This is a genomic window from Streptomyces sp. NPDC088350, from assembly GCF_044753545.1.
Lineage (GTDB): Bacteria > Actinomycetota > Actinomycetes > Streptomycetales > Streptomycetaceae > Streptomyces.
The window spans coordinates 431955-489418 of record NZ_JBIVNL010000008.1 but is presented as its reverse complement, the minus strand read 5'-3'; the positions used below and the strand labels follow the sequence as shown (position 1 = coordinate 489418).

The window sequence follows — 57464 nt, the reverse complement described above, 5'->3', positions numbered from 1 at the left end:
CGCTGTGTGTGCACGGTACGGGTCGACGTCCCGGCCGCCGCCCGTCCCCACCTGGTGTCCGAACTGGTCGCCGACCGACTCGTCGAGGTCGTCTGGCTACGACCGCTCGACGACACCGGGCTCGCCGCGCTGATCGGCGAACGCTCGGGCGCCGAACCCACCGCCGAACTCGTGCGCCACGTGGGCAGACTCACCCGGAACAGACCCAAGGCCGTCGGCATCGCCATCGACGCGCTGACCGCCGCCGACGGCATCCGCGTGGTCGACCTGCGCACCCATCTCGTCCGGCCGGACGCCATACCGACGCTGCGACCCCAGCACCGGCTCCTCCAGGAACTGCGCGGCCTCGGCGTGACCAAGTGGTCGGTAGCAAAGGCGGCGGCGGTGCTCCATCCACTCGGCGACGCCGTGCCGGAACTGGTTGCGGAGGCAACGGGCCTGTCGCATGACGAGGTCACGGACGCCCTCCGCGCCCTGGGCGCGCACGGAATCGTGCGACAGGCACGGGGCGGCGGGCGCTGGATGTTCCGGCTGCCGCTGGTGCAGCGGATCCTGATCGGCCAGACCGGCCCCTACGAACGCCGCCGCCTCGCCCAGGCCGCGGTCACGGCCGTCTGGGCCGGCCGGGCTCACTGCACCGACCCCGACTACCTCGCCGACCAGCAGGCCTGCGCCGGCCGCATGCTCGACGCGCGGCGGGTCAAGGCGGAACTGCTCGCCCACGCGCGCGCGTCGACCCGCCCCGGCACCGGTCCAGCCTCCCGCTCGGGCTCGGGTGCCAACGCCGGCGTCTGGTTACGGGTGGCCGCCGAACTCTCCTCGGACGAGACGGAACGCGTCGGCATCCTCTGGGAATCCGCGCGGTTGTTCGCCGAGCAGGGCAGGACGAGCGAAGGCCTGGCGACCGTCGAATCGCTGCTCAACGACCTCTCCGCTCAACCCGGCCGCGCCCGGTTCCTCATCGACGTCCACCTGGCCCGCATCGCGATGCTGCGCGCCACTGGCAACGATGTCACGCTCAACTGGCTGGCCCGCGGCGAGACGTGGCCCTGGGTACCCGACCCGGTGGTAAGGACCGTGACCAGAGCGGGCGCGTCGTACGCGCTGGGCCAGTGGCAGCAGGTCCGTGACCTCCTCGACGGCATGCCGCGCCACCAGGACGCGGCCCGGCGTGCCGAGGTTCTCGGCTCCCTCGCCGCACTGTGGCAGGGCGAGCCCGAGCGCTTCACCGGCCATCTGTCCGACCCCGACCAGGAGGGCTTCCCGTACACCGGAGCCCTCCTCACCCTGGGAGAACTGACCGAGGCCGAACGCATGCTGGCCCGGGGCGGCGGCCGTCCCGAACAGCTGGCCCTCGCCGACCAGGCCGTACTGGCCGCGCGGCGCGGCGAGGTCACCCGCGCGCTGGCGCTCACCCGCCGCTGCCTCGCACCCGGCGCCACCCCCGGTCCGGACCCGAGCCGGGTCGCCATGATCCAGACCGCGGCGCTGATCCTGCTGGCACGCGGTCAGTTGAGAGGCGCGAGCGAGGTCGTCGACCGCGGTCACGCCGACGGCCGCACCCCGCTGCTTCATCTGCTCGCCGTCCCACAGGCACGCGCCGCGATGGCACTCGGCGAGCACCAGCAGGCGGAGTTCATCCTCGACCGGGCCGTGAAGGACGCGTCGGCCGACGACACGGTGGCCGGCACCGACGAACTCTGGTTCGCGGCCGCACAGCTCGCCACGATGACCGGGGACCAGGACCGGCTCGCCATGTGCCTTCGTGAATCCGAAGGAGTCGCAAGCAAACTGGACACGAACCGTGCGATCACGCACAGCCTGCTCGTCCAGGCCTGCGCCGACCCGCGGTCCGGCTCCGCCGCCCTGCACGCCGCCCGCGCACTGGGCCAGCCGTTCGAACTGGCCATGGCCGTCGAACACCTGGTACGCGTCGGCGCGGCGGACCCACAACTGCTGCGGGAGGCCTACGGCTCACTCGGCCCGGCCGACGCGCTGCTCGTCCGGGCACGGATGCGAACCCTCATGCGCGACCACGGCGTCGCCGTGCCGGACCGCCGAGCCGTCGTCGAGGAGAACGAGCGGCTGCTCGCCGTGCTGGTCGCCCAGGGTTTCGGCAACCAGCAGATCTCGGTACTGCTCGACGTCAGCAGGCGAAGCATCGAATCCCGGCTGACCAGGCTGTTCTCCCGATCCGGGTACCGGTCACGGTTGGAACTGGCCATGGCCATGCTCCGCGATCGACCCGAGTCTCCCGTCGCGGTCAGGGCGAGCTGAGGACCGTCCGGACGTCAGTGGCAGCCGGCCACCCGGTCCGCGACGCGGGCCGGGTGGGACGACTCGGCACACGGCCACAGCCGTTCACGCCGGTCGGCGGCACGGCCGGCATCCGACTGGTCGTCGTCACGCCGAAGACGAGTCGGATGGGTGGTGGCCAAAGGCGATTTCTGAGGCGCCGTCGGCTACTTCAGGTTGAGCGGGTCGCCGGCCGAGGCCTTCAGCGAGGTGGTCGTGGTGCCGGGGAAGTACCAGCGCCAGCTGCCCGCCGAGGTGACGGTCACCTTGGTGCTCAGCTTCCCTACGCCGTCCGTCGTCACGGTCTTGACCGTGCTGTAGTGGGCGGCGCCCTTCTTCCTGAACTGGAGCCTGACCTGCTGCCCGGGGTACCCGTGGTACTTCAGGTCCTCCCAGTTGGCCCGCGACAGCTTGCCGGTGACGGTCACCTTGGCGTTCTTGGCGACCTTCTCGGGTGCGATCACCGCGGTGAGCCGGGCCGCGCGCTTGACCTTGTACAGGGCGATGCGGTCGGAGATCCAGTAGTCACCGTCGTTGGCCTGGACGGTGGCGCTGATCTCCCAGACGCCCGCGGTCTTGTTGCTGTCGCTGTCGCTGTAGTCGGGGATCCATGCCGGCGTGATGCTCATCGTGGCGGTGCAAACCGACGTGGTCGCCGACTTCTTCTTGCAGGACGTACCGGTCCAGTCCACGAAGCCACCGCCGGCGGCGCTGCCCGCGTTGTACGTGCTGACGTGCGAGAGCCCCTTCACCCCCGAGTTGTCCTTGACGGTGATGTCGACGGGGTAGGTGATCGTCCTCGCCGTCCCCACGATGACGTTGCCGCCGCCGTTGACGACGGTCTTCACCACCCGGACATCACCCCGCTCCTCCGCGTGCGCCCCGGTCGCCGTCGTCAGCACCAGGGCCGCGGCCCCGCCGGCCGCGGCCCAGGCCGTTCTGCCTCTCATGATCCTCCCCTTGTCGTGTGTATGCCAGGAGAGGCTATGTGATCAGGGGCGTGCCACTGTGTTCGGTTCCGGACGGCGACGGGTCCGGCAGAACGCCTCCCACGCCGTCGGCGCGATGCTGCACAGCACGACATACAAACCCACCGGCCCCGCCTCCGCGCCACCTCCGGCGAACGTTCAAGGCCTCCCCTCTTCCGGCATTGACGACTACGATGCGCGGGCTCACAGGCGCAGGGCAGGGGGCCCGATGCAGCAGACACTGACACTGCGGTACATCCCGGAGGCCGACGACCTCTTCGACGTGGTGGCCTCTTCCGTCGCGTGGCGACGTCTGCGCAACCGGGCCGTACGCAACGCGGGCGCCTCTCTCCTGCTTCTGTGGGGCTGCCTCCTGTGGCTGGCCGCCGTCAAACCAACGTGGCAGACGCTGCTGCCCGCGCTGTTCTTCGTGACGGTCTTCGCGGTGGCCTTCGTCAACTACGTCCTGAAAGCGTTCGTTTTCTCCTTCCGCTGGGGGCTTCGCCGCAAAGCACGCGCGCACTGGCGCCGTTCACCGACGATGCGGCAGACGCACCACGGAGAGATCGGACCGCACAACCTGACGCTCCGCGTGGAAGGGCGAACCTCCATCTACGACTGGTCCCACTTCGGCGGGTTCCGCGAGTCCGACCGACAGTTCGTCCTCCTCGACCGCTCGGGCAAGGCCTCCGTGGCCGTACCCAAGCGGGCCTTCTCCGACATGGCACTCGTCCCGGTCTGCCGCACACTGCTCACCCAATACCTCGCAGACTCTTCACCAACGCCCCCTGCCGCTACGTCCGCCGACGACCCACCCGCGCCCACGGACGAGCCCGGATCGCAACGCGACCAGAGCTCCTGAGCAGTCCGTGCTCCCCCCGTCGATGACCTTTCCGGTAGCGGCCGGGTCCGCGAGGTGTGCCGCGGTCTCGTCGTAGCGAGCCTGGAGACCGGTCACGAATTCGTCGATGTCCATGCAGCCGTCCGAAACCCGAGGTGGACGACTGAAGGCGCCGGGCCGCCATGAAAGGCGCTGGGCAGCGCGACCTGTGGAGGGTTCAGGTGACAACCAGGCCTCGGCAAGTTCGTCCGCCGGCGCCTCGACCGCATCCAGGGGCAGGGCCGTCAGGTCGGCGCGGCGCCCCACGGCGATACGGCCGGGCCTTCCGGTCATTCCCGCCGCCGGTGCCGCGTGCCCGTGCCGTCGGCCCTCGTGTACGTAGTGTGCGGCGGCTGCGTGGACGCGCCCGCCCCCAGTTCCGCGAAGCGGGGCACCAGGTCGTCCGACGCCGTCTCGATGTGCTCGCCGATGCCGCCCCCGCGTTCGTGGCCCCAGCCCCGGCGCCCACGCCGGTCAGGACGTGTTCGGACGCGGGGTGCGGCGGCGGAACGGGGAACCGGGCCGCCCTCCGTGTCAAGGCCCCCGGGAATCGCGCCAGTTGACGTGAAAGCTCCCGCCGGTCAACGGGCGGCCCCGCGCGACCCGGGTGAAGATGAAGGGATGCGTCACGTACCGGCCCCGGGGAGTCATTGTCGAGGCCTGTGGATGGCCGCTCGACGGATGGACCGTCTTCCCTGTGGGGTCGACGTGTTGAAGCGGATCGAGCAGGGGTGGATCCGTGCCGGCCCGGCGTACACGGCGATGGCCGAGGCAATGGCGGTCGCCTGTCCGGGCCAGGAGATGCGGTACGCCGGCCAAGGCGAGTCCATCCCGTTGTGCGACACCCTCGTATCGCTGTATCCGCTCGCGGAGATCCTGCTGATCGGCGTGAGTGAGCCGCAGGCCCGGATCCACGCCGTCGACGACAGCGTCTCCCCCGGGGAACCGGAGCGGCTGCCGGTCGCGGAGGCACTGTTCCCGTACCACTGCGCGGCCTGCTGAACCGGGCGGCTCGGCTCCCTGGGGGGCTCATGACGTCCGCCGGTTCCGGCCTAGCCGGCCCTGACCCAGGTGGCGCTGAAGTCCCTGCCGTTGCTCAGCGCGCTGACGGTGTCCTTGTTCTGGCCCGCGCCGGTGACCATGACGATCTGCGACGGGTTGGCGTCGGCGAGCGGGGCGGCCTGGACCAGGGCTTCCCGGACGGAGACGGTGCCGAAGTTTGCCAGCGGCTGGATGCAGCCGCTGTCACAGGGAGGCAGCCCCACGATGACCTCGGCGGAACTGGGCGGCGGGCCCGAGGCGGCCACGCCGGACGGGGTCTCCGTCCAGCTCCCGGTGTAGTCCAGGATCCCCATGTCGTAGGAGTTGAAGAAGGCGTTGTAGTGCGACATGGCGGTCAGCTCGTCGCCAGGGTGGACAGGGTGACTGAAGGTGTGCCGCTGATCCGGATAGAACTGGTACCAGGCGTAGTACACCGGGGTACCGTTCGAGCAGTCGGCCTCGGTGCCGATCTCCTCGACCGTGCTGCTGTTGTAGCCGTCCAGGCCCACCCAGACGCTGGAGTACTGACTGCCGGAGGCGCAGCTGACCGCCGGCTGCACCCAGGTGGCCTGGACGAGGCTGTAGGCGCCGGCAGCGGCGTACCCGGACCAGTTGGCGGTTCGCACGGTGGCCGCGCTCGCGGCACCCGCCGAGATCAGCACGGACGCGGCGGCGAGGACGAACGAGGCGAGAAAGATGCACATGCGTCTTAACAATGAGTACTCCCTGGGAGGGACGGAGGGCACGGCGACGGTCGGCTCCCGCCGCCGGATCTGCCATCATTCCGTCCCGACCCCGCGCGCGACTACTCTTCCTCAGGAGCCGTCCGGCTGACCGGGACATCGCCTGCGGGTGTCACGCCGAGTACCTCTCGGTCCGTGCAGTGGCCGCAACTCGACCAGCCTCCTCGGTGTCCTCGTTGAGGGTGACGTACAAGGCGGCGGTCTCCGAAAAAGCCGTGACGGCAGGTCCACTCATGAGGCTCACCTCGGTGGTGGGGGTGGGACAGGACGATCGGTTCGTGCAGCTCCTCCTGATCGCCGGTGATCTTCGCGACGGCCTTGGGCCACTTCGCGCCGTAGGTCTTCTCGAACGCCGCGATCGCCTTCTCGGCGTGCGCGCGGTCCCCGGCGCCGACGATCTCCTGCATCGCCTTGGTCGCGCCCGGTTGAGCGGACTGCGGAAGAGAGTTCGTGACATTTCTGGCCTTGTGAACCCGCACCGCTGATACCGGGCAGCCGGGAACACCCCGGCCAGCGCCTCTGTGGGCTCGCGCAGGCCCTCGGCCAGCGCGATCAGCTCCTTGGTGCCGTCCAGCCGGACGCGGAGCAGGACCAGCACGCACGAGTGCGCCTGCCCGAGCCGGTCTTTGGGATGCACGCCTTCTGCCCACACGTAGACGAAGTCGCGTGCTGACAGGTGCCGTTCCTGGAAGGCGGCGTGGTCGTCCTGCCACTGCTTCGTCAGCCGGGTCACGGTCGCCGCGGACAGGCCCGCCGCTCCGCCGAGGAACTGCTCCGGTGCCGGGACGAAGTCCCCAGTGGACAGGCCGTGCGGAGAGAGCAGGTGCAGCACCTCGGAGATCTTCGGCGACTGGGGCACCAGGGCGGCAGCGTCCTGGAGGAGAACCGCTTGCGCTCCCCGGTGGCCCCGTCCACCCGCCGGTCGTTCACCCGCGGAGCGCGGCGGCGAGCATCCGGGGGGCGCCCTCGCGCACGATCTCGTCGATCGGAGAGCCGGATTCGGTGGAGCCATGGGGGAAGGTTCGCTCTCACCGTTCCTCCCGGGACTGATCCACCGTAGGACAAGCCGGTTGCGACTGCGGCTTCTGCAACACAAGAGCAGGCGGGGTAAAGTCGCGGTTTTGCCATGTGGCGATGCTGTTTGTCATGGTGAGAGGCATGTCATGCTGATATGACATGCGGGCCCCTTCCTCATGTGCTGGCGTCTTCGCCTTCCGGTGCTTGATCTCGCAAGGACCCCGCTTGGACCGTTTTCAGCAACCGTTCCTGCCTGGCGGAACCGGCGGCTCGCAGTCGCCGTTGCGGGGACGGGAAGAGGAGCAGGCCCTCGTCGGCGCGCGGTTCGACGCGCTGCTCCATGGCCATGGCGGCGTCGTCTGCGTGGAAGGCCCTCCGGGCAGCGGCAAGACCCGGTTCCTGGCGGAGGCACAGGCCACCGCGGTGCGCCGTGGGCTCCGGCTGTTTCGCGGGGGTGCGGATCCCGACGGCCAGTTCGTCCCGCTGGGTCCCCTGCTGGAGGGTCTGCTGACGGGCCCGGGGTCGTTGTTCGACGTGGACAGGCTGCGTGATCTCGCGGCGGCGCCCGAGCAGCGGTTCTGGTTGCTGCAGGAGTTGCAGGACCGGCTGGAACAGGCGGCGCTCGAGACCCCGCTGGTGATCACCCTGGATGACGTCCAGTGGCTGGACGACGTGACACTGCTGGCTGTCCGCACGCTTTCGGCCCAGCTGGCTGCCCACGCGATCCTGTGGTTGGTGGCCGTCCGCAGCGGGGCCGAGGCACCGGGCGTGCGCGCGACGCTGGACACGCTGGAACGGGCCGGTGCCCATCGGCTCCGGCTCGCGCCCCTGACCGATGCCGCGGTCGCCCGGATCACCGAGGACGTGCTGGGGGCGGCTCCCGATCCCGGGACGCTGAGTGTCGCCCGGCGCGCCGAGGGTGTGCCCCTGCTCCTGGTGGAACTGCTCCACGGAATGCGCGACGAACACGGGGTGATCGTCGCGAACGACGTGGCGCGGCTGGCGGCCGGCCGTCTACCCGCCAGTTTCCAGGCCTCCGTACGGCAGCGTCTCGGGCGGCTTGCCGAACCGACCCGCGAGGTCGTGCAGACCGCGTCCGCCGTGGGCCGGAGCGTCACCGTCGCACTGCTGGCCGAATTGCTCGGCAGGCAGGCCGCCGCGCTGATCGCGCCGGTGCAGGAAGCCCTCGACTCCGATCTGTTCGTCGAGCGGGACGGTCGTCTGCTGTTCCGCCACGACCTGATCCGCGAGGCCGTCGAAGGGAGTCTGCCGGTGTCCGTACGCCGGGCGCTGCGACGCCATGCCGCCGACGTCCTGCTGGCGCGCGGTGCGCCGGTGACGGAAGCGGCGGCCCTGCTCCTGGACAGCACGGACCCCGGCGATCACGTGGCGGTGCGGTTGCTGCGGACGGCCGCCGCGGAACTCTCGGCGACCGCGCCGACGTCAGCGGTAGAACTCAGCGCCCGGGCACTGGCCCTCACCGCCGGGCAGGGCCCCGAAGGACCGGCGATCGTCGCGGAGACGATGCTCCTCCTGTGGCAGACGGGTCAGGCCGCGCAGGCCAGGGCGCTTGCCGCCTCGGCGCTGCCCGGCAGTCTGGATCCGGACACCGAGGCGCGTGTGCGGCTCGGACTGGCACGTGTGTCCAGCCAGTTCGACTTCACGGAGGCGGTCCACCAGGCTCGTACCGGAGCCGCTCTTCCCGGCATCGACGCATCGCTGCGGGCCGAACTGCTGGCGCTGCGGTGTCTGAACCTGGCCATGGTGGGAGATTTCGAGGCGACCGCCCTGGCAGTGACCGACGCTCTCCACTGTGCGGAGGAGGCTCAGAACAAGACCGCACGGGCCACGGCGATCGCCGTCGACTCGGTCGTGCGGTTCTACCGGATGGACTGGAGTGCGGCGTTCGAGCAGGCCGACCGCGCCGCGACCCTGGCCGCCGAGGTCGGGATCGAGCATTCCCTGTGGGTACCGGAGGCCTTGTGGAAGGCGTTCCTGCTGAACGCGGCGGGCCGCTCGCCCGAGGCTCTCGCCGAGTCCGAAGCCGGAGTTCGCGTCACCCAGCGGCAGGGCCAGGCGGCGGCCACCGGCCTGTGGTTGATGAACCGGTCCCGGGTGCTGCTGGATGCGGGCCGGCTGGAGGACGCGCGGGCCGAGGCTGAGGCCGCGTCCACGATGATGCAGGAACTGGGCATGGGCAACTTCGCCGACGCCACCCTCCTGTACACGCTGGGGCGCGTCGCCGTCTACACCAATGACCGGGAAGCGGCAAGGGCGTACGTGGCCGAGGGCAAGCGGATGCTGGACGACCCGGCGATCCTCGTACGCAACGTCGGCTCCTGGCTGACGGCACTGGTCGCCGACGCCGAAGACCGTCCCCGTCAGGCCATGGAGCTTCTGGACGAGGCGTTCGGCACCTTCGGCCTGGATGGCCCCTCCCTTGCCAGCCCGGACGATCCGGCCGACGCCTCCGTCTTCGTCCGCATGGCGCTACGGGCCGGCGCGCCCGAGCGTGCCGCGACCGCCGTCGCCGTCGCGGAGCGCCGGGCCGCCCTCAACCCGCGGTTCCCGATCCTGTTGGCAGCCGCCGCGCACGCCCGGGGACTGCTCGACAACGACCTCGCATCCCTGCTGCGCGCCGTCGAGCTGTACCGCGGCGTTTCCCGCCTCCTTCCCCGGGCCTCGGCGTTGGAGGACGCCGGACGCAAGCTCGCCGCGACCCGCACCCTCGATGCCGTGCCGTACCTCGACCAGGCGCTCGGCCTGTACACCGAGGCGGGCGCCGAGCGGGAAGCGGCTCGGGTCCGTCGGCGGCTACGAGCAGTGGGGGCACCCCGGCGTCGCGCCACGTCCACGGGGTTCGTGAAGGGGTGGCCGGTGCTGACCGTCTCCGAGGTGGCGGTGATCCGGCTCGTGGCGCAGGGGATGACGAACCGGCAGACCGCGCAGCGCCTCGAGATCTCGCCGCACACCGTGAGCTCGCACCTTCGGCACGCCTTCACCAAACTCGACATCACCTCCCGCGTCGAACTCACGCAGCTGGTGAGGACACGCGAACACTGAGCGTGACCGCTTGGCATCCCACGCACCCTCCAGGAACCGGACGAAAACGTGCGATGCCTCGCCCAGCCCCCGCTGCCAGGATCGGTCCTGCCCGAAGAAAAGGGAGAAGACCATGCCGCCTGACGCATCGGTTCACGATGAGGAAAGCGTCCCCGGACGCGTCTACACGACCGACTCGCTGCCGGTCCAGCACAGACGCGCCTACTGGCGAGAAGCCCTGTCCCGGACGTTCGGCGCCGTCACCATGAACGTCCCCGACGAGGTGTACTCCGGCACGATCCGCACCTCGCCGCTCGGCCGGCTCCAGACCATCACCGTGGACGGCGACTCCCTCTACGCCCTGCGCACGAACAGGCTCGTGGCGCAGGGCCGCGAGGAGGAGTGCGTGGTCGTCAAACTGCTGGACAGGGGCACCGCCAGGCTCACACAGGACGGCCGCGAGGCAGACCTTCGACCGGGTGACATCTTCGTCTACGACATGGCACGCCCCGTCCGGCTGGATCTCCCCCGGTCCTTCCGGACGAAGGCCGTCGTACTGCCACGGGACGTCCTCGGGTTGAGCGAGTCCGACCTGACGCGTATCACGGCGTCCCCGGTCCGTCCCGACTCGCCGCTGGGCGGCCTTCTGTCACCTTTCCTGACCGGGCTCGTGGACACCGCCGCGGCCTACCCTCCGCGCATCGGCGAGCTGATGGCCAGAAATGTCGTGGACCTGCTCAGCGTGCTGGTCGACGAACAGCTCGGCAGGACGATCGCCGACACACGGCGCGCAGACCGGGCACTGCTGCTGCGGATCCAGGCGTTCGTCGATCAACATCTCGCGGACCCCGATCTGGGCCCGAAGGTCATCGCCCGCGTCCACCACATCTCCCTGCGCTACCTGCACAAGCTCTTCGAGAGTGAGGACGTCACCGTGAACCGGTGGATCCAGCGGCGCCGGCTGGAGGGGAGCAGGCGGGAGCTGGCACGACGCGACGCGGCATCCCGCTCCGTCGCCGCCGTGGCCCACCGGTGGGGTTTCACCAGTGCCGCCCATTTCAGCAGGTCGTTCCGGGCCGCCTACGGCATGACTCCCAGCGAATGGCGCGGGGCGCAGAACTCCGTACAGGGAACCCCGGCCGCCACCGGTCCCCCTCCCCCGGAAAAAGCCGAATCCGATTCTTCCCCGAGCCATGTTCCGTGCGTTCTCCGACAAAGTGCACACACTGTCGAATTCTAGGATCAGCGACAGAAGAACAGCTCCTGCATCCTTATTGGGGGACGCAATGAGAAAACCTCTCTCCTCGGTCGTATGCGCGGTGACGGTCCACGTCAGCGTCCCGGACGAACTGCCGGTACCGCTGCCCGCCGAATTGCGCTACGACACGGACGACCCCTACGCCGTGTGTCTTTCCCTCGGCGCACCCCTCGCGCGGCCCGTCGACTGGGTGTTCTCCCGCGCACTGCTCACGGAGGGCCTCCGCACGCCGTCCGGCATCGGAGACGTACTGGTGATACCTCGGCGCGCCGGTGGTCTGCGCACCGTGCGCATCGTCCTGAGGTCCAACTCCGGAGCTGCAGTGATCGAGATCGCGACCCGCCCGGTCGCCGTATTCCTCCGGAAGACCGCCTCTCTGGTGTCACCGGGAACAGAGAGCCGCCACATCGACATGGACCGTGCTCTCACCGAACTCACCGCCGGCAGGGACTGAATGAATTCGGCCGGCACTACGCCGACACCAACACCGACCCGCCCCAACAGCCGGAGACCGAGCAGAGGATCCCCTATGGAAGAGCTGATATCGAAAGACGGCACAAATTCCCTGGGATGTCTGGGGATCACCGCCCTGCGATCCGATGACGGACTTCTCCTTCTCCCCCTCTGGCAGTTGAATCCACGACAGCGTGAATTCCTGCACGTCGCCATTCATGTTCGCGGCCCGATCTCCGTCTTCCATGACGGCGGCGAGGTCTTCCTGAACCCCGGCGACCTCGTCTTCTACGATCCGCACAGGCCCGGCTTCGCCCACTTCGGAGAGCACGTCCGGATGACGGTCATCCGGATTCCCCGTCACTGTCCGGGGATCGCCGAATCCGACCTTCGCCGCATCATGGGTGTGCCACTGAGCTGCCAGGAAGGTGTCCGGACGCTCGTGTCGAACTTCCTGTCCGTGCTCGCCCGCGAAGCGGAATTCCGCCGGACAGACCTCGGTGACCGGCTCGCCCGTAACGCCGCCGATCTCCTCGCCGCGGTCGTCACGGAGTTCGCCGGCGAGCCGGCCGCCGACCCGACGGACGGACGCACCCGGACGCTCAGCCATGTCCGGTCATACGTCGAACTGCATCTGGCCGATCCCGACCTGTCGCCGGAATCGATCGCGTTCGCCCACAACATCTCCGTCCGCTATCTGCACAAGCTCTTCCAGCACGAGGGCACGACAGTGAGTCGGCTGATACGACAGCGTCGGCTCGACGCCTGCCGCCGTGAGCTGGACCGGGCCCGGCATCGCAGGCTCACCGTCGCCGCCGTCGCACATCGCTGGGGGTTCACCAGCCCGTCCCACTTCAGCAAGGCGTTCCGGGACGCCTACGGCATGTCACCCAAGGAATGGCAGGCCCCGGCGTCGTCGGACACGGACACCGTCCTGACAGGACCGACATCGTGGCGTGTCGGCGAGCGGCCCGTCGGCCCGGTTCCGTGACCCGGCCGGTGCTTCGAAGGCGCCGGCGGGGAGGACCGACCGCTGGAGGGGCGACCTGCACAGCCTGCGAGTCGCCACCTGCCGAGAGTGGGGACCACTGACCACGGTCGCCCAGTGCGGGCCGTGGCGGCCGGGCACGCGACGGCGTTCCGCGGGCAGTGACTCGGTAGCCCGGGTGAGTCCCGCCAAGAGGTCGACTACGTCGCCGGACAACAGGCCGGACCGTCCCATCCGGCACCACGACCGGAGAACCCCCTCCCCAAGCCTGCGCTGCCGCACGCGAGTTGAACAGTCCCTCGCGACCCAGTCTCGCGCCGGGGCGTTAGAGACCACTCCTGCGCCCCGGTTGCCAACGCATGTCACACATCGAGTCGCTGAATCCGTCGAGGAGAACGGCATCCCACGACGGGATGCCCAGCTTCCCGCAGAAACGGAGAAACAGTGTTCGCCGCTTACGTCACGGTCACCATCCTCGGCGCGGTCTTCAACGGTGCCGCCGCCGTCACCTACCTGATCGGCCACGAATACCCCAAAACCCAGGCGGACATGAAGGGCATAGCCCGGAAGTGGGTACCGGTGCTGGGCATGCTGCTGGCAGCGGGCACCGTGGGCCTGCTGGTCGGCCTCGCCGTGCCGCTGCTCGGAACCCTGGCCGCCGCCGGTCTTGTGCTGTACTTCATCGGCGCGATCATCGCCCACCTGCGGGTGGGCTCCCGCAACATCGTGGGCGGAATCGTGTTCCTCGCCACCGCCGCGACCGCCCTGGCTCTGGGTCTGGCCGACCACGGCCCCTGGTAGCCCCAGGCCCCGGAGATCCTCCCTGGTTCAGAGGAGCCGGCCCGGTTGTCAGCGGGCAGGAGCGTCCCGAAGGGAGTCTCGTACTCGTCGCCCGACTCGGTCACGGCCACATGACCCGGTTCGGTGCTGGTCACTGCGTCCCGCAGGCGGGCGACGAGTTCGGGCAGGGGCGCCCAAGGAGCGCGGCGGCGGCTTCCGTGGCCTCCAGGCTCCCGCCGGTCCAGTCACCAGCGGCAGCCTCCAGCGCGGCATCCGAGGACGCTCGGACCGCCTCGCCGTGCTCGTTGTGGAGCGACGAATTGACCGGTTGAGGTCACCGCGCGGACCCTCGCAGGAGCCACTGACACGACTCCGGGACCAAATGGCACTGCCGTTCCGAGGCGAGGACTTGGCGAGGCGAGAAGCTCATTCCGCTGTACCCCTCCGGTCCCGCCACCGCAGCGACCATCCGCGCTCCGTCACGATCACAGTCGACACGATCGCGACCAGCACCAGCGCGAGCAACGACAGCCCCAACACCACAGCAGGGGACCACTCCACCAGCTTGGGTACCGTGTTCAGCCCGAACGAGATGCCCAGAGTCACCCACAGCCACGCCGTTCGCCGGACATTGCGCTCCTCGTGCCGCATCCGCAACACGCCCAGCATCACCATCTCCACGCCCGCCGCCAAGCCCACCCAGGACGACACCATGTCGTCCCCCTCCCCCGCCGACAGGCGGCTCAATCCCGGACAGCTGCGCACCACGGCTCTGCACGCCACCGCACTCATCACCGGACTTCGTGGGCCCGAACACCAGCCAGGGCAGAGGGGACAGAAACAGGGCGCGGAGGGCGGCACACGGACCGTAGAGCGTACTGGTCGTCGGCGACGCGAGGCTCGTTCGGCTGCCGCCGGCCGTTCCGCTGAGCGGACCCGTGGGCGACAGTCCGGTGGCGGTGTACCACGCTGGCTGGCCATCGGTCGCCGACTGCCAGGGGGCAGACCCCACGGCGCAGACCACTCGCCATGCAGAGACGCATCACAAGGGGGAGTTATGAGAGAGGCATCGAAGCCGACACGTCGCCACGTGCTCGCCAGAGCGATGGCCGAGCTGCGGAGGTGGGCGGCCCGGGTGGCACGCTCGCCCAAGGCGGTGGTGCTCGTCGTGGCGGCGCTGGTGGCCACCGCCTTCGCCGTGACACCCGCCTACGCGGACGACCCCGGGCTGAACTGCGCGGCCACCGCGACCGCCACCATCTCGGTGACACCGTCCCCCGTGGTCTACGGTCACAGCGCCCTGGTCCAGTGGAGCGCGGACTGCGTGGCCAACACCTCCGAGGACGCGCTGGAGATCAGCGGGCCGGGCTTCAACCCGACGACCACGGTCTTCCCGGTCGGCGGCGGATCGCAGTCGGTCTTCATCAGCCAGACCGGGACCGTCAGCTGGAATGTGACAGTGGTCGACACCTCGTCGGACACCGGATTCAGCAGGAGCCTGGCATCCGTCTCCGCCTCGGTCACCGGCGTCACCACCGTGCCCAACCTGCTGGGCGACACGCAGGCGCAGGCCCGCCAGGCACTTTCAACCGCCGGCTACGTCCTCGGCGGCGTCGGCACCGTCGTCGACTGCGACAACATCAACAGGGTGACCTCGCAGAACCCGAGTGCGGGCACCGTGCTGCTCCCGGGATCCTCCGTCTCGATCACGATCGGCCGGAAGCCCACCCCGCCCGCCCAGTGCCCGTGAACCAGTAGATTCCGCATCACCTTCCTGTGTGCCGGGTCCGCGATGTCCGCGGTCCCGGCACACTCCCGTGCGCGGCTACACGCAGACAGGCCGGTTGGCAGAGGGCTGCGTGACGGCCATCTCCGTCCCACCGGCCTCCCCCGGTCGGCCCGGGTCGTCGCCCGGTCTGCCATGCGCCCACCCGCGTCTTCGACGCGACGTCGAACCAGGCGACGGGGCGCGGAAGTTCCGGTGCGTCGCAAAGGTGGCCCGGTCGGCCGGAGCTTCGGCGCGGGTGACCTCCAGCGGCCAGCACTCTCCATGGCCACGCGCGCCTCCTCCACCTGGCCAACTTCCTTGTGCGACCTGCGATGTTGCGAACCTTCCGAACGGCATGTACTTTCCATTGCGGAAAGTACATGCCGTTCGATGGGGGTTGTCATGAACGACGATGCGCGGGATCTGCAGCGGCTTGAACAGCAACGGACGGCGTTGGCTGAGCGGCTGAAGCTTCCGGGGTGGTACCTGGCCGCGACCGCGGCGGTGATGGCTGCGGTGATGGCCCTGCCGTTCCTGCGGCCACAGCACATCTCCGAGGGGGTGACCCAAGGCTCATGGCTGCTGTTGATCCTGACCCAGATAGGGCTCAGCCGCCTTCTGGTCCGCACCACCGGCGTGAAGTACCGGGGCCGGAACATGACCTACCCGTCGGCCCGGCCCGTCATGTGGGTCACGCTCGCGGTGTCACTGGCATCCGTCGCCGGCGAGCACGTGCTCCTCGGAAGAGGAGATACCGTACTTGCGATCGCGCTGGTCATCGTCGTGGTGGCAGCGGTGGTGGGCATCATGTTGTGGCAGAACTCCGCGATCCGTCACGACATCCGGAAAGGACGAGCGGTATCGCGATGACCAGACCCGAAGGACGCGGGCGACTGGACGAGATCATCCATCCGGTGACCCGGCTGTCGATCTGCGGACTGCTCGCCGCCGGCCCGCAGTGGGTGGAGTTCTCCGTCGTACGGGACACCGTGGGGGTGAGCGATTCGGTCCTGTCCAAGCAGTCCCGGATCCTGGAGGACGCCGGTTACCTCGAAGTCCGCAAGGGCGCGATCGGACGACGTCCACGAACGTGGTTCCGGCTCACCCCCGAGGGCCGCACCGCGTTCACCGAACACCTCACCTGGCTCCAGAACGCCGCTCAACTCACCGCCCGACAGACAGCACCCGCCGACGGAGACCCGGAAAGCTGAACCGGCCGTCGGCGGCCGTACAGTGCGAAACCTCTAGGCAGGAAGCCGAATACGAGCGACTGGATGTCGACTTCGTCCTGTTCTCCACCACCGGCGTCTCCCCCCGGCAACATCGCCACGCAGGCCCAAGGCCACGCTGCGGACTACAGCTACTGGGTCAGCTTCTCGGTTCCCACCCAGCACAGCTCCACAGCACCGTCCGGAATCATCGCCCCCCATGGAGACTGGCTCGCGCAGTGTCCCACAGACGACTCGCCCACCACACAACGGGACATGCCCCACCCCCGCGGTAAGCCGCTCAGAGGACTTCGTGATAATGGCCGGATGCCACAGCCACCGCTCGCCGTGGAACCCGAACCCATAACGGCCGATCCCCCTCATGCCGCGGACCGGCCCCTCCTCACGCAGTCCTGGCTCGATCTGGCCTTCCTCCACTGGGCCGCCGACCCCGCAGATGTCGCCCCGCTGCTGCCGGCCGGTACCCGCCCGGACACCCTGCACGGCACCACGTACGTCGGTCTCGTCGCCTTCCGGATGCACCGCGTCGGATGGTTCCGCCTTCCGGGTGTCCCCTACCTCGGCACCTTCCCGGAGACCAACGTCCGCCTCTACTCGGTGGACGCCCACGGCCGGCGGGGCGTGGTCTTCCGTTCCCTGGACGCGTCCCGTCTGATACCCGTCGCCGTCGGACGGGCTGTGTTCCGCCTGCCGTACATCTGGTCGCGGATGGAGATCCGCCGCGAGGGCACGTCGGTCACGTACACCAGCAAACGACGCTGGCCCGGACCTCGCAGTGCGCGGAGCAGCCTGGCGATACGGATCGGCGAGCGGGTCGAGGATCCGACCGAACTCGAACACTTCCTGACCGCTCGCTGGGGCATGCACAGTGCCTTCTTCGGCCGCTCCCGGTATCTGCCGAACACGCATCCGCGCTGGCCGCTCCACCGTGCCGAGCTTCTGCACTGCGAGGAGAATCTCGTGGCCGCGGCGGGATTGCCCGCACCGGTCGGGGCACCCGTCAGCGTGCTCTACTCCCCCGGAGTCCCGGTCCGGTTCATACGCCCGCCCCGCGCCTCGGCGGGCATCGCCACGCCGTGACCCCGTCCTCGGGCAGGCCGCCCACGATGACCTCGTACCCCTGACCGGACCGCCTCTCATCACCTCACATCACCTCACATCCTGAACTCCTCCGCGAGAGGCGGGTGTTGCGCGAGGGCTGGACACGCGTCCCGTGGGGTGCTGTCATTACCGCACTTTCCGTCGCTGGAAAGGCAGTTGGCGCCGTACCCGCCCCCGCGGCGGTCAGCCCCGCGCACCGGGCCGTCCGCAGCCCCCGGTCCTGTCGGCACGAAGCATGTTCTGCCGTGACACCCCGTCGGCATGGCGCGCTGACAACGATGTCGGACTCTCGTCGCCCATCGAAGGAGCCCCATGCCCCACTCCGAAGACGACGACCCCCCTCCCTTCACCACCGGACTGCCACCCCTGTCCAGACGTGACCTGCTGCGCTGGAGCGCGGTGGCCGCCGCAGGTGCCACGGGAGGCCTCGCCATCGGTGGCTCGCCCGCCCACGCCGCCACCCGCACGGCCGCGGCTTCGACGTTCAGCCCGCTGCGCCCACCCGCCACCCCCCTCGCCGTCCGTTCCCCGTACCTGACCACATGGCTGGCCGGGGACAGCCTCGCCGGCACCTGGCCCACCTTCTGGAACGGCCGGATCACCGCGCTGGCCGGCATCGCCCGGATCGACGGCACGCCCTACGTGTTCCTCGGCGCCCCGGCGCTGCCCGGCGGCCCGACGCTCGGCACGATGACGCAGACGTCGCTGCGGCTCACGGCCACCCGGTCGATCTTCACCCTCACCGGGGGCGGCGTCACGCTGACGGTCACCTTCTTCTCGCCCGTGGACCTCGGCGACCTGCAGCGCCAGTGCGTGCCGCTGAGCTACATCGGCGTCCAGGCCGCCAGCGGCGACGGAGCGAGCCACACCGTCGACGTACACCTCGACGCCTCCGCCGAGTGGGTGCACGGCGACAACTCCACCCAGGTCACCTGGGCCAAGCGGGCGACCGGCAGCATGACCGCGCTGACCTGCCGACCGGCCGCCCCCGGAGTGCCGGCGGAGAACAACGATCAGGCGTCGTGGGGTTCGCTGGTGCTGGCCGCCCCCACCGCGAGCGGGCTGACCTGGCAGATCGGCCAGGACACCGTCGTACGGGCGGCGTCCGCCGCGAACGGGACGCTGGCCGGCACCTCCGACACCGCCCAGCCCCGCGCGATCAACGACCGCTGGCCGGTGCTGGGCCTCCACCAGAACCTGGGCACCGTCACCGCGTCCGCCCCGTCGGCGGTGTTCCAGATCGTCGTGGGCCATGTGCGCACCCCGGCGGTGAGCTATCTCGGCACGAACCTGAACCCGTGGTGGACGCACTACTGGAGTTCGTGGACCGCCATGCTCGACTGGTTCGACAGCGACCGCACCGCCGCCCTGGCCGCCGCCGTCGCCTTCGACAGGGCGATCCACGACGACGCCGCGAACGCCGCGGGCGGCGGTGACACCGGCGAACACTACGCGGCCGTCTGCGCCCTGGCGGTGCGTCAGGCCGTGGCCGGAACGGAACTCGTCGACCGGAACGGCTCGCCGTGGGCGATGCTCAAGGAGATCTCCTCCAACGGCAACTTCTCCACCGTCGACGTCATCTACCCGGCGTCCCCCGCGTACCTGCACCTCTCGCCCGCGTATCTGCGGCTGCTGCTGGAACCGCACTTCGACTACGCGGAGAAGGCGGGCTGGCCGAAGCCGTACGCCGAGCACGACCTCGGCTCCAGCTACCCGAACGCGACCGGGCACCTGGACGGCAACGAGGAGGCCATGCCGATCGAGGAGTCCGCCAACATGCTGATCATGGCGGCGGCGGTGGCCCAGCGCCTTCCGGCGGCCGACGCGGCCTCCTTCGCGACCACGCACTACGCGATCCTCCGCCAGTGGGCCGAGTACCTGGTGGCCAACGCGCTCGACCCGGAGAACCAGAACCAGACCGACGACTTCACCGGCTGGATCGCGCACAGCGCCAACCTCGCGCTCAAGGGCATCATCGGCATCGGCGCGATGAGCGCGGTGGCCAGGGCGGCGTCCGACTCCTCCGACGCGGCGCACTACGCGACGATCGCGCGGGGCTGCATCAGCCGGTGGGTCACCCTGGCCCAGGACTCCTCGGGCACGCACCTGAAGCTCGACTACGACCAGGACGGCACGTGGAGCCTGAAGTACAACGGCTACGCCGACCGCCTGCTGGGACTGGACCTGGTGCCCACCGGGGTGACCGCGCAGGAGGCAGCCTGGTACCTGTCCAAGGCGGGCACGTACGGCGTGCTGCTGGACCCGCGCAACGACTACACCAAGACCGACTGGGAGTTGTGGACCGCGGCCTGGCTGGCCGACCACACCGGCGCCCGCGACATGCTGATCAACGGTGTCTACGGCTTCGCCGACGCGACGCCGTCACGGGTGCCGTTCACCGACTGGTACGTCGTCGCCACCGGCGCCCAGCGGGGCTTCGCCGACCGCCCCGTGATCGGCGGCGCCCTCGCCCTGATGAACGCCCCGGGGGACGGTTCCGTCTCCTGGAAACGTATCCAGAACAAGAACTCCGGCAAGCTGCTCGCCGTCAGCGGCATGTCCCTGGCCGACAGCGCCGAGGTCACCCAGTACGAGGACAACGGCACCGCCGACCACCTGTGGACCGTGGTGGACAACGGCGACGGCACGGTCAAGATCTACAACCGCAACTCCGGCAAGCTGCTCGCCGTCCACGACCAGAGCACCGCCGACGGCGCCCACGTCCAGCAGTACAACGACAACGGCACCCAGGACCACCTCTGGCGCCTCGTCGACAACGGCGACGGCTGGATGAAGATCGTCAACGTGCGCAGCGGCAAGCTCATGGCCGTCGACGGAGCCTCCCAGGCCAACAGCGCCCAGGTGACCCAGTGGAACGACAACGGAACGTCCGACCACCTCTGGCGGCTCGTCTGATACACCTCCACGACTGACATGAGCACACCACATCGGAGACCGGCACCTCACAGATCCACGCCTTTCCCGCCCCACACGGAAATGAAGGAGCGTTCCATGAGAAGCCCGACGAGACTCTGCCTCGGTCTGTCCGCCCTGTTGGCCCTGGGCACCGGAGCCCTGGGTCTGTCACCCGCCGCCGCGTCGCCGTCGCAGCCGACGTCGGCCCAGGCCCTCTCCCCCGGTCTCACCACAGCCCTGCAACGGGACCTCGGACTCACCGCGTCGCAGGCCCGGACCCGGCTCAAGCAGGAAGCCGCCGCCACCAAGCTCGCGCCCCGGGCCGAACGGGCCGCGGGGCAGGCCTTCGGCGGATCCTGGTACGACTCGGCGCACGGCACCCTCGTCGTCGGACTCACCGACACCGCCGGTGCGGCGGCGGACTCCGTACGGTCCACCGGCGCCAGGGTCGTGCGGGTCGCGCACAGCGCACGCGTCCTCGACGCCACGAAGACGGCACTCGACAACGTTGCCAGGACGGACGGCGCCCCCGCGACCGTCCGGAGCTGGCACGTCGACCCCCGCACCAACAGCGTGGTGGCGGACATCCGCAGGGGCGCCGAACACAGCGCCGCCGTAACGGAGTTCCTCGCCCCCGCGCGCAGGACGGGGCTGCTCAGCGTCCACAGCGTCGCCGCGCAGCAGGCGCCCCGGACCTTCGCCGCGGGCACCGTCGGCGGCGACCCCTACTACATCAACGGCAACACCCGCTGCTCCATAGGGTTTTCGGTGGTCGGCGGCTTCGTCAGCGCCGGGCACTGCGGCACGGCCGGCAGCTCCGTGGCCGGCTGGGACGGTTCGGCGATGGGCACCTTCGCCGGCTCGTCCTTCCCGGGCAACGACTACTCGTACATCCGGATCGGCAACGGGTGGTGGACCGTCCCGGTCGTGCTCGGCTGGGGCTCCGTCAGCGACGTCCTCGTCCGCGGCTCCGCGGTGGCACCGGTCGGCTCGTCGATCTGCCGCTCCGGCTCGACGACGCACTGGCACTGCGGCACCGTGCTCACGCAGAACGAGACCGTCAACTACAGCCAGGGCTCGGTCTACGAGCTGACCGGCACCAGCGTCTGCGCCGAACCCGGCGACTCCGGCGGCTCGTTCATCACCGGCGACCAGGCCCAGGGGGTGACCTCCGGCGGCTGGGGCAACTGCACCAGCGGCGGCCAGACCTGGTTCCAGCCGGTCAACGAAATCCTCAACACCTATGGTCTGACGCTCGTAACCGCCTGACTCTCCGCGCCGCCGCGAGACGGCCCGACGTACCCGTGCGATCGGCCGGCAAGCCGCTGCCCCCGACCGGGCACCGGCGTGCCGGCCGATTCGACACCCCGGAACTCACAGGGCACTGCCGCGCTCCTCCGTCACACGCTTCCCACCCACAACATCCGAGGTCAGAGCGTCGCAGGGGTCCTCACCAGGGAGTTCGTCGGAAGTGCTGCGCGGGGTCCGACACCCGCATAGCGTGCGGTGACCCGGACCACTTTCCGCGTTCTCGCGGTCCGCACCTCTTGGGGCCCACGACCCACTAGGAGATCTTGGAATGTCTTCCGACAGCTCCGAGTTACACCCGCTTCAGCACCGGCCCGGGCGGCACGCCTCCTCCGCCCCTCCGATGTGGGCGTCGGCCCCGCAGAGCGACCGCAGGCCAACAGCCTGGACCCGATCGGTGACCGGGCCGCACCGCGATCTGCGTCTGCTGCGCCGGGCCTGCCGTTGGCAGCGACGGGTCGCCACGTTCGCCGCCCTCGGCTACTTCGCCGTCTTCCTCACGCTCACGGTCGAAGTCCCCTCGGTGATGACCCGTCCCGCCCCAGGCGGCCTGCCCACCGGACTGTTCCTCGCCCTGGTGCAACTCCCCGTCACCTGGCTGGCCGTGCTCTTCTACGAGGGCATCGCGCGCCGCTACGTCGACCCCCTCGCCCGCCGGGTGCGCCGTCAGGCGCATCACGCCCGCGACGGTGAGGTGCGGCCGTGACGGACTTCGAGGGCTCGGCGCAGTCCTGGTCGCTCGTCGCGTTCTTCAGTGTCGTGACCCTCACGCTGCTGCTGTGTGTCGTCACCGGCCCCGACCGAGACGACCTGGACGAGTTCTACACCGGCTACCGGTTGCTGTCGCCCCTGCGCAACGGCCTGGCCATCGCCGGTGACTACATCTCCGCGGCCACCGTCCTCACGGTCGGCGGCATCATCGCCTTGTGCGGCTACGACGGCGTCGTACTGGCCCTGAGCACCCTGCTCTCCTTGATGCTGCTGATGTTCCTGCTGGCCGAACCGCTGCATCACACCGGCAGGTTCACGATGGGCGACGTGCTGGCCCGTCGTATGCCCGGCCGCGCGGTACGCATCACCGCGTGCGCGGTCACCCTCGCCGCGCTGGTGCCGATGATGGTCGTGCAACTCGCCGGTGTGGGGCAGCTGCTGGCGTTCGTCCTCGGCTTCTCCGACAGCACGATGCGCACGGGCTGCGTCGTCGGCGCCGGCACGCTGATGATCACGTACGCGGCCATCGGGGGCATGCGCGGCACCGCCCTGATCCAGATCCTCAAGACGGTGATCCTCCTCGGCTCCGGGCTGGTCGTCGCGGCGCTCATCCTGCACACCTTCGGCTGGAGCCCGCAGACCCTGTTCGAGTCCGCCGCGCAGAACAGCGGGGCCGGCCCCCACTACCTGCGCTACGGCCTGCAGTTCGCGGGCGGAAAGCATCCCGCCCTCGACATGGTGAGCACCCAGTGCGCCATCGTGCTGGGCGGTGCCTGCCTGCCGCACGTGACGATGCGGATGTACACCGCAGGCAGCACCCGTCAGGTGCGGCGCGCGATGTCCTGGGCCGTCTCGGCGGTCGCCCTGTTCATGGCGATCATCACCGTCGTCGCCGTCGGCGCGACCGCCCTCATCGGGGGCAAGCAGATCGCCGCCGCGGACCCGCGCGGCAACACCGCCTATCTGCTCGGGGCGCGGGCCGCGTTCGGGACGGATCTCTCCCGCGCGGAGAGCCTGCTGTTCACCACTGTCACCACGGCGATCTTCCTGACCCTGCTGGCGTCCGTGGCCAGTATGACGCTGGCCTGCGCCAACTCCCTGGCCCACGACGTCGTCGCCCGCGCGGGCATGCCGCCCCTGCGGGAAATGGCGCTGGCCCGGCTGGCCGCCCTGGCCGTGGGCATCCCGGTGATCGTGCTGGCGGTCCTCGCCCAGCACCGCAGCCTGCAGCCACTGGCCATCGTCTCCTTCTGCCTGGGCGCCTCGGCCATCGCCCCCGCGCTCGTCTACAGCCTCTTCTGGCGCCGCTACACCCGCGCCGGCCTGCTGTGCACACTCATCGGCGGCAGCCTCAGCGTCCTCGTCCTGATGACCGGCACCAACCTCGTCTCCGGCTCCCCCCAATCGGCCTTCCCCGAAGCCGACTTCAACTGGTTCCCGTTCACCACCACCGCCCTGGTCTCGGTCCCGGCCGGCTTCCTGTGCGGCCTGCTCGGCACCGTCCTGTCGGGAAGAAGGGCGACCGCGCGCGAACGCAACCGCTACGAGGCCATCGAGCCCGTCCTGCTGGCCGGGCCGTCACATCCCCGGAGCGGATGACCTGCGTGGGTGCCACCGGCGGTACGAACCGGGCCGGTGCGAGCCTGCGGGGCGTCCCCTGAGCCCGCCCGGCACACGGCCGCGTCAGCCGGTGGCAAACGCCCCGAGCGTGTCCGGGGAACCGTTGAACCTGTCGTGGTCGCCGACCGTGGCCCCCGACGAGGTGTACTGCCACATCGTGTACGCCGACCAGCCCGCCGGAAGCGCCCCGGGCGAGCTGGCGTACCGGGCCACCCACAGGGGGTTGGTGGTGCCGAAGCCCCGGTAGCCGCCCGTGCAGAGGGTCCACCAACTGGTGGAGGTGTAGATGACCGCGTTGCGGCCGGTTCTCACCCGGTACCGGCTGAGGAAGTCACCGATCCAGGTGACCATCCCGTCGGTGGACTTGCCGTAGCAGGAGTCCCCGTAGGGGTTCCACTCGATGTCGAGGGCGCCGGGCAGGGTGCGGCCGTCGGCGGTCCAGGAACCGCCGTGGTCGACGAAGTAGTCGGCCTGGGCGGTACCGCTGCCGGAGTCCGGGGCGGCGAAGTGGTAGGCCCCACGCACCATGCCGGTGTCGTAGGCGCCCTCGTACTGCCCGCCGAAGTAGGGGTTGCGGTAGGAGGTGCCTTCCGTGGCCTTCGTGTAGGCCCATCGGGTGCCGCTGCTCCACAGGGTGGACCAGGCGACGTCACGCTGGTAGCTGGAGACGTCGACGCCCTCGGTCTGTCCGGCCCGCGTGGCCGGGGGTATCGCATCGGGCGTACCGGCGATTCCGTCGTGGGCCATGACGCCTATGCCCATATAGGCGCTGCCGCGGACGGGTGCGGGTTGGGGCGCGGCGGGCGCGGCCGGCACGCCGGTCGCGGTGAGGAGGAGGCCGGACAGGACCACGGTCAGACGCAGGCGTGAACGGCCGTACCGGGATGATATGGATCTTCGCATGGCATCCATCTGACCCTCGGTCGCGCCGAGTCGCACGTCATGTACCGCCAAAGACACCACAGGTTCTACGCCGACGAGGGCGTCGTCACACCCACGGGCCTCACCGAGGGCGGCTTCCGGCGGTACGACGTGCATGCCATCGCCCGGCTCGAACTCTTGCGCACCCTGCGCGACCGGCCTGAAGGTGCTCACCAGGCGCCACCTGGTCCGAGACATGACCCCGAGCAGCCATCCCGCCGCACTCCGCCTGCGCGTCTCGATGATCTGGGCCGAGGAAAGGACCTCACCCGGACCGCCCGTTGGACACGACCCGATACGTGTCCTGGACCGCTGTGCCCACGGTGTCCGACGGGTGCTCGGACACGTCCGTCTCCTCCGGCTGGCCGGCGCGGCTGCCGTCGCTGTGGCGGCCGATGATCCAGCTCAGCAGCGGGCCCGACATCGCGGTCGTGACGACGGCCATGACGACCATGAGCGAGTACAGGTCCCGGCCGAGGAAGCCCAGTTGCAGGCCCACGTTCAGGACCATGAGTTCGGTCAGGCCGCGGGTGTTCAGCAGCGTCGCGAGCGCGGCGGACTGCCGTACCGGCATCCGGTTGAGGCGCGCGGCGGCGAACGCGCCGGTGAACTTGCCGCCGACAGCCACCAGCACAATGAGTCCCAGCGTGCCCAGCCCGCCCGCGTCCAGCCCGGAGAGGTCGACCTGGAGACCGGCGACCAGGAAGAACACCGGCAGTAACAAAGTGGCGCTCAACTCGCCCAGCCGCTCGTGCACATCGGCGTGCAGCCGTTCAGCGCCGGTGCGCGGCAGGATCACGCCGAAGAGGAACGCGCCGAAGATGTAGTGCAGGCCCACCCACTCGGTGGCGGCGGCCGACAACAACAGACCCACCAGGACACTCGCGAACACGGCCGGGGTGAGCCTCAGCGCGGGGCGGCGGGCCACGAAGCGTCGCAGCAGCGGCCGTACGACGAAGTGCATGCCCAGTACCCAGGGGAAGGCGAGCAGGACGTGCCACTGGCCGGGGTCCGCCGAACCGCTGACGGCGACCACGCCGGCCAGCAGTGTCCAGGCCAGGACGTCGTCGACGCACGCGCAGGCCAGCGCGACCACACCGAGCGGGGAGCGGTCCATGCCCCGGTCGGTGAGGATGCGGGCCAGCACCGGGAACGCCGTGACCGACATGGCGATGCCCATGAACAACATGAACGCCGTCCTGTCACGGGTGCCGTAGTCGTCCATCAGATGCAGCGCGAGCAGCATGCCCAGGCCGAACGGCAGCAGGACGGAACTGAACGACACCGTCGCGGCGAGGCTTCCGCTGCCTCGGATCATCGCGGCGTCCCATTGCAGGCCGACGAGGAACATGAATACGACGACGCCGACCGCGGCCAGAGCACTGAGCAGCGGCCGGATGTCGGCCGGGAACAGGGCGTCGCTGAGCGCCCCGTGGAAGAGGGTCGGCCCCAGCGCGATACCGGCGAGGACCTCGCCGATCACCGCGGGTTGGTTCAGACGCCGGGCGAGCGCACCGAGCAGGCGTGCCAGCAGCACGATGGCGGCGAGACCGAGGAGCAGTGACGCGGTCTGGTGGGTCGTCATGGCGATGGGTCTCCGTAGGGGTGGGGTTCGGCCCGGGAGCAGAACAAGGGTCGCGCCGGGGCACAGCGACAGCGGAGAGCTGGGAGCACGCACGCGGGACAGAGGCAAAAGTCGGCAGTCACTGTGTGCGGTCGGCGGGCTTGCCCGGCCGGTCTGTTCAGCGGTTCGGCGGTTCCGCGGAGCGGATCGACGCGAGGGGGCTGGAGCGGGCACCGGCCGCGTGTGGGTGAGCGCGCACGATCGCGGAATCCACCGACACCCCAGTCCAGTTGAGGTCCTCGCCGTTGCCGACGGGGGGCCGTCCTGCCTCCTTCGGAGCGCGGTGTCAAGGTCGGTCTGGTGCAGACTCGTGTCCACGGTGCCGAACTCACCGAGCCGGCGGGCTTGTTCGCAAGCGGTCGGCTCAGCCTGCGAGTCGCCGAGACGTTTCCGTTCGAGCGGGTCGCAGAAGCGCACACCATGCCGGCCAAGGACAGGATTCGGGATCGCCTTGACGTTCCGGGCAGGCCGCACTTCACATCGTCGCCGCGGGGGCGATACGCATCTGACCGCCAGCGGCCCAACGCATGGTCCGGAGACGGGAGTTACCCCGGCCGCTACCGCGTCCCGGTTTCGTCCGGAGCCGAGGTGAACGCCTCGATGTGATCCTGGGCCCACTGCCTGAAGGACCTGGCCGGGCGACCCGTCACCACACGGACGGTGTCCTCCACCTGGGCCTTGGCACCTTCTCTCTGCCGTTCCGCGCTCGCCAACAGCGCCTCGACGACCGGGGGCGGGCAGCGTCCGCTCAGCGTGGCACGGGCCTCGTCCGTGGTCAGTTCCTCGAAGCGCAGAGGGATGTCGAGCAGGCGGCCGAGCTCGCGGGTCTGGGCGACCGCGGTGAGGGCCTGCGGTCCGGTCAGCGTGTAGGCGCGGCCGGCGTGACCCTCCTCGGTCAGGGCCCGTACCGCGACCTGGGCGACGTCGCGGGGGTCCACACACGCGTTGGGCGACGTTCCGTACAGCGCGCGGACGGTGCGCCCGGAGCGGATACCGGCGGCCCAGGACAGGGAGTTGGACATGAACGCGCGTGGGCGCAGCAGGGTCCATTGCAGGCCGCAGGCGCGCAGCAGTTCCTCGTTGGCGCGCTGCCAACCGGTGATGAGGTCATCGGCCCGGTCGTCGAGGACGGCCGCCGCCGAGAGTTTCACCACCCGTCGTACTCCGGCAGTGCGGGCAGCCGACACGAAGCGGGCGTCGTCGTCGCGGTCGGGGCGGGTGGTGACGAGGAACGCCACGTGCACTCCCCTCAGGGCGCGGGCCAGCGACGGCGGGTCCGTGTAGTCCCCGGCGACCGTTCGGACCCTCGGGAACATCCCTTCGGCCTTCGCCGGATCCCTGGACATGACCCGCACGCACGGGCCGGCGGGGAGGCCGCGGACCACCTCCCGTCCCACCGTCCCGGTGGCTCCCGTCACCAGGATCAGCGGGTCTTCCCTGCGCCCGGTCCGCCACGGCACCCATTGCCTGCCGCCGCCGTACTCGTCCATTCGCCTATACCTCCACGCCCTGTTCCCTTTTGTATCGATTCTTTGTGGATTCTTCAGCTCCTCGCATTCCCGGCCCGCCACCTGGCTGGCGGAATCGCCGGGCGGGGCGGGAGCGGGCCGGGGCGTATGGCATAGCCAGGTCACGATCAAGCTCACGAGTGACGAGGCGCTGGTGTTGTCGCACTGGCTGGAGAAGCTCCAGATGACGGACCTCAGCCAGGTTGTCGACGATCCGGCGGTCTGGGCGCCGATCCATAGGATCGCCGAAACGCTCGACAAGGCGCTTCAAGGGCTGTTCGCATCCGACTATGACGAGCGGCTTGAGGCGGCTCGTCAGAGGCTTCGGCCGGAGGACTGATCGAGCGGCCTGAACTCCTCGGCCGACTGCGGCGGGTTGGCGTTCGTAGAAGGTGACGGCGCGGAGCATCGCGAAGAGGACGTCGGCTCGTCGTCTGGCGAGGCACGGCCTGGGTGTGGTGCTTGCCCTGGCTGATCTGCTTGTCGTAGTAGGTCCGCGATGCCGGGTCGCCCAGGGCAGCGAACACGGAGAGGGAGAAGTCCCGTTTGAGCTGTTTGTTTCCCCGCCGGGAGGGCTGTTCGCCGCGGATCGAGGACCCTGAGCTCCGGGTCGCCGGGGCGAGGCTCGCATAGGCGGCGAGGTGGCCGACGGTCGGGAAGGTGCTGCCGTCGCCGGCCTCGATCAGGATGCGCTTCCGGTCCTGACGCCGATGCCCGACATGGACGTCAGGACCTTCGAAAGAGGGCCTCGGACTCATGATCGGCTTCGAGCCCACCCCTGACGCTTGACCAGCACGGTCGCTGAGTCTTTCGTGTCAGGGCCACTTCAGGGAGTACGCGGACACCAGGACGCTCGCGACTACGGTATCGCCGCCACCTGCCGCAGGACCGTCTTCGCCTGGCTGACCCGGCTACGACACCCGCCGCCGACACTCCGCCAACGGTCACCTCAGCCCCAACGAATACGAACACCGACACCACACCGCTAAACTCACGCTCGCCGCGTGATCAATAACCGCGTGCCCACCTTCACGGGGGAAGGACCGAGTCCCCGGCGGGGTGGTCAAGGCAGGCTTTCTTTCGGAGATCCCGGGTCGCCAGCTGAGAAGAGGTCCGACGTGGTAATCCTGACAGGCAAGGACCCAGGCACGGGCAAGCCCTTAGCCGTCACGGTGCGGCGGGGGGTGATCGCCGCCATCGGACCAGGCCCGGCCCACGAACCGTTCTGGCTCGCGCCCGGCCTCGTCGACCTGCAAATCAACGGTTTCGGCGGTTACGATCTCAACGCCGAGGACACGGCGCCGCAGACCGTTATCGAGCTCACCCGTGCACTGTACCGACATGGCGTGACCACATTCGTGCCGACGCTCGTCACCGCTTCGCATGACCGGATTGCCCATGCCCTGGACGTGATCGCCACCGCGCGACGGTTCGATCCACTCGTCCGGTATTCAATCCCCTACGCCCATCTCGAAGGGCCGCATATCTCTACGCACGACGGCCCGCGCGGCGTGCATGACGCCGCGCAGATTCGTCCGCCCTCGATCGAGGAGTTCTACCGCTGGCAGAAGTCCAGTGGCGGGCTTGTCGGCATGGTCACCCTGTCGCCGCACCATGACCGGGCCCCCGCCTACACGGCCGAGCTAGCCGGCCGAGGTATCCATGTCGCGATTGGGCACACCCACGCCGAACCGGCCCAGATCACCGCAGTCGCCAGTGCCGGAGCCCGGCTCTGCACACACCTCGGTAACGGCGCGCACGCAGCACTCCCTCGTCACCCGAACTATATCTGGACGCAACTCGCCGACGACCGCCTCTCCGCCGGGTTCATCGCCGACGGGCACCACTTGCCGTCCGACACGCTGACCGCAATGATCCGGGCCAAGGGCCTTGGACGTTCGCTGCTGGTGTCCGACGCGGTAGCCCTCGCGGGGATGCCGCCGGGCCGCTATTCGACCCCAGTGGGCGGCTGCGTTGACCTAAGTCCGGAGGGACGGCTTGCACAGACGGGCACACCATTTCTGGCCGGTGCCGCGCGGGGGCTCGCCGACGGAGTTGCGCACGCGGTGGTCTCGGCGCGACTGAACCTAGGCGAGGCTGTCCGGCTCGCCACCAAGAATCCAGGCCGATTCGTCGGCGAACGCGGACATTTACGCGTGGGCGCTTCCGCCGATTTACTGCGCTTCCAATGGTCGCCGGGCAGTTCGACGATCACCCCGAAAACCGTACTTGTCCAGGGCCGGGCGGTCCTCAGCCAGGGTCCCTTGCATGATCGAGGTCTGTCCGGATTCATCCGGTGAGTCCGAGGGCAGCCAGGGGCCTTCGCCAGTCGCGGGCATGGTGCAGAAGATTTTCGATCGTCCAGTGCCCTCTGATCCAGGCGGCGAGCTGGGCGCCGGTAACCGCGCCGGGCGGCAGGTTGGTGATCAGGTGGACGCGCTCGATGGTGAGCTTGCCGCTGGTGAAGTCCTTCCTCCTGCGCACGACGTGCAGGGCCAGGCGGGCATCTGGGTAGCCGAGGTGGACGAAAGCTGCGGCCTTCAGCCGTCGGATCTCCAGGCGGTGATGGGCCCGCGTACGGTCGTAGTTGTCGAGCCTGATCTCACGCCATGGCAGGCGGCGGACCCTGTCGAACAGGCTGGGATGGTTGGCCTTGACCCTGGGCATGCAGTGGGCACCGCGCTCGCGGAGGTAGGTGCCGTGAGCATGCTGGGTGTGCAGCGCGTCGGCGGTGATGACCGCGCCGGTCAGGTCGACGCTGTCCAGCAGGGGCCGGAAGGCGGGGATCTCGTTGCTCTTGTCGGTGACCCGGCGCTGGGCCAGGACGTGTCCGGTGCGGTCCATCGCGGCGAGCAGGGTGACGTGCCCGGTGACGTGGGTGCGCGAGCCGCGCAGGGCCTTGCCGGCGACAGCGATCGCCCGTAGTCCGGGGTCGGCCGGGGTGACGCGGGCGGTGAGGAACGCCGATCGCTCGGTCCAGGGCGTCGCCGTCGAACTGAACGAGCAGACAGCGCAGGGATATGAGGGTGCGGGACGGACACGGTGCCGGAGAGCGGGTCGGTGGGAAGCCGAGAACCCGGCAGGCCCACGCAGGGACGTCGCCGATCCATTCCGTGATCGCGGTGAGCGAGCGGGCACCGGCCAGGACACTCGCCGCGGCCGCGGCGACCAGGGCGGACAACCGGTAGCGGCGGCCACGGACGCCTCGCGGGTCGGGCACCAGATCCAGGAAACCGGACAGCGCGACCACGTCCGCCAGCGGGACCGGCGCGGTAGTCCGGCCCAGTTGGGCCAGCGCGGTGGGCATGGCAGAAAATGCAGGAGCAGGCACGGACTCGCCAGGTGTTCATGGGACTTCGACACTCACATGACCACTGAGACCGCGCCTGCACCGTGTCCGCCCCTGCCCGAACCGGGATATCCCCTCCAAGAACGGGCCAGCACAGCACTCCGGACGAAACGTGATCATGCAACGGCCCCTGGGTCCTCAGCTAACGACTTCTGAGGCGAAATTCTGGCTACGGCCCTGACAGCGCTGGCCCTAGTCTTCGTTGGGAATATTCGGCAGCCAGCAGCATTCTTGCCTTTGATTCGCAACGGTAATGAGGCGACGCCAGGATGCTATGAGCCCAAGTAGAACTCAGCTCGCTCGGACACCGAGTTGAGGTCAACCCCGTACTTTTGGGCTGCGGCCATGTCGCCGGGAAGGTTCCATCTGCCGTCATACCTGGCGCCTCCCGGCAGCGTGCAGCGCCAAAGTGATCCAGCGGTCCGCAGCGATTCCTCGTCCAAGATTGCCCCCTCAAGATCGGCCCAGCTAAGGTCGACGCCGTTCAGACGGCTTCCATTGAATCGCGATCTCCTCAAGATCGCGCCTACGAGTACGCATCCGCGCAGGTCGGCACCCGAGAAATCGCCGCTACTGCACCTGATGTTAGTCAGGTCTCGGCTAGTGAAGTCAAGATTGGTTAGGTTCCTGCCGTCCAAGATACCGTTGTAAAGGACTCCTGAGGTCTTGAGGTCAGCGAGCGCAACGGTGGAAACCTCTCCACCCAGTCGCAGTCGCTCGATCAGGCGCTCCGCGTCCCTCGAGACGGCTTCCTGTTGCTCATCCCGCACCCGCTTGCTCTCAAGTACCCGGTCGACCATCACAAGGAAGATGGCCGCGCTAATAAGGCCTGTGCCGACGCTGCCCAAAAAATCGACTATCACGGCCCAGCCGTCGCCGCTGATCCATTTCCACAGGTCGCGCCAGGCCCAGCTACCTTTGTTGTATCCGGACGAGCGCCATTTGATCAATATGCCAAGTATCCACATCCCGAAGCCAGCTGTTATGCAGAACCCGATGAGCGTAGTGGAGTACAGCTTTCTGGAGAAGAAATTACGCCTCCTTGCCAAGCCATGCCCTCCGCTTCTGCCACGTAGTCCACTGCGGTAAGCACCAATCCCAGACGTTCGACCAACGTGCGGCTCTATTGGTGGAAACTGCCATGTACCAGTCATGGACAAGAGTCACGTCGGCCACCAGGTCATACGCGCGGGCCAGGAGACGTGAGGCAGGCCAGACGGAGCTGCGCAGGTACTCGGACTGGAACTCGAGCAGTTGCTCAGCGTCGCAGTTCCGCGAGAATGCAAATGCCGCGATCGCCAGGTCCAACTCGAGACTCACTGAGCAGAACTTGTCCCAGTCGATGAGGATGATATGGCCGTTCCCGCCCATGATCATGTTGCTTGCCGTCAAGTCTCCGTGGGTCGCCGCGTCCGAATTGTCGAGCAGCTCGCTAAGCAGGCCTTTGCCTGCGGCCCTGACATTCTCCCCGGCCCTAGCAATCTCCTCTCTACCGTCTGCCATTGCGGCCTCCGCTTCGTCCCAGACGTGGTCATAAATCGAGGGACAATGACCATATCCGCGCCGACTGTGCAGCGCTGCGACTATCCGGCCAAGTTCTGCGGCTGCCAATAAGGTGACCGCTAGTTCATCGCCTGGAACCATGGTGTAGCTTGATATCAGGTCACTGCCGGTAACCGAGAAACGAGCTTCCCCTGGGAAGTAGGCGTAGGACTGCGCAATTTCACCAAGCGAGGCAGACAATCGAGTGGCGTGCTCCAACGACAAGGGCGTGCGCCGGTAAATACGGGGGTTTACCCGACCGTTCCGTTTCACGAAGGCACAGTAGATCTCCGCTACAACCCCGCCGGTGACTCTCTCCGCGAGCGAGTTCACCACCTCGTACCCGTCGGCTTGGGCTTCGGCAGCCAGCCAGGCCGGCACTGGCGTAGGCCGCTCAGTCCGCATAGCTTAAGATCGATCCAGAAACGGGAACCGCAATCATTTGTGTGCGAGCCTTCGCTAGACTGTCGAACGAAAGTGCACAGCCGTTGCCGTCCAGGATGCTCACAAGGGCGGGTACAGATGCCTTGAGCCGTACAGCCAGATCGAGCAGCGTGACCTCAGCGCACGCGGTTGCGCTGACGATGCACAATCGCGCTATCTCCCCGAATCGCCCGCACGCAGCGTCCGGGCGAGGGATCTCCCTTGGTGTCCTGAGGAGGCACCCTGAGGCATCCAGGAGTTGAGCGTGAGTTCTCAGCAAGATGCCGACCTGCTCTAGCCTATCCGTGTCCAGCATCCCTGAGGCGCGCAGCGCGTCCACAAGGGCTGGGGGCACTGCGGCGCCGTGACCGCGGTCGACGTTTTCAAGCACCCTGGCCGCAACGGCGGTGACAAGCATTGAATTGATGATATCTCCGGCCGGGATATCGGAAGTCAGGGTGCCGTTCGAGATATGCATCGGTATTTTCCCCGCCAGGACCCTCCTTCGGACAAGCGAATACATATTCGACACCAGCTCGGCCGAGCCTGGGGCACGGGGGCCGATCCGTGCAGACGTCCTAGGGTAGTCTGTCATCAGGAGACTGTATGCGTTAATCTCGGACGCCGAGGGCATTACTACTTTTCTGGTGAACGCGGGGGCCGATAGGTTCGGATAGTCAATCAGGGAATAGCCCATGGGCCTGAGTTTGATCCCGCCATCGCTGTAGCGGTCCGCGCTGTAGAACGCCACGGGGCTGATAGTCTCTCGCACCACGATCGGCCAGATTAGCGGCGTTAGCGCGTACCACGGAAGGTTGACTACCTCGCCGATCTCCCCGGCAAGGTAGAGGTGCAAGGATCCGCTGATCCCGGTGATGTCCTGCGGGGACGCCGTCGTCCACGATCCCGGCCGACCGCTGGCGCTTACACCGAACTCATCATCTTCCCTGGTGCGGAACTCCAGGCAGTGCGCCCGGATGATGTGGCCGCCGCAATTCACATCGAGCGAGCCGTGGTGGATCCTGACCCGGCAGGGGAATCGCCCAGTTGAGCCGGCGACTTCGTCGCGGAGGCGGTAGAACAGCCCAATAGGATTCTTGTAACTGGACCGCTCCCAGGCGGCTGAGTATGAGATGACCTCGATGTCAAAGGCCGGGCTCATAACACGGGCTAGCGCCTCAAGATCATCCTGAACTCCATTGTAACTGCCCCTGGGATCGGCGACCCACAATATCCGGCGTCGCGACGAGGCCGTGGTCTCGTCCAGCCGTGCGAGCCACAGACTCGCCGTCAGGTCGATGGCATCTAGTTTTCGCGAGAACGCTACGAGTGGCATGTTCATTCTGGCGAAGATGCCCCCGTGAGCAAGGATCTCACGAACTCTTTCATCCGCTCGACCTGAGAAACGCCTGCAACCTCGGAACAGTAGTAAGCGAATATCCGATCGAACGCGTCCCGCTCCCAGTGCACCTGGTCCGGATCTGTTACCAGGAGGCCGCTGCCCACCGGTGTCTGTGGCGTCGAGCGGAACGCCGTGATCACTGCGTCGTCTAGGATGACCGGAATATGGAAGATGCCGGTGTCGGCGCACACCATGTGGTTCGAGCCGCTCTGGCCGTATACGGCATCGATACGGCCGATGATCTGCGCGACCAAGACGGGCATGAGCTCTGCCGGGACTAGTTCGCGGACTTTCTCGGCATAGCGCGGACTGTTGCGGAAGATGAGGAACGTCTCGCAGCCAGGAGCGTCCAAACACGTCGCTACTTGCCGGTCCATGTTCGGCTGGTTGGTAGCGCCGTCGCGGAGGTTGAAGTACCAGTCCGGGTGGAGCGGCAGTGGTCCCACGTAGACGCCGCGAAGTGACCTCGTGCCGCGAGCGATCCTGTCTCGGATCGTGGCGAGGTACTCGTCCCTCGTCGCGAGGGATCGGGAGCCGCCCTTCGGGCCGCGATCCGGTTTCAGTAGGCCCCTTATGGTCTTCAGGAGACCGGACCCGATTTCACCTCTGCCGGCCTGGTCTGAATGACTGGCGCAGAGGAGTAACGAGCTCTCCATAGTCGGCCTGCCTCTCGATCCGTCGCGGAACTCGACAACCCGGGAGGGCAAGTCAGCACATCCCGGGAACGGGCAGATGTTGCCCACTAGGCTCGTCAGTCCCGCCAATAGCTCAGCCGGAGGAGCCTCCAAGACCTCGATCCTCATCTAGCCATACCCGCTACGGGAGGGCCTCAGGCATCAGGGCCTCCAACGACCTGGCCGCCACGATCTCAGGAAGGTAGTGACCCGCGCCGGGCACCACCTCGAGCGAGACCCCGCGGTCGACGTCCACGTAGGCTGATACGAGGTCAGGCGCGTTCTCGCGCACGGCGTCCAGGTCAAAGTACTTGTCGCTTGCCCCGTAGATCAGCTTGACGCTGCTGACTGCTCCGAGGGGGTGACTGGGAAGGGGATCGATGCCCGTGAGAATGGGATCCCATGCCTCCATGTCGCCCACTCGGTACGTGTGGGGGTTGCTGGCGGCCAGGCTTTCGAAACTGGCGCGGCCGTCCTCGTCCAAACCGTAGTCCGGGGATTGCCGACTATAGTGCAAGGCGGCGCTCGTAAAGAAAAGCGAATTCAATCCTTGAAGCTCACCGAACCAGCGGAGTGCAGTTATTCCGCCGAATGAGTGCCCAATGAGCGAGATCTTCGTCGGCTCGACATTCAGTGGCCTACTACCTCCCGCCGGGACCAACCCCCCTTCGGAGATCGCCTTGCTGGTCTGGCGGAGAGTGTCACGACAACCATCGGGTGAGAACAGCCCGTCAGAATCGTAGGTTCCGGCCAAGTGCGGCTGGAGGACGGTGACCCCATGCCGGACCAGTTCGGTCGTAAGCGCTGTGGGACCGATGAAGTCCGGCAGGCCGGGCAGGAAAATTGCAAGCGGCCTGTGCAGTGCCCCCCAGGCCCGGTCTACGAAGAGGTCTGCGGCGATAGAGCCATAGCGCAGCCTATATTTCTTCACCGAGAAAGGAATTTCCATTTTCCTCATTCCGTAGAATATGCCGCCGATTTCGACGCCGAGTAGACCTTTCCCGAAATATCCAGCCAGTCAAGAATAGGCCCGACGTCTACAGTAATGCAAGAGTGAGCTATTCCGATCTATGTTCACACGAGTGAAGATCATGGTGCACGACCACGGAGGACCCGAGTCGGCCTGATGAGCACAGGTCGGAGCGTGTGTCGAACTTTTTGAAAGTTCGCGAAGCCGCGTTCACCTGGGGCGAGGGTGGCACGTGCCATGCCGAGTGAAGCTCACTCCTTTGGGTGGCGATCACGTTCTCAGCAAAGGTAGCCAGCCCATCGGACACACGCATGGTTGCACCACAGGAAACCACGAAGCTCCTTGCTCGGCGTGCGTCGACAACACCCGTAACAGTCAAGGAGCTTCGCTGTTGCGGGTCATGACGCCGCCCGATCGGGTCTTACCGATTCGGAAGGCTGCAGTATAGACGGAGAGCGATCGCTTGACTACGCTGCAAGTAGAGTCAAGGGCTCCGGTTGAAGGCAGGTCGACTGGTTTGCCAGCGGCCTGGCGACCTTCTCAAGCTCAGGTGCCAGGGCGGGCTTCAGCGTGGGCGGCGAGGACTGAGGGGGTGGCGATGCGGGTTGCCATGGCGGTCGAGATCCAGGAGGGCTTCGGCTACAACGAGACCCTGGCCATTGCCCGCCTTGCGGATGAGAGCCGCGTCGAAGGCCTCATGCTCGCGGAGCACTACTGCTCGCCAGGAGATCCCCATTCGACAACTGACGCGCCCGACGCGTGGATATACTTGGGTGCGCTCGCCCGAGAGACCGAAAACGTCAAAATTGGCACACTCGTCTCGCCCATCACATTCCGGCATCCGGCTGTTTATGCCAAGATGGCCGCGACTCTAGACCTTGTATCCGGCGGCCGGGCGGAGTTGGGTCTCGGCGCCGGGTGGCTGGGCGCTGAGCACTCAGCGTATGGCTTTCCATTTCCGGACGGGCCGACCCGAGTCTCCATGCTGGCGGAGCAATTGGAGATAATTAACGGCCTATGGGCAACCAGCAGTTTCTCTTTCAAGGGAAATTACTACTCACTCCGCGAGTGCTCGTTCACGCCCAAACGACAGGGGTTCCGGCCGCCTCTCCTTGTTGGCGGCCAGGCATCTTCGCTACGACTCCTGTCGGTGGCTGCCCGCTTCGCCGACGAATACGTTCTCACACGTGGCACGCCTGAGGAATGCCGGTTGGTCAAGCAGGCGCTAGCTGCCAGGTCTGAGAAACGCAGGGCCTTGCCCGACGCTGTTCGTCTCGGCCTCTTTGCACGGCTGGCCCTGCATGACGAGGGAACCGTTTCTCCCTATAAAGGAAAGGAGATTCCCTCGGCATCGGATCACGAATGGATAGTCGGCTCCATGGATGCCGTTCGCAGCAGGCTGCTGCGGTTCAGGGAGGCTGGCGTTGACAGTCTATACATTTCCGTAGAGACCGCCCGTCATGCTGAGGCCGCCGTGGCGATCGCTGAGGTTCTCCATACTCCTGGCGTGCAGTCGGCATCTGGCCCGTAAGCTCCGATGGCCGGCTGCGCGGCCGGTGGGAATCGACCGGCTCAGCCAGCATGTCTTCCAAGATTTGAGGTGAGCGAGGTCGCAACGCTACAGGGTCCCAGGGAGAGCCACGGGCTGGTTGGGGGCGGACACGGATTTGGGATCATAGGTGCGGGGACGGCGGCTTCCTTTCACGCCAGGGCCATTCTGACGCTGCCGAGTGCTCAACTCATGGCAGTCACTGATATTGACGCCATCCGTGCGCAAGGTTTCGCTGATGCGCACGGATGCGCCGCCGAACCTACCCTCGACGATCTTCTGGCCCGCAGGGATATCGACGTGGTATGTGTGTGTGTCCCGAGCGGGCTGCATGCCGAGGTCGGCATTGCGGCTGCCCGAGCTGGCAAGCACCTGGTGCTTGAGAAGCCCATCGATGTCCACCTTGAGGCGGCCGACGGCCTGATCGAGGCAGCCGATGCCGCCGGAGTCCGAATGACCGTCATCTCCCAGCATCGTTTCGATCCTGCCCTCATCAAGCTCCGTCATATGATCGATCATGGCGCATTCGGGCGGCTCCTGCTTGGCCAGGCGAGCACTAAATGGTACCGGAGCCAGAGCTATTACGACAGCGCCGCATGGCGCGGTACCTGGGCGATGGACGGAGGAGCCCTGATGAATCAGGGATTTCACTACGCCGATCTGCTCCTCTGGTGCATGGGGCCAGCGGCGGAGGTCAGCGCGGTGACCGCAACACAGGCTCATTCTATGGAGGCCGAGGATTGCGCACTGGCCATCGTTCGTTTCGAGTCGGGAGCTCTGGGGACGATCACCGCTAGTACCGCAGTGGTCCCAGGCTTTGGCCAACGACTCGAGATCAGTGGCACGAGCGGGACCGTGATTATCGAAGACGGCGATATCATTTATCAGTGGTTTAGCAACGGTGCGCCCGACGGTTTTGAGTCAGCCGATCCCGCCGCGAGTACTGGCGTTTCACTCCCAGGGGTAGCCGCCGACGCGGCTGACCTGAACCCTGCAGCCCACGCGGCGCAGATCGCCGACCTTTTGGCCGCAATTGACGAGGTCCGAGAGCCTCGCGTGACGGGCGCCGACGGACGAGCCACACTTGAACTTGTATGCGCCATCTACGAATCTGCCCTCCAGGGGGCATCGCGCGTCACGTTCCCGGTGCCCCGCACGTGATTACTGGCCTTCTTGGGGTGGCGTCAGGTAGTGGCGGTTCTTGATATCCCTGGGCTATGCCGTTGGTATCTGATATCAGGGTCTTTTGAGAGGTCTCGATGTGGGTGGTTCGCCTGCCGAGTGCGGCGTGTGACGCCTTGTCGGATGTGGCGACCAGCAGCCCCCTGAACGCAGAATATGCCGTCATGCCTGCAACAACTGGCGGCCCTATGGATCTCGTCAAGGAAATCGGGCTGCGTCGAGGATCGGTACCGGGCAGGATGGCGGGGTGTCTGATCTGTTGTGGGATGACGTCAAGTACTTCTTCGACCTTGATGAGATGGGGTCGCTGCCGGACGTGCGTGTCCCTGACGCCTCGGTGGAGGACTGGCAGGCGGTCCTTGACCTGATCAGCGCGAGCGGCTGGAAGTGCCAGTACTCCGAGGGCGAGGTCGTGATGCCGATGCCTCGGGCAGAAGCAGTGTTGTCCCGCCTGGCTGATGCCGAGTGCCCGGAGCTGCGGGTTTGGCCGACAGCCGATGTGCTGGCGATCTTCCGCTTCTATGCGGCGGAGGAGATCGACTTCGACGTTGATCTGCGGGAGCTGCAGGGCCAGGAGCGACTCGACGTGTTCTGCGGCTTCCTGCGGACGATCGGGCGGCGGCTGGGCAAGCCGGTGCTGATGGATCCGGAAGGTGATGGGGGGCATCCGGTGCTCGGGTTCGATGTGGTAGCCGATCGGGTCGTTCTCTTGGCTGAACCGCCGGTCAGCTGATTGCGGACGGCGGCGGCGGTTCGTAGAAGGTGCCGTCGCGGAGCATCGCAACGAGCACGTCGACCCGACGGCGGGCGAGGCAGAGCAGGGCCCGGGTGTGGTGCTTGCCCTGGGCGATTTCCTTGTCGCAGTAGGCCCTTGATGCCGGGTCGGCGAGGGCGGCGAACGCGGACAGGAAGAAGGCCCGCTTCAGCTGTTTGTTGCCGCGTCGGGAGGGCTGTTCACCGCGGATCGAGGATCCCGAACTCCTGGTCGCGGGAGCCAGGCCCGCGTAGGAGGCCAGGTGGGCGGCGGTCGGGAAGCTGGTGCCGTCACCGACGTCGATGAGGACGCGGGCTCCGGTCCTGACTCCGATGCCGGGCATCGAAATCAGGACCTTCGAAAGAGGGTGAGCCTCCAACAGCTCCTCGATTCTCGTGGCGAGGAGCTTGCGCCGGTCAAGGACAGTTTTCAGCTGTCCGGAGAGGCTGGGGACAATAAGCCCGGCCGCCTCCGTGCCGGGGACGACGACCGTCTGTTCGTCCATCGCGGTGAAGACGTCGTCGACCAGACGTTCGGCCATCCGCGGGGCCTTGGCCCATATCAGGCCGACCAGCCTGCGGCGTCCGGCCTTTCTCAACTGGGCCGGAGAGCCGAACTGTTCGAGCGTCAGCAGCACGGCCGGGTGCTGGACGCGCGGGCCCAGGACCCGTTCCGGACTGGGGTGGATCTGGGTGAGCAGACCGCGGAGCCGGTTGGAAATGCGGGGGGCTTCGCCTGCCGGGTCGTCGTCGAAGCCACCGATCATCTCCAGCTCGGCGATGGTTTCGTCTTCGGCATCAATGGCGCGCAGGGTGTGCGGCATCGCGCGGGCGGCGTCCGCGATGACGAACGCGTCGCGGGCGTCGGTCTTCACCTCGCCGGGGTAGAGGTCAGCGATCCGCCGCATCGTCAGGCCGGGCGGACAGGCGACCTTGCAGCCCGCGTCGCGGGCCACGGCCAGCGGCAGAGCTCCGATCGAGGCGGGCTGGTCGACGACCACGAGCACGGTGGCGTGCTTGGCTGCAGCTTGGCGAAGCCCTCGCGCAGTTTCGGTTCGCTGTTGGGCAGCCGCTTGTCGAACGCCTTCCTCCCGACCGGGGTCAGGGCGGTGGCGTGGTGTTCGCCTTTACCGACATCCAGGCCGGGGAAGGCGCCGATTTCGCTGATGTCGATCACGTGCACTCTCCGGTCGTACCCGTCCCGGCCTCACCTACGGCACCAGCTGCCGGCATCCACATGACGAAGCGCCTCCCAAGTCCCAGAAGAACCGGTGGTCATGCCGGTCCCGGAGGCCGGGAACCCCATTGCGGGGCCAAGGAAGACGGTAATGGGGACGGCTCCATTGGATGCTCTGGCTCAACCCGACGGGAGAAACACTCCAGGGGCGCCGGGTGCCTGAACCGCCACGACACCGGGGCCCGTCCCCAATAAAACAGCACGGACGGTTTATCAGAACCGTCCACCTGGGGCAGAGGATGCGCTGTCCGCCTCGCTTTTCACCACATCGTCGGCCCAGCCCGCACTGGGCATACACCGCACAGGCCACACCCGGGCACAACCAACCAGTGTCCAACGGCCGAAGGACACAACCCTGATGTCGAGGCCTGCGGAGAGAGTTCCGCAGCTCACCCCGGCCAGATCACCGATCAACGGCCCGAACTCCCCACCCCCGCACGGGCAATCGGCCGCACGGCTCCTCGGCGAACACGCAGCGCCGTAGACTATACGAACTGGACGGTTTCTTAACGGGCGGACAGTGCACGCGCAACGAAAGAGGTCGGGACATGCCAGAACCCAAGCAGGACCGGGCGATCCGCACCCGCCAGACCATCCTCGTCGCCGCGGCCAGTGTCTTCGAAGAGCGTGGCTACCAGGCCGCGACCATCAGCGAGATCCTCACCACCGCCAACGTCACCAAGGGCGCCCTCTACTTCCACTTCAAGTCGAAGGAACAACTCGCCCAAGGTGTCCTCGCCGGACAGGACCAAGGCCTCACGGTCCCCGACCGCCCCTGCAAGACCCAGGAACTCGTCGACACGAGCATGCTGCACGCCTACCGTCTCCAGACCGACCCCATGGTCCGCGCCGGTGTCCGCCTCACCCTGGATCAACGCGCCGACGGCCTCGACCGCACGGGCCCCTTCCACCGCTGGACGAGCATCGTCACCGACTGTCTCAACAAGGCCCAGAAACAAGGTGAACTCCTCCCTCACGTCAACCCCGCCGAGACCGCCGAAGTCCTCGTCGGCGCGTTCGCCGGCGTCCAGGCGATGTCCCAGGCCACCACCGCCTACCAGAACCTCCCGCACACCATCTCCGTCCTCCTTCGCCACACCCTCCCCTCCATCGTCCACTCCTCCGTGCTCACCTCCCTCGACCTCACCCCTCAGCGCGGCCACACCGTCCACACCGACATGCAGATCCATGCAGAGCAGGCCGCGGCGGTTACCGCGGAGCGGGCCGCCGCGACAGTCAACTGACGGCGGCAGCAACCCCGTTGCGGGACTGCGGCGACGCCAGTGGCCATGTCATGTCTGCGTGGACCTTCAGGCCGTCGCTACCGGGCGCGAAGAGTGAACCGCCGCTCCACCGCACCTCTGTGCGCTCTTCGCCGGATGCCTGTCGCGCAGGACGATGCTCAAGCCACCACGACCGGCGGGCGCGGATGCGCGTGTGCCGGTGATCGGCCGTGGGCCGGTGTGAGGGCTGGTCGTAGACGACACGAGCAAGGAGCGGAAATTGGCTGTGGTGATGTTCATGCGCTGGGCCGGTGTCACCCCCGAGCAGTACAACACCGTGCGGGACGCCGTGGGTTGGGAGGAGACCGCCCCTGTCGGTGGTCAGGTTCATGTGGCGTGGTTCGACACCCAGGGACTCAACGTGACCGACGTCTGGGACTCGGAGCAGGCCTTCCAGACCTTCTTCGCCGAACGGCTCGCACCCGCGGTCGAGAAGGCGGGCATCACCGGCGAACCCGAGAACGAGTTCTGCCCCCTGCACAGGCGTTTCGTCTCCCCCGGCGTCACCGGCGCCGCGTGACCCGGTCATCGGCTCAAGGGCGGCCGCTCTGAAAGGCGCTTGACGCTGGGAGCGGACATCGGGCGAAGTCGGTGCTTCGCCCGATGTCCGCGGGCCGGTTCAGGGATCTCCCGGATTCAGTCGTCAGTCCGGTCGTACGGATCCCTCGCCGCGATCCCGGCCCAAGGAGCCGGGTTCAGGACGGGCACCGGTGAGTTCCGGCTCCAGCCCCTCGCTCAACTCCGCATGCCCACGGCCCGCGTCGGTGCGCCGGGCCTCGAAGGGCCAGGTAGTGAGGGCGACGACGGCGAGGCCCAGGAGCCAGCCGCCCACGACGTCGCTGAACCAGTGGACGCCGAGCGCGATCCGGGTGAAGCCGACGCCGAGTACGGACACGATCGCGGCGCCCCAGCACAGCGCCCCCCAGGGCACGCGGCACCACGGGCAGCAGGACCAGCAGGACCAGCAGGAAGATGGCGAACGAGGTGGTGACGGTCATCGCGTGTCCTGAGGGGAAGGAGAATCCCGGTGCGTGGGCGACCGGGTCCTCCAGGGAGGGTCTGGCCCGCTCGACGACCTTTTTGACCAGCAGCCCCATGAGTCCGCCGGCCACGGCCGTCACACCGGACCAGGCGGCCAGGCGCCAGTCCCTGCGGTACAACAGCCACACGGTCAGCAGCGCTACGGCGGTCCGCAGGCTGACCGGGACCCACATCCGGTCGGACAGGAACCTCAACGTGCTTGTCCACTCCGGGGGTTCGAGCGCGGTCTCGTTCAACCGCCGTGCGGCGCCCGCGTCGAGACGGCGCAGGGGCTGCCAAGGTCCCTCGACCAGGACGAGCAGGAGGCCGAAGGGGACGGCGGCCACGGCGGCGACTGTGGCCGACACGAGCAGGTGGATGCCCAATCTCCGGTCGGCCGTCCGGCGACGGAGGTCGCGAAGGCGTTGGGCCGTGGCGCGGACCACTCTTCACACTCCCGCGTCGGCTTTGATCGGACCCGGTCGCCGTGCCCGCGCGGCCTCCAACTGGGCGGCGAGGGACAGACCCAGGAAGAGGGCGATGGAGGTCAGGTGGGCCCAGAGCAGCAGGGACATGAAGGCGCTGAGCGGGCCGTAGACGGTGTCGAAGGATCCGCTGATGTCCAGGTACAGGCTGAGCAGCCAGGTCAGGGTCGTCCACAGCACGAGGTAGACGGCGGCGCCGAAGGCCAGCCAGGTGTAGCCGGGCTGACGGCGCCGGGGGGAGCGGCGGAAGATCGCGCAGGCCGAGAGGAGGGCGAGGAGCAGGCCGAAGGGCCGGCGGAGGATCTCGCAGACGGTTCTGGCGTTGCCGTCGAGGTGATACACCGTCACCGCTGCGGCGGCCAGGTCACCGCCGGCCACCATCACGATGAACCCGAGGCCGAGCGGGATGCCGGCGCTGAGGGACATCACGAGGCCGCGCAGGTACTTCTGGTGGAGGGGGCGGTCGCGTTCGTTGCCGTAGGTCCGGTTGGCGCCGCGTTCGATCTGGCACGTCGCGGTGGTGACGTTGACCAGGGAGAACAGCAGCCCGAACCCGAGGGCGATCCGGTCGCCGTCGCCCGCGCTGTGGCGGCTGCGGGCCAGGGCGTCGTCGACGACGTCGGCGCTGGGGCCCCGCGCGATGCGGTGGATGGTCAGTTCGGCGAGTCTGCCGATGTTCTCCGTGTGCAGCGGGGTGGAGAGTCCGACGAAGGCGATGGCCGGCGGGATCACCGCCAGCACGTCTGGAGGGCGAGCGCGCGGGAGTGGCTGAAGCCGTCGCCGTAGCGGACCGGACGAAGGAGTCGTGCGGCAGCGGCCGGCGGCCGTAGCGGCGCAGGGACGCCGGTGCCTCGTCGGCCGAGAGGTCGTCGCCGGTCATGTGGCGGGTCTCGGGGACCTTGGTGGCGGTGCCCATTCACTTCTCCCGGGTGGGCAACAGGACGGTCAGCGCGCCGGGCCTGACCTCGGCGGTGAGGCGTCGGCCGCGGGAGACCGGGTCGCCGTCGAGTTCACGCGACTGCGGTACGGCGAAGGTGAGTTCGGTCCGCCGGAAGGTGAAGAACTCGACCGGTACGCCCTTCTTCCCGGCGAGGGTGTCCAGGGTCATGGGCCGCGCGGTGTGCCTGCGGCCTCGTATCAGGACGCCAAGAGCATGTATCCAGCCGCCGGGGCCGCGCGGGTCGAGGATCAGAAGATCGAGCAGTCCGTCGTCGGGTCGGGCCGCCGGGACGAGGGTGAGACCTCCTTGTACGGTGCCGACGTTGGCGAGGAGCACCATGCGGGCCGTGCGGTACAGGACGGGCGTGTCGTCGAGCCGGACCGTCAGCCGCCTCCGGGGTGTGCGCAGGGTGCCGATGGCGGCGAGCCGTTAGGCGGGCCAGCCGACGGCGGACTTGGCACGGTCGTCGGAGTGTTCCAGCATCGCGGCGTCGAGCCCGGCCCCGGACATCGCGGCGAAGTGGGTGGCGGCGAGGCCGTCGCCCTCGATGCGGCCGAGGTCGAGGCGGTGCGGGGTGCCGGACAGTGCGGCGTCCAATGCGGTGGTGGGGGTGAGGGGCAGGCCCAGGTTGCGGGCCAGCAGGTTGCCGGTGCCCCAGGGCACCACGACGAGCGGTACGCCGGTGCCGGCCAGGGCGTCGGCGGCTGCCCTGACGGTTCCGTCGCCGCCGCAGACCACGACCAGGCTCGCTCCGTCACGGACCGCGCCGGCCGCCTGTCCTGTGCCGGGGTCGGCGGCGGTTGTTTCGATGAACTCCGGTGCGCCGTGGCCGTGTTGTCCGAGGATCCGCCGCAGTTTCTCGCGGTCCGCCTCGCCGGTCACGGTGGGATTGAAGATCACGGCGGTGGCGCCGGGCTCGCGCTCCTCGATCTCGACCGTGCGCTCCGTGCGCGGCGCGGGGGCGACGGCCACGGAGGCGTCGGTGAACAGGGCACGGCCGACGATCAGCAGCGACAGGGCGCCGTTGACCATTCCGCCGATCACGTCCGTGGGGTGGTGCATGCCCGGTAGAGGCGGGAGACGCCGACGATCGGCGGCACGAGGAACAGCGGCCCTGCCGGCGGCCACCGCCACGGCCTGCGGACCCGGGACAGCACCTGGACCGCGAGTCCGGCGTAGAGCGCGGTTGGCCGCACCGGTGTGGCCGGAGGTGTAACTGGACGTGGGCGTCGAGGCGGTCCACGTGCGGGCGGGTGCGGTCCACCGACTCGGTGATGGCCAGGAACACCAGTGACTGGAGCAGGACGGCGACGGCGAGGAAGACCGCCTGCCGCCACATCGGCAGCCGGGGCAGGAGCAGCAGCGCCGCGCAGCTCAGCAGGGTGACGGCGATCACCGTGAGGGTGTTGCCCGCCTCCGAGCCGACGTACGACAGGGTGGTGAGCGTGCCGGTCCGGATCCGTACGAAGCCCTCGTTGACGTGGTCCTCGACAGTCAGCGGCCAGACATTGCGGGCCGGGCCCGTGATCAGGAGCCCGAAACCCACCATCAGGGCGGCCTGACAGAGGGTCACTTCGCCGATGCGCGCTGCGGTACCGGCGGTCCCGCGGGGCAGCACAGGCGAGCGGCCAGGCCGGATCGCATCGGGATTCTCCCCGGTCACCCCAACTGCCCTTCCCGGCACGGCGGTCGGCATCGCCGCTTCCACGGGTCGGCGCCTCGCGGCGGTCCACGGTCGGGTGACGTGCGCACCCGATCCATCGCCGTCTGCCCCGGAAGCGGGCGCGCAGACGCCCCTCACGTGGGAATCCATGAGCCAACGCCCCATGCGCGCACGAAAGGTGTCGATGAGGCGCCGGTCGACGGCCCGGGGGACTACGTGGCCTGATGCGGATCCGCAGCCCCTGGAGCCATCAGCCGCACCGTCGCAAACCAGCCAGGCTCCGTCTCTTCACAGCAAACCCATGAGTAACGCGAGTCGCAACTGTTACTTTCCCCTTCAAGATCCCCCCGAACTCCCGTGCCTCCCCCGCTCACACATCCCGTACCGAGGTCTCCATGCCCAACTCCCCCTCCGCCGACCGTGCGAACGGACGTCACCGCAAGAGCGGAGCGCTCAACCCCGCACTCCGCCGCGCCGCCGTCATCGCGGTGACCGCCCCGGTCGCCGGGACGATCCTGTTCGGCACGTCCGCCTTCGCCGCCGACCGGACCGCCGCCAAGACGGCCGCCGCCACGCTCGACCCCGCCGAGCAGAAGATCGCGGACAACCTCGGCACCCGCATCCAGGACACCCGCCTGGGCACCACACTCAGCGGTGTCGTCATCGACGCCCAGACCAACAAGGTCGTCTGGGGCCATGACGCGACCACCGCGCTGATGCCCGCGTCCAACACCAAGCTCGCCACCTCCACCGCCGCGCTGACGGTCCTCGGCCCCGACCACCGCTTCACCACGAAGGTCGTCTACGACGCCGGTACCCTCACCCTGGTGGGCGGCGGGGACCGTACGCTGACCACCGCCGACCTCACGGCGCTGGCCACGACCGCCGTCGCGGGGCTGAAGAACGCGGGCCTGACCTCGGTGAAGGTGCAGGTCGACGACAGTCTCTTCCCCGCGCCGACGCTCGCCGTCGGCTGGAACGACGGCTACTACCCCGACTCCATCGCCCCGGTACGGGCACTGGTGGTCGACGGCCGCCACGTCACGGACACGTCCCTGGACGCCGGTCGGGCCTTCGCCAAGCTCCTCACCCAGCAAGGCGTCACGGTCTCCGGGAGCGTCGCCCACGGCCTCGCGGGCACCGCGGCCGTCCCCGTGGCCCAGCACGACTCCGACGCACTGTCGGTCATCGTGGAGCACATGCTCAAGGTGAGTGACAACGATATCGCCGAGTCTCTGCTGCGGACGACGGCGCTCGCGGCCGGCCGCCCGGCCACCTTCGAGGACGGCACGGCGGTCGTACGCCAGGTCCTCACCCAATACGGCGTGTCCCTGGCCGACTTCGAGATCCACGACGGCAGCGGACTGTCCCGCTCCAACCGCATCCCGGCACAGACCATCGCCGACATCCTCGACCTGGCGGACGACCCCGCCAACAGCCCGACCCTGAAGTACATCGTGGACGGACTGCCCGTCGCGGGTGAGGCGGGCTCGACGCTGGGCCCCGAGTGGGGCCGGTTCGACACCGCGGACTCCCAGTGCGCCGTCGGAAAGGTGAGCGCCAAGACGGGCACGCTGACCGGCGCGATCGCGCTGAGCGGGCTGACGAAGGCCGGGGACGGGGAGTGGAAGATCTTCTCCTTCATCGAGAACAGCTCCACCGCCGACCCGGCCGCCATCAAGGACGCCCTCGACGGCCTCGCCGCGACGGTCAACGGCTGCTGGGCGTAGGTGACCGACGGAACCCACGCTGCTCGGGGCGCGCCGCCCTTCCCCGCAAGGCCGGAGACGGGTACAGCCGTATCGTCGGCCGGTCTCGTCGTCAGGCCGGATCGCTCTGCTTCGCCGCGGCGGCCAGGCTGGGTTGGAGGCGGCGGGCCGCGTTGAGGTGGTCGGCGGTCCAGATGATGCGGACGGCCGTCGCCGTGGCGTGTCCGTCGTCGTCACGGAGGTCGCGGCGCAGGGAGTGGACGAGCCGTGCCTCCACACCGGGGTCGCGGGAGAGCGGGGCGGGCACGGCGGTGTGACGACCGAGGCCGACGGCGAGGTCGCGGTACCAGTCGGCCAGCCTTCCGACGGTGTCGAGCAGGGTGAGCCGGGCCTCGGAACGGTCGGGTTCGATCCGTTCCTCGCCGCCGTTGCGTTGCCACAGTTCCAGTACGGCGTCCGAGGCGAGGCGCAGTCCTACGATCCCGGTGACCAGGGTGGTCATGTCGGACAGCCGCACCGGCTTGGCGCCGCGTTCGGCGAGGTAGCTGCGGAAGGCGTCGTCGAGCCGGCGGGCCGCGGCGGCGGCCTGCCGGCCGGCCTCCAGCGGGGCGTCGGTCGGGATGCAGCCGATGCTGCAGCGGCTGGCCGCGTACTCCACCGCGTCGGCGAGGTAGCGGGCGCTGTCGGTGTACGCCGCCGACAATGCCCGGTCCACGGCGGCTGCGGCGCCCCGGGGCCAGAAGAACAGGCCCACCAGAACGCTCACCGCGCAGCCGAGGGCGATGTCCTCGATCCGCAGCAGCACGATGTGCCAGTCGGGGTCCTGGCCGATGTTGAACAGGATGACCAGGGTGACGGTGAAGGCCGCCTGTCCCGCCGCGAACGAGATGGCGGCGGGGGCGATGCCGGCGACGAGCACGGCGACGGGGAGCAGGAACCAGAGCACGGTGCTGTGGTGCCCGATGAGCTGGAGCAGTCCGGTACCGATGAGCGAACCGGCCAGCGTGCCGCCGAGGGCCCGGAGCGCGTTCTGCCCGGTGTTGAGCGCGTTGGAACGCAGCACCGACAGGGTTCCGAGCAGGATCCAGAACGAGTGCTGGGCACTTGTCAGGTTCGCCAGGGCCACCGCGATACCGAGGCCGACCGCGCCCCGGAGACTGTTGTGCAGCCAGACCGAACGCGGTTCCAGGTGTGCGGCGGCGCGCTCGACGGCGGACGCCAGCGGCTGTGCCAGTGCGCCGGGTTCCGTGCCCAGCAGCCGCTCGGGCCAGCTGCGCCGCTCGGCAGCCGCCGCCAGGTCCACGTTGCCGGCGATCTGGAGGGTGGCGAACCCCAACTCCTGGGCGCGGAACGACAGGTCGAGGGTCTCGATGAAGGCGCGGACCTCCGAGTCCGTGCCCGGTTTCGGCTGTTCCACGGGCAGTCGGTGGGTGGCGCGGAGTTCCATGCCGTCCATGGCCGTACGCAGGTTCACCAGGGCGGTACGGAGGGAGTCGGGCGCGTTGCGCGGGGCGTCGAGGAGGTCGGCCGCCGCGTCCAGGGCCGTTGCCGCGGCACGGCGTACGGCATGCGCGTCGGCGTCGCAGGCCCGGCGGTCCGCGAGCGGGGGGCCGCTGTCGGCCACGATGGCGCTCAGCCAGGTCAGTTCGTCGACCAGCCGGACCAGGGCGCGGGAACCGGCGGACAGACCTGTGGGCCGGTACAGGGTGGCGTCGAAGGCGGTGCGCAGGTCCGCCGCCGCGGCGGCGGCCCGACCGGCGGTGACCTCGCACTGCCGGGTGGTCGGCGCGTCCGGGCCGCCGGCCAGCCACGAGGCGTCGGTACGCAGCTGTGCCGCAGCCGCGCGGCAGACACGGGCGGCGGGCGCGCTGAGCGGGTCCGCGGCGGGCCGGGGCCACAGCAAGGAGATCGCGACCATGGCGACGGCCGCCGCGAGGCCCGCTCCGGCGAGCCGGTCGGGCAGCTGCGACAGCGGGGCGGGCGAGGTCACCGGGAGGATGAAGGCCAGCAGCAGCGCGGTCGAGGCGCCCGCGAGGACGGAGCTGACCACACCCGAGAAGAGCACCAGGAAGCCCACCACGACCATCACCGTGACCGCGAGCCAGGTCGTCCGGGCCACCAGCGTGCCGAGGCAGATGAGCACCGCCCAGGCCACGGCCAGACCCACGTGGGCGCGCAGGCGCTGCACCATGGGGCCGGTGAACTCCACCAGCAGGAGCATCGAGAACGACCCGAACGCCGCGTAGGTCGCCATCGTCGAGGAATGCAGCACCTGGCTGCACAGTGCCAACAGGGCGGGCATCACCAGCGCGGTGCGCGCGGCCCGGCGGGTCGCCACGAGCCCCGGGTCGTGGTCGCGCAACCATGTGCGGATCCGCCCGGGCGGAACGCGCCAGGGTATTTCCATACGCTCGCGCACCTCCTGTCGGCACAGCACCCACATGCCCCGCCGTTCACGAGTATCCGGCATTCCCGGTGCCTGCACAGTGCGCCGTCGCGCAGGGCGGGCACGGGGTTGGGTCCGGTCGCCGGACGGTGGTCTGCGGTGGGGAGGTCACGGTTCGTCCGGTGAGCTTCTTCCGCTGCCGCTGGTTCATGGGCCGAGGTCAGGGTCGGGGCGCGTGGCCGAGCCACTGATGTCCGGCGCCCTTCAGCTCGTACGGCGGCAAGGGCGATGATGGTGGCCATGACCCTCTCGACGGCGTTCACGAAGTTATTCGGGGTGCAACACCCGGTCGCACTGGCACCGATGGGTGGGTCGGCCGGGGGTGCGCTGACCGCGGCCGTCTCCCGCGGTGGCGGACTGGGGCTGCTGGGCAGCGGCGACGGGGATCGTGAGTGGCTGGCCCGCGAGTCGGCCGTCGTCGCCGAGAACACCACGAAGCCGTGGGGCATCGGATTCCTGACCTGGCAGATCGGTGTCGACGCGGTCGAGCGAGCGCTGGAACACAACCCGGTTGCGGTGATGCTGTCGTTCGGGGATCCGAGCCCGTTCGCCGAACGTATCCGCCAGGCCGGGGCAGCGTTGATCATTCAGGTCACTGATCTGGAGGAAGCCGGGCGAGCGGTGGACCTTGGCGCCGACGTCATCGTGGCCCAGGGATCCGAGAGCGGCGGACACGGAGCTCGGCACGGACGCTCCACGCTGCCCTTCGTGCCGGTCGTCGTGGATCTGGCGGCCCCCGTGCCCGTGCTCGCCGCCGGCGGGATCGCGGACGGCCGCGGCCTGGCCGCCGCACTCGCCCTCGGCGCCGCCGGAGCGCTCATCGGCACCCGCTTCCAGGCCACGACGGAAGCCCTGGTCACTCCCTCGACCGCCACCGCGATCGTGCAGGGCCACGGCGGAGACACCGAGCGGAACAGCATCCTCGACATCGCCCGCAGCTCCCGCTGGCCGTCGAAGTACACCGCCCGCACCCTCGGTCACCCCTTCCTCGACGCGTGGCGCGGCCGGGAGACCGAACTCGCCGCCGATCCCCACGCCACCAGACAGGACTACCAACTCGCCCTGTCACGGGGCGACATACCCCCGCTGCCCGTGTGGGCCGGCGAAGCCGTCGACCTCATCGATGACCTGCCGTCGGCGGCCGATCTCGTGAGCAGCATCGCCGCACAGGCCGAAGAGGCGCTCGCCCGCGCGGGAAAGGAGTGACGCGCATGGTGTCCGGTACGGCCGACTCCCGGCGAAGTGGGGCCTTGTCACTGGGATTCAGTGGTGCCGTGGCCGAGTACTACGCGGAGTACCGGCGTGGGTACCCTCCCCAGGTCTTCGACACCCTGGAGGAAGCCTTCGGGCTCTCGCGGGCCGATGTCGTGCTCGACGCGGGGTGTGGCACAGGGCAGCTCGCGGTTCCTTTCGCTTCCCGGGTTCGTTCGGTGGTGGGGGTGGATCCGGAGCCGGACATGTTGCGGCTGGCCCGGCGGACGGCGGAGGCGCAGGGGGTTCGGAACGCGACCTGGGTGCTTGGCGCCGATACCGATATCCCAGCACTGGGCGGGCTGTTGGGAGAGCGGTCGTTGGCGCTGACGGTCATCGGGCAGGCGCTCCACTGGATGCGGCACGACGAACTCTTCCGCGCCGTGGGGCCGTTGTCGCGTGCGGGCGGAGGCATCGCGGTGATTTCCAACGGAACGCCGCTGTGGCTCCAGGACAGTCCATGGTCCCGGGCCCTGCGCGGTTTCCTCGAAGAGTGGTTCGGTACGACGCTCACGGCGACCTGCGGCACCAGCAGCCATGACCGGGTGCGGTATGCGGAGGCACTTCGGTCCGCGGGCTTCGGCGGTGTGCGGGAGTTGTTCGTCGAGTACAGCGACGAGCTGAGCTTCGACCAACTCTTCGGCGGAGTATGCTCCGCGATTCCAGCCGACCGGTTGCCCGGACCGGACGACCGCGCCGCCTTCGCCGAACGTGTCCGGCAAGTGCTCCCCGCGGACGAGCGGTTCACTGAGGATGTGAGGGTAACGATGCTCGTCGGGCAGGTCGGGGACGCGGGTGTCTAGCGGACTGGACCCGATACTCGTGCGTCATTGAGGCCCGTTCGGACACGGATGCCGGTTCACATGAGGGTGCTCGGGCGGACCTTCGTGGTCGTCCAGGCCGGTGAGTACGAGGCTGTCTACGCATCGGAGTTGCCCCGGGCTTGGTCGTGCTCCGTCCCGGCCAGTGGGTAACTTCCCTGCCTGCGGCGGTCCTTGTCCTCGTGCACGGTGGAGATCGTGCCTGGACCAGGAGCGGGCGCCTTCGGGCGAGGACTTGGATCCCCGTTGACTGTCGAACCCGAGCTGTTCGAGTTCCTGCATCGTGCTGCCGTAGCCGTAATCGAGAATCGCGGGGTGCCTGCTGATCCCGTCCAACCAGGGCAGTGGGAATGGTCAATGGTGACACCTCCCAGGGCGGGTTCTCATCGTGTGCCGTCCCCGGTCGGCACACGAGTGGGCCCTCCCGGTAAGGGGCGCTTGCGGGATCGGTCGGCTCGCGCCAGGGCCTCCCGGGCGTGCTTCTCGCCGCCCTTGGTGATCCAGTAGAGGCGGCGGCGTGGGCGCCCGCCCTCCACGTGCCCGGCTGATTCCTCCCAGGCGCTGTTCACCCAGCCGGCCTGCTCCAGCCGAGCCAGAATCGGATAGGTCGTCCCTGACGGCAGTCCCGTCAGCTCGCACAGCTCAAGGCCGTACCACCGCCTGGCGGGCTCCTCCAGCAAAGGGCGCAGCACCAGTTGGGTCTGCAGGGTCGTACGCAGGGTGCCCATACGCGTACTGTCCAGAGCCGCCATACGAGTTGTCCAGAGTGCGTGACGTCACGTGGGCGTGCCGGGCGTCGCCAGTATGGGCCGCGCAGGCGACTGGTCCTTCGCTGTCGAGTAGGGCGATACGGTCGGCACCATCGCGACCGGCTTGGGGGCTGTCTCGGCGGAGGGGGTGGAGGGGGTCGACTTCCTGCTGGTTCCCGGCATCCGCCGTCGATGTTCACCTACTACAGGGACGCGACCACCACCTGGGCGAAGGCCATGCCGCAGTCCTCTCCCCGTGGCAGGCTCCGCGGCATGACGTACTTCTGGGTGAGCGGCCAGGGCGACAAGTACCACGGTTGGGAAGGCTGTTGGGCCCTTGAAGGCGGGCAGGCCTCCGCCGATGCGCAGGAGGGCTACGAGCGGCGCGACGTGACGCGGTACGACAGCGAGGATGCCGCTCGGGCCGCCGCCTTGGAGCACACACGGTGCGAGGCTCGTGGATGCTTCGCCCGGGGGCGCGGTGCAGGACTGGCCGGGCTGTCGGAGCAGGTCCGCAAGGATCTGGACGATCCGAACTGGCCGGCGCGACATGACCTGCCGGCCAAGGACTGAGATCTCAACGCTGTTTGCAGCCGCGGCTTCGACGCAGTTGCCGCCTGCGGCGACTGCGAAGACGAGCACCCGGGCCTCGGCAGCGCGGCGACCGTGACCGTCGGCCTTCAGAGACTGGCGAGCAGGTCGTCGAGCGGTGCCGGGACGCGGCCGGGGTCGAGGGCCCCGGCGAGGACACGGCCGTAGTGGATCTTGCGTCCCTTCTTCGTTCCGAGGAAGCGTCTGAACTGCTGCTGCGGAGCGCGGCCCCGCTGGGCCGGCTGGCGCAGGAAGGTCTTGAGGGCACGCAAGTCGCCCTCCGCGCGGACGAGTTCCTCCACCCGGGTCACGCCCAGCACGCGGATGAGTTCGTCCTCCAGGTCCGCCGCGCAGACGAAGATGCTCTGCTGTTCCGCACCGGCCCGCTCGAATCCGCGGGCGTAGTAGGCGCGTTCCGCCTCGTCGCACAGTCCCGTGAGGCGTAGGCCCAGTCCGGGTGAGCCGAGGAGTCGGGCGTAGTGGGCGACGCTCATCGCGCCGCCGATCGACAGGACGCAGACGCCCTCGGCCGCCAGGTTCCGGCCGCGGTTCTCCGCCAGCGCGTTGACCGCCGCGACGTCGCTCGGGCCTTCGACCAGGACAGCCGTCCGGACCGGCAGTCGCGCTGCCAGCTCGTGCACGGAGCCGCCGGGGCCACCCGTCGTCGCCCATGCCGTGACCGCGTTCCGGAACGCCTCCATGTCAGTCATGGCACGAGTCTCAGCCCGTTCCGGCCGCGCCGCGAGGGAATTTCCGCAGCCGCGGCGGGCGGTCGGCGAGCAGCAGGGCCTCCTCAGTCCTCCCCGGCCCCCAGCACGTACAGCCCCGGAAGGTTCACCACGATCGCCTCCTGCGTGCTGCGCGCGATCACCACCACGGCCTCGTCGGCGGGGTCCGGATTCTCCTCGCGGTGCGGCACGAACGGGGGGACGAAGATGTAGTCCCCGGGGGACGTGCGCAGGCGTACCTCTTCCGGCCGAGGGCCCGTGTCGTCCAGGAACACGAACTCGGGGTGTCCGCTCACCACATAGATCGCGGTCTCGGATTCGCCGTGGTGGTGGTCGGAGGAGGACGTCGAGGGGGCCACGTGGGTCTGGCCCATCCACAGTTTCTCGGAGCCGACCGTCCTGCCGCTCACCGCGGCGAACCTGCGCATGCCGCCGCTCTGTGCGGTGTCGCCGTCGAGGGCGTCCGCGCGGATGTGGTGCAGGCGGGTGCGCAGGGGGGCTGCCGATTGGCCTGCGGCGTCGTGGAGATGGGGGTGGAAACCTTCGCCGGGGGTTGTCAACGGCTCGCTCATGGTGGGGGACGCTAGAGCGGGCCGGAAAAGGGTGTCAAGAGGCGTCCATTGGCCTTCACCTGCGGCAAGGTTCCCGCAATGAATGACGGGAAGTACGTGGTGCCTTCGTATGTGAAGTCGGGGACTCCACTTGCCAGTCAGTTCTGACTCCACTCCATTCCAGAGGCTCCTCACTGTGCAAGTGAGATGTGACTCCACCTGCTGTGTCTGACGGTCGGCCGGGGTGGCTCTGGGTAGCGCCCGTCACCTCCCGCCCACTCCATACCTGGTGGCCGAGCGGCATTATCAGGGCGGCGAAGTCGCAGGTCATGCTGCACTCGACCGTCCCCGATGCCGGCGGCGAGACCTCGCTGTCCGCCCATCCGCGGGCGGTCGGCCGTGGCGTCCGCGTCGCGAACCATCTGCGGGCGGTCAAGTCGGCCCGCTGCAGGCCCTGTTGAACCGGTCCGCGGCCACCCGTGTCGAGGTCGGACGGCGGCCACTGTCGGTCCATGACGAACTGACCGGCACCAGGCCCTCCTCGTTTGACACACCTGGTCACGGATCACTTCTCCCGGGCGCTGGGAGGGCGTACGGCGGTGCTACCAACCCCTTCGGCCGTGAGCCCGGCCCGTCCGGAGCAGGGTCACCAACTCCCGTCGTAGTGAGCGGTCTTCGTCGGTCTCCACCGGGGTGTCGAGCTGGATGATGTCGATGCCGGCCGAACGCAGCCAGTCGATCCGGTCCGCCACGGTGCGGGGCGAACCGACGAAGGCGGCGGCCAGGGAGCGGCGGATGTACGCGGTGATCTCCGCCGGGCCCGGGCCGGGTACCGAACGGCCGCGTTCGCGGTCCCGGTCGAGCTGGACGGCCTCGCTCCAGCGGGAGGTGTGTGCCGCGGTGCTCAGCCGAACGGCGTCGTCGGCGATCCGGCGGGCCCGGGCCTGGGCCTGTTCGTCGGTGCCGGCCAGCACCAGGCCGACGGACCGCCAGATCCGCAGCGACCGTCCGTGCGACGCGGCGGCGGCCCTGACCTCGGCGACGCGCAGGCGGGTCGCGGTCAGGGGCATCGGTGCGATGGCGTACACCTCGGCGTAGCGCGCCGCCAGGTCGAGGCCCTCCGGGGAGGAGCCGCCGAAGGAGACCAACTCCCCACGAGGTGCGGGTCGTAGGCCCGACCGGGCGCCCCGGACGGTGTAGAACTCGCCCTCGAAGGTGAAGTCCTTCTCCTCGGTCAGCGCCCGGTGGAAGACGTCCAGGTACTCGCCCGCCCGCCGGTAGCGCTCCGCCTTGGGCAGCGTGTCGCCGTCGCGCACGACATCGGCGTCGCTCGATCCGACGATCACGTGCGCGGCGGCCCGTCCGCCGGACAGCCGGTCCAGGGTGACGAGCGACCGGGCTGCCGCGGTGGGTGCCGTGGTGCCGATCCGGTGGGCCACGGCGATGCGCAGCCGACTGGTGGCGGCGAGCGCCCAGGACGCGACGATCCAGGGGTCCGGCCAGGAACTCGACTGGGTCACCAGCGCGCTGTCGAGGCCGTCCTCCTCGTTCTCCCGGGCGGTGCGGGCGACATGGCCGGGGTGGGCGTCCCGGTCGCGGGGGTCGGGGGCGAAGCGCAGCGCCTGTCGCTCCCGCGGCGTGTCGCCGAGGACGGGGGCGGCCCTGACGCCGCCGCGTATGTCGAGTTCCATGCCGGAGCCTCCGCAGGTCAGCCGCCGGTGGGTCCGAGGCGGGCCAGGGTGTCGAGCAGCCTGGCCCGGCTGACGAACACGTGGGGCGGCAGTGAGACGTACAGCTGGAGCGTGGTCACGCCGGGGCGGTGGTAGCGCAGGATGCGTTCGCGGCACTCCTCGGGCGAGCCGCTGATGAAGAGACCGTCGACGACTTCGTCCGGCAGGGCCTTCTGCGCCGCCTCGATGCCGCCCGCGGCCCAGCGTTCGTGCGATTCGCGCAGCAACTCGCCGTGTCCCAGCCA

45 protein-coding genes and 10 pseudogenes (2 of these 55 cut by a window edge) are annotated in these 57464 nt (G+C 68.7%); 30 read left to right on the top strand and 25 right to left on the bottom strand.

Going from position 1 to position 57464, the window contains the following annotated elements; all coding sequences use genetic code 11:
• Window positions 1-2277, top strand: partial view of a hypothetical protein gene (locus tag ACIQBL_RS29875; protein WP_401946625.1) — the 3' portion only. Its footprint begins 225 nt before the window's first position; the window shows 2277 of its 2502 coding nt (coding positions 226-2502); its start codon lies off the left edge, out of view; its stop codon occupies window positions 2275-2277.
• A 185-nt stretch (window positions 2278-2462) separates the two neighbouring features.
• Here ACIQBL_RS29875 and ACIQBL_RS29870 read toward each other — a convergent pair whose 3' ends face one another.
• Entirely contained in the window at window positions 2463-3245 is a 783-nt protein-coding gene (locus ACIQBL_RS29870; protein WP_401946622.1) for a hypothetical protein, read from the bottom strand.
• A gap of 247 nt (window positions 3246-3492) precedes the next feature.
• Between ACIQBL_RS29870 and ACIQBL_RS29865 the strand changes: the two genes are divergently transcribed.
• A complete protein-coding gene (locus ACIQBL_RS29865; protein WP_401946620.1) occupies window positions 3493-4125 on the top strand; it encodes a YcxB family protein in 633 nt (210 codons plus the stop codon).
• Window positions 4126-4887: 762 nt separating this feature from the next.
• A pseudogene (locus ACIQBL_RS29860) lies at window positions 4888-5145 on the top strand (dipeptidase); the annotation flags it as partial.
• A gap of 50 nt (window positions 5146-5195) precedes the next feature.
• Here the strand turns inward: ACIQBL_RS29860 and ACIQBL_RS29855 are convergent.
• Both ACIQBL_RS29855 and ACIQBL_RS29850 read right to left on the bottom strand, forming a co-directional pair.
• Window positions 5196-5888, bottom strand: coding sequence for a G1 family glutamic endopeptidase (locus ACIQBL_RS29855; protein ID WP_401946617.1), 693 nt, complete (start codon window positions 5886-5888; stop codon window positions 5196-5198).
• 314 nt (window positions 5889-6202) lie between these two features.
• Window positions 6203-6913, bottom strand: a pseudogene (locus ACIQBL_RS29850) (transposase); the annotation flags it as partial.
• Between the two features lie 256 nt (window positions 6914-7169).
• Between ACIQBL_RS29850 and ACIQBL_RS29845 the strand changes: the two are divergent.
• The 5 genes from ACIQBL_RS29845 to ACIQBL_RS29825 all read left to right on the top strand — a co-directional run bounded on the left by ACIQBL_RS29845 (window position 7170) and on the right by ACIQBL_RS29825 (window position 13486).
• Entirely contained in the window at window positions 7170-10007 is a 2838-nt protein-coding gene (locus tag ACIQBL_RS29845) for an ATP-binding protein (RefSeq protein WP_401946614.1), read from the top strand.
• A gap of 112 nt (window positions 10008-10119) precedes the next feature.
• Window positions 10120-11226, top strand: coding sequence for a helix-turn-helix domain-containing protein (locus tag ACIQBL_RS29840; RefSeq protein WP_401946611.1), 1107 nt, complete (start codon window positions 10120-10122; stop codon window positions 11224-11226).
• Window positions 11227-11272: 46 nt separating this feature from the next.
• Window positions 11273-11698: an SsgA family sporulation/cell division regulator gene (locus ACIQBL_RS29835; protein WP_401946608.1), complete on the top strand. Its 426-nt coding sequence runs from the start codon at window positions 11273-11275 to the stop codon at window positions 11696-11698.
• A 177-nt stretch (window positions 11699-11875) separates the two neighbouring features.
• Window positions 11876-12688, top strand: coding sequence for a helix-turn-helix domain-containing protein (locus ACIQBL_RS29830; RefSeq protein WP_401946605.1), 813 nt, complete (start codon window positions 11876-11878; stop codon window positions 12686-12688).
• A 441-nt stretch (window positions 12689-13129) separates the two neighbouring features.
• Window positions 13130-13486, top strand: a complete 357-nt coding sequence (locus ACIQBL_RS29825) for a DoxX family protein (RefSeq protein WP_401946602.1) — start codon at window positions 13130-13132, stop codon at window positions 13484-13486.
• Between the two features lie 405 nt (window positions 13487-13891).
• Here the strand turns inward: ACIQBL_RS29825 and ACIQBL_RS29820 are convergent, their stop codons facing one another.
• Window positions 13892-14179, bottom strand: coding sequence for a hypothetical protein (locus tag ACIQBL_RS29820; RefSeq protein WP_401946599.1), 288 nt, complete (start codon window positions 14177-14179; stop codon window positions 13892-13894).
• A gap of 343 nt (window positions 14180-14522) precedes the next feature.
• Between ACIQBL_RS29820 and ACIQBL_RS29815 the strand changes: the two genes are divergently transcribed.
• The 8 genes from ACIQBL_RS29815 to ACIQBL_RS29780 all read left to right on the top strand — a co-directional run bounded on the left by ACIQBL_RS29815 (window position 14523) and on the right by ACIQBL_RS29780 (window position 24097).
• Window positions 14523-15215: a PASTA domain-containing protein gene (locus tag ACIQBL_RS29815; RefSeq protein WP_401946596.1), complete on the top strand. Its 693-nt coding sequence runs from the start codon at window positions 14523-14525 to the stop codon at window positions 15213-15215.
• 420 nt (window positions 15216-15635) lie between these two features.
• Window positions 15636-16103 carry a hypothetical protein gene (locus ACIQBL_RS29810; protein ID WP_401946594.1) on the top strand — a complete coding sequence of 156 codons (468 nt, stop codon included), beginning with the start codon at window positions 15636-15638 and terminating at the stop codon, window positions 16101-16103.
• Window positions 16100-16444 carry a winged helix-turn-helix domain-containing protein gene (locus ACIQBL_RS29805; RefSeq protein ID WP_401946592.1) on the top strand — a complete coding sequence of 115 codons (345 nt, stop codon included), beginning with the start codon at window positions 16100-16102 and terminating at the stop codon, window positions 16442-16444. The genes ACIQBL_RS29810 and ACIQBL_RS29805 overlap by 4 nt, the downstream gene beginning before the upstream one ends.
• Window positions 16445-16768: 324 nt before the next feature.
• Window positions 16769-17542 carry a YqjF family protein gene (locus tag ACIQBL_RS29800; protein WP_401946589.1) on the top strand — a complete coding sequence of 258 codons (774 nt, stop codon included), beginning with the start codon at window positions 16769-16771 and terminating at the stop codon, window positions 17540-17542.
• Window positions 17543-17875: 333 nt separating this feature from the next.
• Entirely contained in the window at window positions 17876-20479 is a 2604-nt protein-coding gene (locus ACIQBL_RS29795) for a glutaminase domain-containing protein (RefSeq protein ID WP_401946587.1), read from the top strand.
• A 96-nt stretch (window positions 20480-20575) separates the two neighbouring features.
• Window positions 20576-21748 (top strand): S1 family peptidase, encoded by a 1173-nt coding sequence (locus ACIQBL_RS29790; protein ID WP_401946584.1) that lies wholly within the window; start codon window positions 20576-20578, stop codon window positions 21746-21748.
• 310 nt (window positions 21749-22058) lie between these two features.
• On the top strand, window positions 22059-22493 hold the full coding sequence (locus ACIQBL_RS29785) for a DUF485 domain-containing protein (RefSeq protein ID WP_401946581.1): 435 nt from the start codon (window positions 22059-22061) through the stop codon (window positions 22491-22493).
• Window positions 22490-24097, top strand: a complete 1608-nt coding sequence (locus ACIQBL_RS29780) for a cation acetate symporter (protein ID WP_401946579.1) — start codon at window positions 22490-22492, stop codon at window positions 24095-24097. Before ACIQBL_RS29785 ends, ACIQBL_RS29780 begins: the two co-directional genes overlap by 4 nt.
• A gap of 84 nt (window positions 24098-24181) precedes the next feature.
• Here ACIQBL_RS29780 and ACIQBL_RS29775 read toward each other — a convergent pair whose 3' ends face one another.
• On the bottom strand, window positions 24182-25021 hold the full coding sequence (locus ACIQBL_RS29775; protein ID WP_401946576.1) for a lysozyme: 840 nt from the start codon (window positions 25019-25021) through the stop codon (window positions 24182-24184).
• Window positions 25022-25060: 39 nt separating this feature from the next.
• On the opposite strand from ACIQBL_RS29775, the pseudogene ACIQBL_RS29770 reads away from it, so the two are divergent.
• Window positions 25061-25186: pseudogene (locus ACIQBL_RS29770) on the top strand (MerR family transcriptional regulator); the annotation flags it as partial.
• Between the two features lie 118 nt (window positions 25187-25304).
• Here ACIQBL_RS29770 and ACIQBL_RS29765 read toward each other — a convergent pair.
• A complete protein-coding gene (locus ACIQBL_RS29765) occupies window positions 25305-26624 on the bottom strand; it encodes a cation:proton antiporter (protein WP_401946574.1) in 1320 nt (439 codons plus the stop codon).
• Between the two features lie 339 nt (window positions 26625-26963).
• Between ACIQBL_RS29765 and ACIQBL_RS29760 the strand changes: the two genes are divergently transcribed.
• The gene (locus tag ACIQBL_RS29760) at window positions 26964-27269 is read left to right on the top strand and encodes a hypothetical protein (protein WP_401946572.1); all 306 of its coding nucleotides are present in this window, start codon (window positions 26964-26966) and stop codon (window positions 27267-27269) included.
• Here ACIQBL_RS29760 and ACIQBL_RS29755 read toward each other — a convergent pair.
• On the bottom strand, window positions 27221-28090 hold the full coding sequence (locus ACIQBL_RS29755; protein ID WP_401946891.1) for an NAD(P)H-binding protein: 870 nt from the start codon (window positions 28088-28090) through the stop codon (window positions 27221-27223). The two genes, ACIQBL_RS29760 and ACIQBL_RS29755, sit on opposite strands and share 49 nt — an antisense overlap.
• A 148-nt stretch (window positions 28091-28238) precedes the next feature.
• On the opposite strand from ACIQBL_RS29755, the gene ACIQBL_RS29750 reads away from it, so the two are divergent.
• Window positions 28239-28511 carry a hypothetical protein gene (locus ACIQBL_RS29750; protein ID WP_401946888.1) on the top strand — a complete coding sequence of 91 codons (273 nt, stop codon included), beginning with the start codon at window positions 28239-28241 and terminating at the stop codon, window positions 28509-28511.
• Between the two features lie 42 nt (window positions 28512-28553).
• Here ACIQBL_RS29750 and ACIQBL_RS29745 read toward each other — a convergent pair.
• A pseudogene (locus ACIQBL_RS29745) lies at window positions 28554-28916 on the bottom strand (transposase); the annotation flags it as partial.
• Window positions 28917-29355: 439 nt separating this feature from the next.
• Between ACIQBL_RS29745 and ACIQBL_RS29740 the strand changes: the two are divergent.
• Entirely contained in the window at window positions 29356-30471 is a 1116-nt protein-coding gene (locus ACIQBL_RS29740) for an N-acetylglucosamine-6-phosphate deacetylase (protein WP_401946570.1), read from the top strand.
• On the opposite strand, the gene ACIQBL_RS29735 is transcribed toward ACIQBL_RS29740, so the two are convergent.
• From ACIQBL_RS29735 to ACIQBL_RS29705, 7 genes and pseudogenes are all read right to left on the bottom strand, one after another.
• Entirely contained in the window at window positions 30461-31309 is an 849-nt protein-coding gene (locus ACIQBL_RS29735; protein ID WP_401946567.1) for an ISAs1 family transposase, read from the bottom strand. The genes ACIQBL_RS29740 and ACIQBL_RS29735 overlap by 11 nt on opposite strands.
• Window positions 31197-31478 (bottom strand): annotated as a pseudogene (locus ACIQBL_RS29730) (transposase family protein); the annotation flags it as partial. The pseudogene ACIQBL_RS29730 and the gene ACIQBL_RS29735, both read right to left, overlap by 113 nt.
• A gap of 314 nt (window positions 31479-31792) precedes the next feature.
• Window positions 31793-32569: a pentapeptide repeat-containing protein gene (locus ACIQBL_RS29725; RefSeq protein WP_401946565.1), complete on the bottom strand. Its 777-nt coding sequence runs from the start codon at window positions 32567-32569 to the stop codon at window positions 31793-31795.
• Complete coding sequence (locus ACIQBL_RS29720) at window positions 32553-33443, bottom strand: phosphotransferase family protein (RefSeq protein WP_401946562.1); 891 nt, start codon at window positions 33441-33443, stop codon at window positions 32553-32555. Before ACIQBL_RS29720 ends, ACIQBL_RS29725 begins: the two co-directional genes overlap by 17 nt.
• Window positions 33444-33456: 13 nt before the next feature.
• On the bottom strand, window positions 33457-34827 hold the full coding sequence (locus ACIQBL_RS29715; protein ID WP_401946560.1) for a hypothetical protein: 1371 nt from the start codon (window positions 34825-34827) through the stop codon (window positions 33457-33459).
• Window positions 34824-35690, bottom strand: coding sequence for a hypothetical protein (locus tag ACIQBL_RS29710; RefSeq protein WP_401946557.1), 867 nt, complete (start codon window positions 35688-35690; stop codon window positions 34824-34826). Before ACIQBL_RS29710 ends, ACIQBL_RS29715 begins: the two co-directional genes overlap by 4 nt.
• Window positions 35691-35703: 13 nt before the next feature.
• Window positions 35704-36519, bottom strand: a complete 816-nt coding sequence (locus ACIQBL_RS29705) for an alpha/beta hydrolase family protein (protein WP_401946555.1) — start codon at window positions 36517-36519, stop codon at window positions 35704-35706.
• 622 nt (window positions 36520-37141) lie between these two features.
• On the opposite strand from ACIQBL_RS29705, the gene ACIQBL_RS29700 reads away from it, so the two are divergent.
• The 3 genes from ACIQBL_RS29700 to ACIQBL_RS29690 all read left to right on the top strand — a co-directional run bounded on the left by ACIQBL_RS29700 (window position 37142) and on the right by ACIQBL_RS29690 (window position 39995).
• Window positions 37142-38062 (top strand): LLM class flavin-dependent oxidoreductase, encoded by a 921-nt coding sequence (locus ACIQBL_RS29700; RefSeq protein WP_401946552.1) that lies wholly within the window; start codon window positions 37142-37144, stop codon window positions 38060-38062.
• 6 nt (window positions 38063-38068) lie between these two features.
• Window positions 38069-39241, top strand: a complete 1173-nt coding sequence (locus ACIQBL_RS29695; RefSeq protein ID WP_401946549.1) for a Gfo/Idh/MocA family protein — start codon at window positions 38069-38071, stop codon at window positions 39239-39241.
• A 268-nt stretch (window positions 39242-39509) separates the two neighbouring features.
• On the top strand, window positions 39510-39995 hold the full coding sequence (locus ACIQBL_RS29690; RefSeq protein ID WP_401946546.1) for a hypothetical protein: 486 nt from the start codon (window positions 39510-39512) through the stop codon (window positions 39993-39995).
• On the opposite strand, the pseudogene ACIQBL_RS29685 reads toward ACIQBL_RS29690, so the two are convergent.
• Window positions 39988-41183, bottom strand: a pseudogene (locus tag ACIQBL_RS29685) (IS110 family transposase). The gene ACIQBL_RS29690 and the pseudogene ACIQBL_RS29685 sit on opposite strands and share 8 nt — an antisense overlap.
• Before the next feature lie 617 nt (window positions 41184-41800).
• Here ACIQBL_RS29685 and ACIQBL_RS29680 point away from each other — a divergent pair.
• Together ACIQBL_RS29680 and ACIQBL_RS29675 are read left to right on the top strand one after the other, a co-directional pair.
• Window positions 41801-42496 carry a ScbR family autoregulator-binding transcription factor gene (locus ACIQBL_RS29680; protein ID WP_401946544.1) on the top strand — a complete coding sequence of 232 codons (696 nt, stop codon included), beginning with the start codon at window positions 41801-41803 and terminating at the stop codon, window positions 42494-42496.
• A 265-nt stretch (window positions 42497-42761) separates the two neighbouring features.
• Entirely contained in the window at window positions 42762-43055 is a 294-nt protein-coding gene (locus tag ACIQBL_RS29675; RefSeq protein WP_401946886.1) for a hypothetical protein, read from the top strand.
• Window positions 43056-43178: 123 nt separating this feature from the next.
• Here the strand turns inward: ACIQBL_RS29675 and ACIQBL_RS29670 are convergent.
• The 3 pseudogenes from ACIQBL_RS29670 to ACIQBL_RS29660 all read right to left on the bottom strand — a co-directional run bounded on the left by ACIQBL_RS29670 (window position 43179) and on the right by ACIQBL_RS29660 (window position 46676).
• Window positions 43179-44001 (bottom strand): annotated as a pseudogene (locus ACIQBL_RS29670) (phosphatase PAP2 family protein).
• A gap of 3 nt (window positions 44002-44004) precedes the next feature.
• Window positions 44005-44956 (bottom strand): annotated as a pseudogene (locus ACIQBL_RS29665) (YihY/virulence factor BrkB family protein).
• Window positions 44957-46676, bottom strand: a pseudogene (locus ACIQBL_RS29660) (diacylglycerol kinase family protein).
• A 362-nt stretch (window positions 46677-47038) separates the two neighbouring features.
• Between ACIQBL_RS29660 and dacB the strand changes: the two are divergent.
• Window positions 47039-48373, top strand: coding sequence for a D-alanyl-D-alanine carboxypeptidase/D-alanyl-D-alanine-endopeptidase (dacB, locus tag ACIQBL_RS29655; RefSeq protein WP_401946541.1), 1335 nt, complete (start codon window positions 47039-47041; stop codon window positions 48371-48373).
• A 91-nt stretch (window positions 48374-48464) separates the two neighbouring features.
• Here the strand turns inward: dacB and ACIQBL_RS29650 are convergent, their stop codons facing one another.
• The gene (locus ACIQBL_RS29650; protein WP_401946539.1) at window positions 48465-50759 is read right to left on the bottom strand and encodes an FUSC family protein; all 2295 of its coding nucleotides are present in this window, start codon (window positions 50757-50759) and stop codon (window positions 48465-48467) included.
• 279 nt (window positions 50760-51038) lie between these two features.
• Here ACIQBL_RS29650 and ACIQBL_RS29645 point away from each other — a divergent pair, with 279 nt between their 5' ends.
• On the top strand, window positions 51039-52004 hold the full coding sequence (locus ACIQBL_RS29645; RefSeq protein ID WP_401946536.1) for an NAD(P)H-dependent flavin oxidoreductase: 966 nt from the start codon (window positions 51039-51041) through the stop codon (window positions 52002-52004).
• 5 nt (window positions 52005-52009) lie between these two features.
• Window positions 52010-52852: a class I SAM-dependent methyltransferase gene (locus ACIQBL_RS29640; protein WP_401946534.1), complete on the top strand. Its 843-nt coding sequence runs from the start codon at window positions 52010-52012 to the stop codon at window positions 52850-52852.
• A gap of 401 nt (window positions 52853-53253) precedes the next feature.
• Here the strand turns inward: ACIQBL_RS29640 and ACIQBL_RS29635 are convergent, their stop codons facing one another.
• Window positions 53254-53598, bottom strand: coding sequence for a PadR family transcriptional regulator (locus ACIQBL_RS29635; protein ID WP_401946531.1), 345 nt, complete (start codon window positions 53596-53598; stop codon window positions 53254-53256).
• Window positions 53599-53892: 294 nt separating this feature from the next.
• Here ACIQBL_RS29635 and ACIQBL_RS29630 point away from each other — a divergent pair, with 294 nt between their 5' ends.
• Window positions 53893-54192, top strand: a complete 300-nt coding sequence (locus ACIQBL_RS29630; RefSeq protein WP_401946529.1) for a hypothetical protein — start codon at window positions 53893-53895, stop codon at window positions 54190-54192.
• A gap of 107 nt (window positions 54193-54299) precedes the next feature.
• Here ACIQBL_RS29630 and ACIQBL_RS29625 read toward each other — a convergent pair whose 3' ends face one another.
• On the bottom strand, window positions 54300-54920 hold the full coding sequence (locus ACIQBL_RS29625) for a TOPRIM nucleotidyl transferase/hydrolase domain-containing protein (RefSeq protein WP_401946526.1): 621 nt from the start codon (window positions 54918-54920) through the stop codon (window positions 54300-54302).
• A gap of 83 nt (window positions 54921-55003) precedes the next feature.
• Window positions 55004-55510 carry a cupin domain-containing protein gene (locus tag ACIQBL_RS29620; protein ID WP_401946523.1) on the bottom strand — a complete coding sequence of 169 codons (507 nt, stop codon included), beginning with the start codon at window positions 55508-55510 and terminating at the stop codon, window positions 55004-55006.
• A gap of 284 nt (window positions 55511-55794) precedes the next feature.
• Between ACIQBL_RS29620 and ACIQBL_RS29615 the strand changes: the two are divergent.
• Window positions 55795-56027 (top strand): annotated as a pseudogene (locus ACIQBL_RS29615) (hypothetical protein); the annotation flags it as partial.
• Window positions 56028-56091: 64 nt separating this feature from the next.
• Here the strand turns inward: ACIQBL_RS29615 and ACIQBL_RS29610 are convergent.
• Window positions 56092-57180 (bottom strand): LLM class flavin-dependent oxidoreductase, encoded by a 1089-nt coding sequence (locus tag ACIQBL_RS29610; protein WP_401946521.1) that lies wholly within the window; start codon window positions 57178-57180, stop codon window positions 56092-56094.
• 17 nt (window positions 57181-57197) lie between these two features.
• Window positions 57198-57464, bottom strand: partial view of an LLM class F420-dependent oxidoreductase gene (locus tag ACIQBL_RS29605; protein ID WP_401946518.1) — the 3' portion only. It continues 735 nt past the right edge of the window; the window shows 267 of its 1002 coding nt (coding positions 736-1002); its start codon lies beyond the right edge, outside the window; its stop codon occupies window positions 57198-57200.

Excerpts from the sequence above, each read along its gene's own strand:
- ACIQBL_RS29680 (WP_401946544.1), top strand. The coding sequence starts at position 41,801 with ATGCCAGAACCCAAGCAGGACCGGGCGATCCGCACCCGCCAGACCATC.
- ACIQBL_RS29715 (WP_401946560.1), bottom strand. The coding sequence starts at position 34,827 with ATGAACATGCCACTCGTAGCGTTCTCGCGAAAACTAGATGCCATCGAC.
- ACIQBL_RS29855 (WP_401946617.1), bottom strand. The coding sequence starts at position 5,888 with ATGTGCATCTTTCTCGCCTCGTTCGTCCTCGCCGCCGCGTCCGTGCTG.
- ACIQBL_RS29630 (WP_401946529.1), top strand. The coding sequence starts at position 53,893 with ATGACGTACTTCTGGGTGAGCGGCCAGGGCGACAAGTACCACGGTTGG.
- ACIQBL_RS29820 (WP_401946599.1), bottom strand. The coding sequence starts at position 14,179 with ATGGTGTCGTCCTGGGTGGGCTTGGCGGCGGGCGTGGAGATGGTGATG.
- ACIQBL_RS29620 (WP_401946523.1), bottom strand. The coding sequence starts at position 55,510 with ATGAGCGAGCCGTTGACAACCCCCGGCGAAGGTTTCCACCCCCATCTC.
- ACIQBL_RS29765 (WP_401946574.1), bottom strand. The coding sequence starts at position 26,624 with ATGACGACCCACCAGACCGCGTCACTGCTCCTCGGTCTCGCCGCCATC.
- ACIQBL_RS29810 (WP_401946594.1), top strand. The coding sequence starts at position 15,636 with ATGAACGACGATGCGCGGGATCTGCAGCGGCTTGAACAGCAACGGACG.
- ACIQBL_RS29785 (WP_401946581.1), top strand. The coding sequence starts at position 22,059 with ATGTCTTCCGACAGCTCCGAGTTACACCCGCTTCAGCACCGGCCCGGG.
- ACIQBL_RS29710 (WP_401946557.1), bottom strand. The coding sequence starts at position 35,690 with ATGAGGATCGAGGTCTTGGAGGCTCCTCCGGCTGAGCTATTGGCGGGA.
- ACIQBL_RS29815 (WP_401946596.1), top strand. The coding sequence starts at position 14,523 with ATGAGAGAGGCATCGAAGCCGACACGTCGCCACGTGCTCGCCAGAGCG.
- ACIQBL_RS29795 (WP_401946587.1), top strand. The coding sequence starts at position 17,876 with ATGCCCCACTCCGAAGACGACGACCCCCCTCCCTTCACCACCGGACTG.
- ACIQBL_RS29775 (WP_401946576.1), bottom strand. The coding sequence starts at position 25,021 with ATGCGAAGATCCATATCATCCCGGTACGGCCGTTCACGCCTGCGTCTG.
- ACIQBL_RS29640 (WP_401946534.1), top strand. The coding sequence starts at position 52,010 with ATGGTGTCCGGTACGGCCGACTCCCGGCGAAGTGGGGCCTTGTCACTG.
- ACIQBL_RS29840 (WP_401946611.1), top strand. The coding sequence starts at position 10,120 with ATGCCGCCTGACGCATCGGTTCACGATGAGGAAAGCGTCCCCGGACGC.
- ACIQBL_RS29695 (WP_401946549.1), top strand. The coding sequence starts at position 38,069 with ATGGCCGGCTGCGCGGCCGGTGGGAATCGACCGGCTCAGCCAGCATGT.
- ACIQBL_RS29650 (WP_401946539.1), bottom strand. The coding sequence starts at position 50,759 with ATGGAAATACCCTGGCGCGTTCCGCCCGGGCGGATCCGCACATGGTTG.
- ACIQBL_RS29645 (WP_401946536.1), top strand. The coding sequence starts at position 51,039 with ATGACCCTCTCGACGGCGTTCACGAAGTTATTCGGGGTGCAACACCCG.
- dacB (WP_401946541.1), top strand. The coding sequence starts at position 47,039 with ATGCCCAACTCCCCCTCCGCCGACCGTGCGAACGGACGTCACCGCAAG.
- ACIQBL_RS29790 (WP_401946584.1), top strand. The coding sequence starts at position 20,576 with ATGAGAAGCCCGACGAGACTCTGCCTCGGTCTGTCCGCCCTGTTGGCC.
- ACIQBL_RS29635 (WP_401946531.1), bottom strand. The coding sequence starts at position 53,598 with ATGGGCACCCTGCGTACGACCCTGCAGACCCAACTGGTGCTGCGCCCT.
- ACIQBL_RS29705 (WP_401946555.1), bottom strand. The coding sequence starts at position 36,519 with ATGAGGAAAATGGAAATTCCTTTCTCGGTGAAGAAATATAGGCTGCGC.
- ACIQBL_RS29865 (WP_401946620.1), top strand. The coding sequence starts at position 3,493 with ATGCAGCAGACACTGACACTGCGGTACATCCCGGAGGCCGACGACCTC.
- ACIQBL_RS29700 (WP_401946552.1), top strand. The coding sequence starts at position 37,142 with ATGGCGGTCGAGATCCAGGAGGGCTTCGGCTACAACGAGACCCTGGCC.
- ACIQBL_RS29800 (WP_401946589.1), top strand. The coding sequence starts at position 16,769 with ATGCCACAGCCACCGCTCGCCGTGGAACCCGAACCCATAACGGCCGAT.
- ACIQBL_RS29625 (WP_401946526.1), bottom strand. The coding sequence starts at position 54,920 with ATGACTGACATGGAGGCGTTCCGGAACGCGGTCACGGCATGGGCGACG.
- ACIQBL_RS29610 (WP_401946521.1), bottom strand. The coding sequence starts at position 57,180 with ATGGAACTCGACATACGCGGCGGCGTCAGGGCCGCCCCCGTCCTCGGC.
- ACIQBL_RS29870 (WP_401946622.1), bottom strand. The coding sequence starts at position 3,245 with ATGAGAGGCAGAACGGCCTGGGCCGCGGCCGGCGGGGCCGCGGCCCTG.
- ACIQBL_RS29835 (WP_401946608.1), top strand. The coding sequence starts at position 11,273 with ATGAGAAAACCTCTCTCCTCGGTCGTATGCGCGGTGACGGTCCACGTC.
- ACIQBL_RS29805 (WP_401946592.1), top strand. The coding sequence starts at position 16,100 with ATGACCAGACCCGAAGGACGCGGGCGACTGGACGAGATCATCCATCCG.